The organism is Cobetia sp. 1AS1, assembly GCF_029846435.1.
In the GTDB taxonomy this organism is placed as follows: domain Bacteria; phylum Pseudomonadota; class Gammaproteobacteria; order Pseudomonadales; family Halomonadaceae; genus Cobetia; species Cobetia amphilecti.
Genome location: NZ_JARWKU010000009.1, coordinates 57,672 through 115,342, shown reverse-complemented (window position 1 = coordinate 115,342; position 57,671 = coordinate 57,672). Strand labels below are relative to the sequence as shown.

The window sequence follows — 57,671 nt, the reverse complement described above, 5'->3', positions numbered from 1 at the left end:
TGATCACTTGCCAGGCACCGTACACGGGTTTTGGATTGAACCGGTCATTCCGCCGTTTCCGACGGAAGGCCGCGCATTTTACCAGTCATCTGCCGCAAGACCAAACTTTGTGCCGTTTATTGCGGGCAACACTCTGTAGACTGCGTGCCACGGCATATCCCCGTTTTACTGAACGCCTCATATCACCTCATATCCGGATACCTTGCGTGCCTGACACTACCGACAAGACTGCGACTCACCTGCCGGGACGTGTGCTGGGCATCGCGATTCCCGGCCCGCTGCGTGATCTGTTCGACTACCTGCCATCCCGCCAGCCGCCCCGCCACGGCTGGCAGGTGGGCCTGCGCGTGCGCGTCGAATTCGGGCGTCGCCAGCTGGTCGGGGTGATCGCCGAGCTGCGCAGCGACTCAAGCTTCCCCATCGACAAGCTCAAGCCTGTCAGCGAAGTCATCGATGACGAACCGCTGCCGGCCGACTGGTTGTGGATATGTCAGTTTACCGCGCGCTATTACCAGCACTCGCTCGGCGACACCTTCGCCCAGGCGATGCCCTCGCTGCTGCGTCAGGGGCGCGCCCTCGAGGCGCGTACCCGTGAGCGCTGGACGCTGACCGACAAGGGCCGCGCCACCGAGCCGGCAAGCCTGGGGCGAGCCACCCGCCAGATCGCCTTGCTGGAGCTGCTCGCTCAGCATCGTCATGGCCTGGTGCACAGCGCCATCACCGCCCAGGGATTCACCCGCCAGCAGCTGGAAACCCTGCGCGGCCGCGGCTATATCGAATCCCGTGAGGAACCGGTGACCGGCGCCACGCCGGAGCAGGCCAACAAGGGCGTGCTCGCCGAACCCGGCCTGGCCCTCAATGATGAGCAGGGTCGCGCCCTCTCGCGTCTGCATGAGGGCCTGAACCGCTTCTCGCCCACACTGCTGGAGGGCGTGACCGGTTCCGGCAAGACCGAGGTCTATCTGCAATTGATCGAGGCGGTGCTGGACCGCGGTGGCCAGGCGCTGGTGCTGGTGCCCGAGATCGGCCTGACGCCCCAGACGCTGGAGCGCTTCCGCAGACGCTTCCGCGTGCCGCAGGTGATGCTGCACTCCGGCGTCAGCGATGGTGAACGCCTCGATGGCTTCGAAGCCGCCCGCAGCGGCCGGGCGCGCATCGTGATCGGTACCCGCTCCGCCATCTTCACGCCGATGGCCAGACTCGGCGTGATCATCGTCGACGAGGAGCACGACGGCTCCTTCAAGCAACAGGACGGCCTGCGCTATCACGCCCGCGATCTGGCGCTGGTGCGCGGCAAGCAGGAAGGCATACCCGTGGTGCTCGGCAGCGCCACGCCGTCTCTTGAGAGCCTGCGCCATGCACGCGAGGGGCGCTTCACGCATCTGCACCTGCATCAGCGCGCCGGTCGCAGCCAGCCGGCCCGACTGCATCCCGTCGACCTGCGCGGCCGCATGACGCTGGGCGGTCTCTCGACCCAGAGTCTGGAGGCGATCGAGAAGCGCCTCGCCCAGGGCGATCAGGTGCTGGTGTTCATCAATCGGCGTGGCTTCGCGCCGACCCTGACCTGCCATGCCTGCGGCTGGATCGCCGAATGCGACAACTGCGATGCCCGCATGACCCTGCATCGTCATCCACCCCAGCTGACCTGCCACCACTGCGAGCGCACCCGCCCGCTGCCGGATGCCTGCCCGGCCTGTGGCAGCGGGGATGTACGCCCGCAGGGCGCGGGCACCGAGCGCACCGAAGAGCTGCTCGGCGAGAAATTCCCCGACGTGCCGGTGCTGCGCATCGACCGCGACAGCACCCAGCGCAAGGACGCCATGAGCGAGGCGCTGGCGGTGATTCGGCGTGGCGAGCCCTGCCTGCTGGTCGGCACCCAGATGCTGGCCAAGGGCCACCACTTTCCCCACGTCACCCTGGTGGTGGTGGTCAATGCCGACAGCGGCCTCTATGCCGCCGACTTCCGCGCACTTGAGCAGTCCGCGCAGCTGCTGGTGCAGGTCGCGGGGCGTGCCGGACGCGCCGAGCGCCCCGGTGAGGTGTTGATCCAGACCCGCCACCCGGAAGACCCCAACCTGCTGACGCTGATTCAGGCCGGCTACCCGCAGCTGGCGGGGGAATTGCTCGAGGAGCGCCGCATCGCCCAGCTGCCGCCGTTCAGCCATCTGGCGCTGCTGCGCGCCGAGGCCACCGACCAGCAGCAGGTCGAGCAGTGGCTGTTGAAGGTCGGTGGCGCCCTGCGCCAGCACGTCGAGGCTGCCAATCTCAAGGTGGATTGCCTCGGCCCGGTTCCCGCTCCGATGGAGCGCCGCCAGAATCGCTATCACGCCCAATTGCTGTTGCGCTGTGCGAAACGCGGCCCATTGCATGAAGCAGCGGCCTGGCTGGTGACGCTCTGCGAGCAGGACCGCGACGCGCGCCGCCTGCGCTGGTCGCTGGATGTCGATCCCATCGGCATGGCCTGAGTGATACGCAAGCGGCGTGACAGCCCTCTACGCCGCTTGCGATGAACTGACCACTATCCCTGCAGGGCGCGGAATGCGGCGCGATTGATCACGACGGTTTATGCAAGCCGCAGGATCGGTGATAATGCCCGCCATCGTGCAGCGACATCCGCACTCCCCCATTGCCCGCAGGCCTGATGCCTGCAACCGCCTGCTGTATGGCACGCGGTGCGACCCGAGCCGTGAAGAGACCGATATTCCATGAAAGAGACGATCATCGAACTGCTGGGCCAGGCCCTGGAAACCCTCAAGGCCGACGGCACCCTGCCCGCCGACGCCAGCCCGCAGATCAAGGTCGACCCGACCAAGGACAAGAGCCACGGCGACTACGCCAGCAATCTGGCGATGATGACGTCCAAGGCCGCCGGCATGAAGCCGCGCGATCTGGCCGAGAAGCTGATCGCGGCGCTGCCGGCCTCCGATGCCGTCTCCAAGGTCGAGATCGCCGGCCCCGGCTTCCTGAACTTCTTCGCTGATACCGGTGCGGTAGCCGATATCGTGCGTCGCGTCTTCAGCGAAAGCGACAGCTTCGGTCACAGCGACGTGGGTGCCGGCGAGAAGGTGCAGGTCGAGTTCGTCTCCGCCAACCCGACCGGCCCGCTGCACGTCGGTCACGGTCGCGGTGCCGCGGTCGGCGACGTGCTGTGCCGCCTGCTGGCCGCCACCGGTCACGACGTCACGCGCGAGTTCTACTACAACGACGCCGGCGCCCAGATCAACAATCTGGCGCTCTCCGTCCAGGCGCGCGCCAAGGGCCTGGGCCCGGACGATGCCAGCTGGCCGGCCGATGGCTATCGCGGTGACTACATCAGCGAACTGGCCGCCTCCTACATGGCCGGCGACACCGTCGAAGCCGATGGCAAGCAGGTGACCGGTGCCGCGGACCCCGATGACCTGGAGGCCATCCGCGTCTTCGCCGTCGCCTACCTGCGCCACGAGCAGGATCTCGACCTCAAGGCCTTCGGCGTCGAATTCGATGTCTACTTCCTCGAGTCCTCGCTCTACAGCGACGGCAAGGTCGAAGAGACCGTCAAGCGCCTGGTCGACAACGGCTACACCTATGAAGACGACGGTGCCCTGTGGCTGCGCACCACCGACTTCGGCGATGACAAGGACCGCGTGATGCGCAAGCGTGACGGCGGTTACACCTACTTCCTGCCCGACGTCGCCTACCACCTCGACAAGTGGCAGCGTGGCTTCACCCAGGTCATCAACGAGCAGGGTGCCGATCACCACTCCACCGTGACCCGCGTGCGTGCCGGTCTGCAGGCTCTGCAGGCGGACATCCCCAAGGGCTGGCCGGACTACGTGCTGCACCAGATGGTCACCGTGATGCGCTCCGGCGAGGAAGTGAAGCTGTCCAAGCGTGCCGGCAGCTACGTGACCCTGCGCGACCTGATCGAGGAAGTCGGCCGCGACGCGACCCGCTACTTCCTGGCGGCACGTCGCGCCGACTCCCAGCTGACCTTCGACATCGACCTGGCGCGCTCCCAGTCCAATGACAACCCGGTCTACTACATCCAGTACGCTCATGCCCGCGTGCACAGCGTGCTGCGCAAGGCCAGCCGCGAAGAGAAGCCCTTCGACGAAGCCCTGGCCATGGCGCAGCTCACCCTGCTGACCAGCGACCAGGAAAAGGCCGTGATGAATCGCATGGCGCAGTTCCCGGACGTCGTCGCCCACGCCGCCAAGGTGCGCGAGCCGCAGCAGGTCGCCCAGTACCTGCAGGACCTCTCCTCCGACTTCCACACCTGCTACAACGCGGTGAAGGTGATGGTCGAGGACGACGCGACCCGCAATGCGCGCATGGCGCTGGGTCTGGCGACCGCTCAGGTCATCCGCAACGGCCTGGCCCTGCTGGGTGTCAGCGCTCCCGAGGAGATGTAAGCCATGGCTGCTCGCCGCCCCGCCAACAAGAAGCCCGCCTCCCGCCAGGGGGCGAGCCCCCGTCGGCAACCCGCTGCCAGCCAGAGTCGTGGTCTGCCCGGCTGGCTGTGGGGCATCATCGGCCTGATCGCCGGCTTCGCTCTCGCGCAGTACTTCGAGAAACAGGCCCCGCGTCTGCCGGTCGCGGCCATCGTGCCCAAGGCCAACACGCAGCAGAATGGACAGCAGAACGGGCAGCAGGCCGCCAAGCAGGGCAACCAGCAGCAGAAGGAAGCCCCCGAAGAGTCCGCCGGCAACATGCCGACCTTCGAGTTCTACACCCTGCTGCCGGAAACCGAGGTGATCGCGCCCAAGGTGGATGAGTACAAGTCCACGCCGCGTCCGGGCAGTGCCGAGAGCACCAAGAAGTCCGAGGCCTCGCTGACCAACTACATGTTGCAGGCCGCGTCCTTCCGCGAGATGAGCGATGCCAAGAAGCTGGCCGGCAAGCTCAAGGACCTTGGCCTGCTGGCCAAGGTCAGTGACGTCAACGCCTCCGGCGGCACCGTCTGGCACCGGGTGCAGGTCGGTCCCTACAAGGACACCCGCGAGCTCAATCGCGCCCAGGACCTGATGAACACCCAGGGCATCGAGCCCCTGTTGATCAAGCTGCAGTAAGCCAGGCGTGAGCCTTGCGACAGACGGGCCCGCTCATTTTTGAGCGGGCCCGTTGCATGAGGGCGCAGACCAGGGCCGATCGCAGTCAACGCTGAGTCGCCGATGACTTGAAACCCGTATCGGCGCCCCCATCTACAGCATTCCGGTGAGATATCAGGCCCGCGTGCCGCCCATCAGGCGGTGCAGGATCGCGGCAAGCAGTGGCATGCGCCAGGCTGACGATCACCACCCGTTTTACGCGACGAGGCCACGGCCTCGTCTGCCCAGAAATGCCATGCCCGGCCCCGTTCACCTTATTCCAATCGCCGGCATGCTCTCTCAGGAGTTATCCATGACCACGATCGTCTCCGTGCGTCGCAACGGCCAGGTCGCCCTGGCTGGTGACGGCCAGGTATCCCTTGGCAACACTGTCATGAAAGGCAACGCCGCCAAGGTACGTCGTCTGTATCGCAATCAGGTACTGGCCGGTTTCGCCGGTGGTACCGCCGATGCCTTCACGCTGTTCGAACGCTTCGAAGCGCAGCTCGAGAAGTATCAGGGCCAGTTGGTGAAGTCCGCCGTGGAGCTTGCCAAGGAGTGGCGCTCAGACCGCGCCCTGCGCAAGCTTGAGGCCATGCTGGTGGTCGCCGACAAGCATGCCTCCTTGATCATCACCGGCAACGGTGACGTGGTCGAGCCCGAGCACGGCGTACTGGCCATCGGCTCCGGCGGCAACTACGCCGAGGCCGCTGCCCGCGCCCTGATCGAGAATACCGAGCTTTCCGCCCGCGAGATCACCGAGAAGTCCATCTCCATCGCGGCCGATATCTGCGTCTTCACCAACCACAATGCCATCATCGAGGAGCTGTCCTGAGATGTCCCAGATGACCCCGAAGGAAATCGTCAACGCCCTCGATCAGCACATCGTCGGCCAGCCTGAAGCCAAGCGCGCCGTGGCGGTTGCCATGCGCAACCGCTGGCGCCGCATGCAGCTCGATGACGATCTGCGCCCGGAAGTCACGCCGAAGAACATCCTGATGATCGGCCCGACCGGTGTCGGCAAGACCGAGATCGCCCGTCGTCTGGCCAAGCTGGCCGGCGCGCCCTTCCTCAAGATCGAGGCGACCAAGTTCACCGAGGTCGGCTATGTCGGCCGTGACGTGGAATCCATCATCCGCGACCTGGTCGAGGTCGCGATGAAGCTGGTGCGTGAAGACGCCATGAAGGAAGTGCGCGACAAGGCCGAAGATGCCGCCGAAGAGCGCATCCTCGACGCCCTGCTGCCGCGTGTGCGTGGTGAAGAGTACGACGCTGCCGCCAACAACAGCAGCACGCGCCAGATGTTCCGCAAGAAGCTGCGCGAAGGCCAGCTGGATGACAAGGAAATCGACATCGAGCTGAGCCCGGCCAGCCAGAGTCTCGATTTCGCCACCCCGCCGGGGATGGAAGAGATGACCAGCCAGCTGCAGTCCATGTTCTCCAACATGGGCAAGCAGCAGAAAGAGAGCCGTCGCATCACCGTCAAGGAAGCGCTCAAGCTGGTTCACGAGGAAGAAGCGGCCAGAATGGTCAGCGATGAAGACCTCAAGAGCCGTGCCATCGAGGCCGTCGAACAGAACGGCATCGTCTTCCTCGACGAGATCGACAAGGTCGCCAAGCGTGGCGAATCCGGCAGTGGCGGCGATGTGTCCCGCGAAGGCGTGCAGCGCGATCTGCTGCCGCTGATCGAGGGCTCCACCGTGTCCACCAAGCACGGCATGGTCAAGACCGACCACATCCTGTTCATCGCCTCCGGTGCCTTCCACCTGTCCAAGCCGTCGGACATGATCCCGGAGCTGCAGGGCCGTCTGCCGATCCGTGTCGAGCTCAACGCCCTGACACCGGAAGACTTCAAGCGCATCCTGACCGAGCCGTCCGCCGCCCTGATCCGTCAGTACAAGGCATTGCTGGCGACCGAAGGCGTCGAGCTGAGCTTCGCGGATGACGCCATCGAGCGCATCGCGCAGATTGCCTATCAGGTCAACGAAGGCACCGAGAACATCGGCGCCCGTCGTCTGCACACCGTGATGGAGCGTCTGCTGGAAGAGATCTCCTACGAGGGTGGCGATCAGCCCGGCGAACTCAAGGTCGATGCCGCCTACGTCGATGCCCGCCTGGGTGATCTGGCGCGTGATGAAGACCTGTCGCGCTACATCCTCTGACGACACGCTCACGCGCCTGACAGCCCCTCATGGAAGCCAGTCCCGTTCCTGAGGGGACTTCTGACGCCCGATCCGGCTTGGCCCGGATCGGGCGTCAGTGCATCATGCGCACAAGACACATCGACCGGCCAAGCGCCGCGCTCGACGCCTATCTGCCTTCGCCATGCCGCCCTGCGCCCCACGCTGCCGCGCGGCATGCAAGCCCGAGGATGCCCCGATGAGCCACGACACTCCCAAGGACGCCGCCGCGTCCCACGACGCTGATACCAGCGGCCAGCAGCGCGACTACCGCCTCAACGAGCGCCATGCCCGCGATGGCGAAGAGGCCCCGGTACCGACGCGAGTGCACTACCACAAGTCAGAGCGCGAACTGGAACTGGGCTACGCCGATGGCCAGAGCTTCCGCCTGAGCACCGAATTCCTGCGCGTGATGTCGCCGTCGGCGGAAGTGCGTGGCCACGGTGTCGGCCAGGAAACTCTGCAGGTCGGCATGCGCTACGTCGGGCTGACCAACATCACCCAGAGCGGCCGCTACGCGCTGAAGCTGCACTTCGATGATGGCCATGACAGCGGCCTGTATACCTGGGAATACCTGTGGGAACTGGCCAATCGCCGCGACGCCATGTGGGCCTACTACCTGCGTCAGCTGGAAGAGGCCGGCGCCTCGCGCGAACCACTGGGCATTCCGCTCAACCAGCTGTAAGCCACTGATGCCAATGGGCGCGGCAAGATGTCCGAGTCGACGTCTTGCCAAAAGACAGCCCGCTGGCCAGCGGTTACAATCGAGCCACTGCGAAAGCTCACCATATTGTGCTGACGTCGCCACGGCGGCGTCACAACAGGGGAAGTCATGGACAAGCGTACGACTCACTTCGGTTATCAGGAAGTTGCCGTGGACGAGAAGGCAGGCCGCGTCGCGGATGTCTTCCACAGTGTCGCCGCCAAGTACGACGTGATGAATGACCTGATGTCGTTCGGCATCCACCGTCTGTGGAAGCGCATCACCCTGGAGCGTGCCGGCGCCCGTCCCGGCCAGTCGGTGCTGGACATCGCCGGCGGCACCGGTGACCTGACGCTGAAGTTCTCGCGTCTGGTCGGCCCGAAAGGCCGCGTGGTGCTCGCCGACATCAATGCCTCGATGCTCAACGTCGGCCGCGACAAGCTGCTCGACCGTGGCGTCGGCGGCAACGTCGAATACGTGCAGGCCAATGCCGAAGCCCTGCCCTTCCCGGACAACACCTTCGACATCATCACCATCGCCTTCGGGCTGCGCAACGTCACCGACCAGGCCAAGGCCCTGCGCTCCATGCAGCGCATCCTCAAGCCGGGCGGCCGTCTGCTGGTGCTGGAATTCTCCAAGCCGGTCAATCCGCTGCTCTCCACCGCCTATGACCAGTACAGCTTCCGGCTGCTGCCCAAGATGGGCGAGATGGTCGCCGGCGACGCCGACTCCTACCGCTATCTGGCCGAGTCCATCCGCATGCACCCCGACCAGAAGACGTTGGCCGGCATGATGGAAGAGGCCGGTCTCGAGCGCGTCGAGTACACCAACCTGACGGGCGGCATCGTCGCGTTGCACCGCGGTATCAAGCTCTGAGGCTGTCATGGCATTGCTGACCCCCCTGCTGTTGGCGACCGCTGAGCGGACGCTGAATCAGCTGCTTGCTCGCGACCCGGCCTCGACGTCGCGCCTGAATGCACTGGCAGGCCGACGCCTGCTGGTGCGTGTCGAACGCCCCGCCTTCGACCTGCTGGTGCATTTCGACCTGCAGGGCCTGCACCTGTTGCGCCTGCCCCAGGCCAACGAGAGCGATGGCGATGTGGTGGTGGAGCTCGACATGGAGACCGCCGCCGCCCTGCTGTCCGGTGAGTCCATCGAGCGCCTGATGTTCGAGGGCCGCCTCGCCGTGCGTGGCCGTATCCATCTGCTGGAGAGCGCCCGTGACCTGGTGATGGACCTCGACCTGGACTGGGAAGGTGCACTCAGTGAGTGGTTCGGCGAAGCCCCAGGCCATAGCCTGGCCAGCGGCCTGCGCAGCCTCGGGCGCTTCGGCCTGATCAGCCGCCGTGAGCTGGAGCTGGACCTGCGCGAATACCTCACCGAGGAAGCGCGCTGGCTGCCCGGTCAGGCGCAGATGCGCGTCGCCCGCGACGAGCTGACCGAGCTGACCCAGTGTCTGGATCGCACCGAAGCGCGTCTGGCGCGGCTGCGCCGTCATCTCGAGGCCGCCACCTCCCATCAACCTGCCGAGCGGGAGTGCCAGCCGTCGTGAGACTCTATCGCCTGCTGAGCATCCTGTGGGTCATCGCCCGCTACCGCCTCGACGACCTAGTGCCGCCGGGGCGCGTGCCGGCCCTGCTGCGCCCGCTGCTCAAGCTGTCGCCGCTGCGTCTGTTCCCCATCGGCAGACGCACGCGCGGCGAGCGTCTGCGTCTCGCGCTCGAGGCCCTCGGCCCGATCTTCATCAAGTTCGGCCAGATGCTCTCGACGCGCCGCGACCTGCTGCCGCCGGACATCGCCGACGAACTCAAGCGCCTGCAGGATCAGGTGCCGCCGTTCGAGAACCAGGTCGCGCGGGAGCTGGTCGAGCAGGAGCTCGAGATGTCGGTCGAGGAAGCCTTCGCCGAATTCGAGGCCCAGCCCCTGGCCTCCGCCTCCATCGCCCAGGTACATGCCGCACGCCTGCACGATGGCTCGGACGTGGTGGTCAAGGTCATCCGCCCACGCATCGAGGAAGTGATGCGCAAGGATATCGGCCTGCTCTACATGTTCGCGCGCCTGTTGATGAAGGTCTCGCCGGAAGCCCGTCGCCTGCGCCCGGTCGAGGTCGTCGCCGACTACGAGGCGACGCTGTTCGACGAGCTCGACATGCACAAGGAGGCCGCCAACACCTCCCAGCTCAAGCGCAACTTCCTCGACTCGCCGCTGCTCTACGTCCCGGCCATCCACTGGCCACTGACGCGCCGCCGCGTGATGGTGCAGGAGCGCATCCGCGGCATTCCGGTCGCCGATATCGAGGAGCTGACCGCGCAGGGCACCGACCTCAAGAAGCTGGCCGAACGCGGCGTGGAGATCTTCTTCACCCAGGTATTCCGCGACAACTTCTTCCACGCCGACATGCACCCCGGCAACATCTTCGTCTCGCGCGAGAACCCGCACGATCCGCAGTTCATCGCCATCGACTGCGGCATCGTCGGTAGCCTGACCCGCGAGGACCAGGACTATCTGGCGCGCAACCTGCTGGCCTTCTTCCGCCAGGATTACTACGAGGTCGCGGCGCTGCACATCGAGTCCGGCTGGGTCGGCGAAGGCACGCGCGCCAACGAATTCGCCGCGGCCATCCGCGCCGTCTGCGAGCCGATTCTCGAGAAGCCGCTCAAGGACATCAGTTTCGGCCAGGTCCTGCTGGGGCTGTTCCAGACCGCGCGCCGCTTCAACATGGAAGTCCAGCCGCAGCTGGTGTTGCTGCAGAAGACCCTGCTCAACATCGAGGGCCTCGGCCGCCAGCTGTATCCGGACCTCGACCTGTGGGCCACCGCTCGCCCCTATCTGGAGCGCTGGATGAAGGAGCGCGCCGGCCCCAAGGCGTTCTGGGCCGAGATGGTCAAGCAGGCGCCGGAGCTGTCGCATCAGCTGCCACAGCTGCCGGCGATGGCCTTCCAGGCCATGGAGCGCATCGAGGACGAGCATCGCGCCCGTCAACGCCAGACAGAAGCCATCACCACACTGCGCGACCGGGTCAATCACGCCTCCAGCACCAGCTGGCGGCTGCGCGCGGGCCTGCTGCTGGTGGCCGGCGCGTTCGGTTGGCAGCCCCTGATGGCCTGGGCGGAGACCCAGCCCGTGGCGGTACTGGTGGGCGCAGGACTGGGAATCGTGTTATTGCTGTGGCGCTAGCCGCAGGCAGACATGATGGCCTGACTGGCCCGGCGCGCAACGACACTTGCCGCCCCATGGGACGCAGTGCAATATGAATGACATATAACACTTGCATCCTGAGTCGCCTGCCCACGCCGTGCCGTTTGCCGTGCAAGGTGTGCCGTCAGCGCAGAACTCGATGACTTAACGCAAGACCCAAGCTTTCAGGAATGATGATCCATGAGTGATATTCTCAACCGTCTGTCAGTGGTACTGGCAGAACGGCGCGACGCTGACCCGACCTCCTCCTATGTCGCGAGCCTGCATCACAAGGGCCTCAACAAGGTGTTGGAGAAGATTGGCGAAGAGGCGACCGAAACCGTACTGGCCGCCAAGGATTTCGCTCACGACGACGTGGACTCGCAGCGTGCCGTGATCGGTGAGACCGCTGACCTGTGGTTCCATTCACTGGTCATGCTGTCGCACCTGGGGCTGGATCATCAGGAAGTGCTGGATGAGCTGGCACGCCGCTTCGGTGTTTCCGGTCATGATGAAAAGGCCGCTCGCGGCCAGTGAAGGACCCGTATTCTTCCGGCGCAAGTCGGCTTTCCGGCAGCGGTGCCAGCACCCTGCAAGTCTCAAGGCCCAATGACCCGGTGTCAGCGGCCCAAATGGAGAATTTCCCATGTTAGGTGGCATCAGTATCTGGCAGCTTCTCATCGTGCTCGGCATCATCATCCTGATCTTCGGGACCAAGAAGCTGCGCAACGTCGGCTCTGATCTCGGCGGTGCCGTGAAGGGCTTCAAGGGCGCGATGAAGGAAGAAGAGAAGAAGAGCGACGAGCCGACTGCCCAGCAGAAGGTCGCGCATGAGGAAAAGCGTGGCGACACCATCGATGTCGAGGCCGAGAGCCGCGATACCGCTGACAAGCGCTCGTAACCCGCATGTTCGATATCGGCTTTTTTGAACTGGCATTGATCGCGCTGCTGGCGCTGATCGTGCTCGGCCCGGAGCGTCTGCCCCGGGCCGCCCGCACTGCGGGTCTGTGGCTGGGACGCATCAAGCGCAGTGTCTCGGGCATTCAGCAGGAAATCAGTGCCCAGCTGGAAGCCGAGGAACTGCGTCAGACGCTCAACGAGCAGAAGAAGCAGCTCGATGAGACGCTCGCTCATGCGCGCAACGAGGCACGCGATGTCGAGCGCGGCATCACCGAGCCCAGCACGCCCCGCGATGCAGGCGCCTCCGGCGCCGAGACCAGCCCCCGCCCTGCCGAGAATGGTGCGCCGGCCACCGAGCCGAGCACTGCTTCCGACACCCGTGAATCACGAGAGCCACGTTCCTGATGAGTGATCCACATGCCTCACCGTCAGGTGGTCAGGGCGACGCCGCACATGCGCCGCTCATCGAGCACCTGATCGAGCTACGCTCGCGCTTGCTGCGCGCCACCCTGGTGGTGCTGGTGGTTTTCGCCGCGCTGTACGGCTTCTCAAACCAGATCTACCTGTATGTCGCCGAACCGCTGATGGCATTGCTGCCACCGGGTTCGCAGATGATCGCCACCGAAGTGGCCTCGCCCTTCCTGGCACCCTTCAAGCTGACATTGGTGGTGGCGCTGTTCCTGGCGATTCCCGCTGTGCTCTATCAGGCCTGGGCGTTCATCGCACCGGGTCTCTATGAGAACGAGAAGGCGTTGGCCCTGCCGCTGCTGGCTTCCAGCATCCTGCTGTTCTATGCCGGTGCGGCCTTCGCCTACTACGTGGTGTTCCCGCTGCTGTTCCAGTTCTTCACCACCACGGGCCCCGAGAACGTGGCGATCATGACGGACATCAATCAGTACCTGAATTTTGTCCTCAAGCTGTTCTTCGCCTTCGGGGTGGCCTTCGAGATCCCCATCGCCACCTTCCTGCTGATCTGGACCGGTGCGACCACGGTGGAGGCACTGAGCAAGAAGCGCCCCTATATCGTGATCGCCTGCTTCGTGGTCGGCATGCTGCTGACACCGCCGGACGTGATCTCGCAGTCACTGCTGGCGATCCCGATGTGGCTGCTGTTCGAGGTCGGCATTCTGGCCTCGCGCCTCTTCAAGCGCCGGCGTGCGGCCTCAGACGATGAGGCATCGCAGGAAGCGCCCTGAACGTGGCTGCCAGCAGTCGGGCATCAGAAACAGAGCGCCAGAAACAGAGCCTCAGAATCAGAGCATCAGAATCAGAGCATCTGAAACAGAAAGCCCCGCCGGGTCACCGGCGGGGCTTTCTGTTTCTGGGGGCTTTGTGTTTCCAGGGAACTTGCTCACACCAGCCACGCGCTATCACGCCAGACGCACAGGCGTGTCGAGATCAGTCCTGCTCGGCGGCACGCGCCTTGTCGTCCTCGATCCAGCTATCGATGCGCTCGACCAGCTTGAAGATGCCCTGGGCCGCTTCGCTGATGCGTTCCGCCAGCAGGTAGGCCGGAGTGGTGACGACACGGTTGGCGGCGTCGACGACGATGTCCGTCACCTCGCAGCTCTTGTGCAGGCCGCCCTGGGCGCTGATCGCCCCGGAGACACTGGCGTCGTTGCCGATGGTGACCGAGATGCCTTCCCCCAGCAGCTTGGGCACCATCACCGGCGCGATGCACATCACGCCGATCGGCTTGCCGGCCGCATGGAAGGGCTGCACCGCGTCCTGCAGGCCCGCGACGAGCTCGAGGTCCTCACCCTTGACGGCAAAGTCACACAGATTCTTGGCGGCGCCGAAGCCGCCGGGCAGGATCAGCGCATCGAAGTCGTCCGCTGACAGCTCTTCCAGCGGGCGCACCTTGCCACGTGCCAGACGCGCGGACTCGACCAGCACGTTGCGGGTCTCCTCCATCTCGTCGCCAGTGCCGTGATTGATCACGTGGTGCTGCGCGACATCCGGTGCAAAGCACTCATAGGCAATGCCCAGCTGATCGAGACGCAGCAGCGTCAGGGTAGTTTCATAGATCTCGGAGCCATCAAAGACACCGCAACCGGAAAGGATCAGGGCTACCTGCTTGGTCATGGGTTACTCCATTGACGATGAGCTGTGCGCGGCGATTGCCGGACAGGTCAGAAAAGACTAATACAAGCGCGTGACTGATTCGAATGCCGAGCCTCATTTCATGCCCGGCGTCATGCCAGGCGCGAGACGCTTCAGCGGCACCGAAGATGCGCGACCGCCACGCGGCAGACAGTGACAGGCGTGCAGGCGAGGCATGTCACTGCGCATCCTCTCAAGACTATGGGCGGCCCTGGCACAACTCAAGTGCTGCTCCTCGTCCACTCGTATGCCATCAAGGCTCTGGTGCCTGAGGCTTGCCGCGGTGTCCGGAGTCGTCTTGCAGCCCCACACACCCGCCCCATACGGGGCGTGCATGAGGCGCGACACCGCGACACATCTCCTGCACCTGTGGCCACAAGTCAACGCTGATATACTCAATTGACCCTGCCACAGGGACGACGGCTCCCGTCACGGGCCACCCACTTGCAGGCCGCAAGCCAGGCCTTCTCGTCGCCCGACAGACGCCTTGTCGTCATGTTCAGCCCCTGCTGGCACCTCACGTGACCGGCCTTGCCCCATGACCGCTGGCATCACTGTAATATTAATGAAATATTATAGACCTAGACTGCCTGCGACCATCACGGGAGCGGACCACCCGACCCGGAGAGCATTTCTTGAGCCAACGTACCCCGCGCCAGTTTCCTGCGACTCGTATGCGCCGTATGCGCAAGGACGACTTCTCTCGCCGCCTGATGCGTGAAAATCAGCTGACGGCCGATGATCTGATCCTGCCGGTCTTCGTTCTCGAAGGCTCCCAGCGTCGTGAAGCCGTGCCCAGCATGCCGGGCGTCGAGCGCCTGTCCATCGACCTCATGGTCGAAGAATGCCGCGCCGTCCACGCACTGGGCGTGCCGGCCATCGCGCTCTTCCCGGTGGTCGATGCCGAGGCCAAGACGCTGTATGCCGAAGAATCCTACAACGCCAACGGCCTGGTGCAGCGTTGCGTGCGCGCCTTGAAGGAAGCGCTGCCGGAGCTGGGCGTCATCACGGATGTCGCGCTCGACCCCTACACCGTTCACGGTCAGGACGGCATCCTCGACGAAGACGGCTACGTGCTCAACGACCGCACCGTCGAGACCTTGATCAAGCAAGCGCTGTCACACGCGGAAGCCGGTGCCGATGTCATCGCGCCCTCCGACATGATGGATGGCCGCATCGGCTCCATCCGCGCCATGCTGGAACAGGAAGGCCTGATCAACACGCGCATCATGGCCTACTCGGCCAAGTACGCCTCCAACTACTACGGCCCGTTCCGTGACGCGCTCGGTTCGAGCGGCAATCTGGGCAAGGCCGACAAGCAGACCTACCAGATGGACCCCGCCAACAGCGACGAAGCCCTGCATGAGGTGGCGATGGACATCGCCGAGGGCGCTGACATGGTGATGGTCAAGCCGGGCATGCCCTATCTTGATGTGGTAACGCGCGTGAAGCGCGAGCTGGAAGTGCCGACCTTCGCCTATCAGGTCAGCGGTGAGTACGCCATGCACATGGCGGCTTTCCAGAACGGTTGGCTGGATGCCGACAAGGTCATTCTCGAGTCGCTGATGTGCTTCAAGCGTGCGGGTGCCGACGGCATCCTCACCTATTTTGCTCGCCAGGCGGCCGAATTGCTGGCGCAGAAAAACCGCCTTTGACAACCCCGGCCATTGCGGATGCGGCTGACCGGGATCATGGAGTTGATGATGGAACAGACGCCCAAGCAAGACACCGGCAACAACACGGCGACCCTGCCGGAAGTCGCTGACAGTCGCGACAAGGATGCTGCCCCCAAGGCAGCATCCATCCCACGGGAAGGCGAGATCGAGCTGGCGGCGGATGAACCGCCGGCTCAGGAACCGCTGCCCCTGCGCGTCAACCGGACGCGTACCGGTATCCATGCCAAGGCCACCCCCTCCCCCGAGGCTGATCTCGCTGATCCGGCGCTGTACTTCAATCGCGAGCTGTCCAACCTGCAGTTCAACATCCGCGTACTCGAGCAGGCCAAGGATACCTCGCATCCGCTGCTCAACCGCTTGATGTTCCTGCTGATCTTCACGTCCAACATGGACGAGTTCTTCGAGATTCGCGTGGCAGGTCTCAAGCATCAGATCGCCTTCGATCGCACCGACCCCGGCTGTGACGGCATGCTGCCGAGCAAGGTGCTCGATGAGGTCTCCCGCATCACGCATGAGCAGGTGGAACGCCAGTACCGCATGCTCAACGAGGACCTGATCCCCGCGCTGGAAGAGCAGCACATCCGCTTCCGTCGCCGCAATCAGTGGAACGATGCCCAGAAGGCCTGGGTGCGCGATTACTTCGAGGAAGAGATCCAGCCGGTCATCAGCCCGATCGGTCTCGACCCGTCGCACCCGTTCCCGCGCCTGGTCAACAAGAGCCTCAACTTCATCGTCGAGCTGGAAGGCAAGGATGCCTTCGGTCGTGAAGGTGGCCTGGCGATCCTGCCAGCCCCGCGCTCGCTGCCGCGCCTGATCCGCATCCCGGATGGCCTCGTCGAGCCGGGGTACACCGAATACGTCTTCCTGTCCTCGATGATCCACGCTCACGCCCAGGAGCTGTTCCCGGGCATGAAGATCAAGGGCTGCTATCAGTTCCGCCTGACCCGCAACGCCGACCTCTCGGTGGATGCCGAGGACGTCTCCGACCTGGCCTCCGCGCTGCGTGGCGAGCTGCTGGCGCGCCGCTACGGCGACGGGGTGCGTCTCGAGGTGGCCGACAACTGCCCGGAAGCGCTCTACACCTTCCTGCTCAAGCAGTTCGATCTGGAAACGCGCGACCTCTATCAGGTCAAGGGCCCGGTCAACCTCAACCGCCTGATGGAAGTCATCGGCGACGTCGGCCGCGAGGACCTGCTCTACGCCCCGTTCACTCCGGGCATTCCCAAGGCGCTCAAGGGCGACAACAGCCTGTTCGATGCGATCCGTCGCGAGGACATCCTGCTGCATCACCCCTTCCAGTCCTTCTCCCCGGTCGAGAACCTGCTCGCCGAGGCGGCGCGTGACCCGAACGTGCTGGCCATCAAGCAGACCCTCTATCGCACCGGCGCCGACTCCAACATCGTCTCCTCGCTGGTGGAAGCCGCACGTCAGGGCAAGGAGATCACCGTGGTGATCGAGCTGCGGGCGCGCTTCGATGAGGCCGACAACCTGCAGCTGGCCTCACGCCTGCAGGAAGCCGGCGCCATCGTCATCTACGGCGTGATGGCCTACAAGACCCACGCCAAGATGCTGCATATCGTGCGACGTGAACACGGCGAGCTGCGTCACTACGCGCACCTGGGCACCGGTAACTACCATGCCAAGACGGCACGCCTGTACACCGATTACAGCCTGCTGACCGCCAACGAGACGCTGTGCGAGGACGTCCACAAGGTCTTCCAGCAGCTGACCGGCATGGGCAAGCAGCGCAATATCGAGAAGCTGCTGCACGCGCCCTTCACGCTGCATGAGCGCATGGTGGAGATGATCGACCGTGAAGCGCGCAACGCCGAGAAAGGCAAGCGCGCCCACATCATCATCAAATGCAATTCACTGACCGAGCCCAAGCTGATTCGCGCCCTCTACCGCGCCTCACGGGCTGGCGTGCAGTGTGACCTAATCATCCGCGGCGTCTGCTGTCTGCGCCCGGGCGTGCCGGGGATTTCCGACAACATCCGCGTACGCTCGGTGATCGGTCGCTTCCTCGAACACACGCGCACCTTCCACTTCCACAATGCCGGTCAGCCGGAAACCTGGTGCTCCAGCGCGGATTACATGGAGCGCAACATGTTCCACCGCGTCGAGACCTGCTTCCCGCTGCTCGACAAGAAGCTGGCCCAGCGTATCCGCAAGGACCTGGACACCTATCTGGTCGACAACTGCCAGAGCTGGCGTCTGGAAAGTGATGGCCACTACACCCAGCTGGATGCCGGCGACGCGGAGCCGATCAGCGTGCAGGAAACCCTGCTGTTCGCCTACGCTGCCAAGGCCTGATCGCGCTCGGCAAGGTCAGGTCAGGACAGGACAGGACAAAGCTCATGAACTCTCGGCCCTCACGCTTGCGTGGGGGCCGTTGTCGTTGGCCCTCCCCACCCGCTTGATCGACCAAGCGCCCTCAAGCGAAGCGGGGCCAGGTTCAGGCGCATGAAAAAGCCCCCGTATCATCGATACGGGGGCTTCGCGTTCACACCTGACGCGCGGCGGCTTACATCAGACGCCGATCTGGCCGCCATCTTCGCGCTGGATGACCACGGTCGCGGCGCGGGGACGCACGCTGCCATCGGTCTCGGCGGTAGCGTCATCGCTCTGCGGCCAGTTGGCCGGGTGCTGGATGTTGATGAACATCGCGGTCTTGTCCGGGGTGGTGAAGATCCCGGTGACTTCACAACCGTTCGGGCCCACCGCGAAGCGCTTGAGCTGCGCCTGGTTGTCGGCACCGATTACGGCCGCGTCTCCCTCGGCCTGCTCGAGACCTGCCGGCACGACCGCCAGCAGCTGGTCATTGGTGACCTCGGTGATGCCTTCGTAGCCGTTGTCCGTCTGGATCCACAGGATGCTGTCCTGACCTTCGCGGCCGTCGAAGTAGAGGCCATCGGGACTGGCGAACTCGTTCATCTCGGTCAGGCCGGACAGGTTGTCGGCATCGCTGGCCGCTGCGCCGAACACGAAGATCTCCCAATCGAAGGCCTTGTGATCGCCCGCTTCACGCCAGCGGATGATCTGACCCGCTTCGTTGTTGCCCCGCGGATTGGCCGCGTTGGTCGGTGCCGTCGCGTAGCCGACACCCGGCTCCTCGATGGCGGTGCCATCGTTGGTGAAGGCTGGCGCGGTGCCGTCTTCGGTGCGCTTGGAGTTGTTGGTCAGCGTCATGTAGACCTCACCGGATGCCGGGTCCACCGCGCCCCACTCCGGGCGGTCCATCGGAGTCGCGCCCATCAGGTCTGCCGCATCCGTGGTGTGGATGATGATGCCGGCCAGGTCATCGGCTGCCAGCCCCAGTGCCTCGGCCAGGGTGCGGCCATCCCTGGTCACGGCGTCCGGGGTCAGCTTGAGCCACGTGCCGGTGCCATCGGCGGAGAACTGGGCGACATACAGCGTGCCCTTGTCCAGGTACTTGTCGCCGATCGCCAGGCGGTCCTTGAAGTCACCGGTGCCACGGGCATCAGCGGCGTCCCACCTGGCGTCTGACACGAACTTGTAGATGTACTCGTTGCGCGAATCGTGACCGGAGTAGAAGACCACCGGCTCACCCTCGACCAGCTTGCCCGGCCAGCAACCTTCGTGACGGAAGCGGCCCAGCGCGGTGCGCTTGATGGCCTGCTCGCCGGTGTAGGGGTCGATCTCGACGATATAGCCGAAAGTGCGCGGTTCGTTGCGGTAATCCTTGTCGGCGCTGTCTGCCGTCGGCGTGTTGTCGAAACGCGCGAACTCGCCATCGACTTCACTGGCATCCCCGGCGGCGGTTTCCCAGCCATAGCGGCCACGCTCGGTCTCGATGCCGATGCGGTTGTCATCGAGCTGACGATCGCCGCGCTTGACGAAGTAACCCGGCCAGTTCTCTTCGCAGGTCAGGTAGGTGCCCCACGGGGTGTAGCCGTTGGCGCAGTTGTTGTTGGTACCACGGGTGCGCATGCCATCCGGCGAGAAGGCCGTCTTGACGTAATCGCTGCCCGCCACCGGGCCGCTCAGCTTCATTTCGCTGGCGCTGGTGTAGCGGCGGTTGTAGCGCGAATCGCCCACCACTTCCCACTTGCCGTTGCTGGCCTTCTTGACCTCGACGATGGTCACGCCATGGGCATTGATCTCGGTGCGCACTTCATCGGCCGGACGCTTGCCGGAATCCGCATTGGTCGCGCCGCCCTTGGGTGCCCACAGAGCATCCTGATCGATGTATTCGTTGTTCATGACCAGCAGGAAGTTGCTGGAGGCCGTGTCGTCGCTCAAGGCGAAATTGTGCATGCCATCGTGATGCATGCCGACGGTGTTGAGCTGGATCTCCGGCGTCATCGCCAGGTCCTTGCTCCACTTGGGTGCCTTGGCATTGAGCGGCGTGCCCCACGGCGCCAGCACCTGTGCGGTATACCCCTTGGGAACCACGACTGCATCCGTGCGTGAACCCTTGATCGATTCGAAGGCCAGTGCCAGAGCCGTCTTCTCGCCCGCAGCATTGCTGGCGGCGTTGGCCGTGGTGCTCAGCCCCGCAAGACCGAAACCACCCAGCATGCTGGCAGCCGCCATGCCCAGGCCACCCTGCAGGACACGACGACGCGAGATGTGTCGTTCGATGACGGATGAGAACGTCTCGTTGCTGCTGGGATTAAGCAGGCGATGGTCTTCGATTTCCTTGCTCATGTCGCTTCCCCGTAGTCAGGTTTCGGGTTGTTCTGTTCAGGCATGCCCCTTGAGGGCAAGCCGAAGGCAACAAGAGTGATACGCGAGCCCGATGACAATTCCGTGACGAACGGGCAACAAATGCAAGAGACGACAGCGCCCAACGGCCTTTCGACCGTTGGGCGCTGGGGACTTCAGGACAAGCCGACAAATTCAGCAAACATCAGGCAAGCGCGACGTCATCCTCCCATCGAGGCGCGAGTCTGGCGTTTGATCTCAGGCCTCGCGCAAGCGCTCGGCGGCCAGGCTCAGCAGGTGCTCGGTGGTTTCCCAGCCAAGGCATGCATCGGTGACGGACACGCCATGACGCAGCTGGGAAAGCTTCTCCGCTGCCGGCAAGGCCTGCTTGCCTTCATTGAGGTGACTCTCGAGCATCACGCCGATCAAGGCATCATCCCCCGCCAGGCGCTGAGAGAGCACATCCAGCATCACTTCGCTCTGGCGGCGGTGGTCCTTGCGGGAATTGGCGTGGCTGCAATCGACCATCAGACGCGGCGTCAGGCCAGCGCCTTCCAGCTCACGCCGGCAGGCGGCCACCGAGGCGGCGTCATAGTTGGGCTGGCCATGGCCGCCGCGCAGCACCACATGGGTATGCGGGTTGCCCGCGGTCTCGATCAGCGCCGGACGTCCGCTGTCATCCATGCCGAAATGGCGATGCCCATGCGCCGCCGCCCCGATGGCCTGCACGGCGACCTCGACGCCTCCGTCAGTGCCGTTCTTGAAGCCCACCGCACAGCCGAGGCCGGAGGCCATCTCGCGATGGATCTGCGACTCGGTGGTACGGGCGCCGATGGCCGCCCAGCCGAGCAGGTCTTCCAGATAGGCGGCGGTCAGCGGCTGCAGCAGCTCCGTCGCCACCGGCAGGCCCAGCAGGTTGATCTCGCGCATCAGCTCGCGTGCCTGACGCAGGCCGGTGGCCATGTCATCGCTGCCATCCAGATGCGGATCATAGGCCAGCCCCTTCCAGCCCACCGTGGTGCGCGGCTTCTCGACATAGACACGCATCACCAGCTTGAGGCGATCACGCACCTGCGGCTCGATCACCGCCAGGCGCTGGGCGTACTCGCGCGCGGCCTTGAGATCATGGATGGAGCACGGCCCGACCACCACCAGCAGACGATCATCGTCGCCGGCGAGAATGGCGTTGATCTCATCGCGATGCTGGCGAATCTGGCCGGCCAGGTCGGCGTCCACCGGCAGCTGCTCGCGCAATTCGCTGGCGCTGGGCAGGGCTTCACGACTGATGCGTCCGGGTGTGGTCGGTGTCTGGGCGGCATCAGAGCGGGTCACGGTGGCGTTCTCGGCAGTCAAGGGGTCAACAGTGGCGTCGGCAGTGTGCGGGTTGGCGGTCAACACGCGTTCAAGGCTGGCGTTCATGGTCTTCTCTCCTGTGATGAAGCCTTGGCTCCATCACGCAATATTCATTCTGACAGACAGGGACTTCGCGAATCGTCACCCCGGTGTTGCTCGCCCTGCCCCGCGGTGACAGCGGAAAGAGGCAGGACGCCGCTAAATCGCCAGCGCCAATAACCATGCACGACCCGAGCGGAGGCAAGAGAAAAGCGGGTAGTCAGGATAGTGGTGCGCATGGTCATTCCTCTCGTCATTCATGCTGCAATCATTGTCGGCACGTTAGGGTGACATGCCTCTCGTCATGGATTTCGCAAGGCCCGAAACGCAAGAACCCCCGGCCGTGGCTGCGACCGGGGGTTCTTGAAGGTGGTGGCAGCCCGTACGAGACAGGCGCGCCGTAACCTCAGGCGCGCCCCTGTGTAAACCAATACCAATAGCCGGCCGCACACGCCGCCGTCACGACCTGGCCCGAAGGGCAGGCAGCGACAGTGAACGGGCGGTGGCTGGTGGTCTGATTCATGGGTCGGGCCGGTATCCAGTAGTGACGATGAAAATGGTGATAGGCCTATCCTTGCACTCCAGATCGTCCTGCGCAAGCGTGAACCGGCAACAAACCGTTGCCCGCACGCATAAAGAAGGGCTATCAGCCTGAAGTGGCATCAGTATAATCTTTGGTTGTCGAGCAACATGATCGGCAACACGCATTCGTCCAGCGGTGCCTGACACCGCGCCCACAGCTTGGAATGCATGCATGCAGGATTCCCGAAATGATGCACTGATTGAGTATCTGTCGGGATGCGCCCGGCAGGATGCCAAGGCACTGGATCAGCTCTATCGAGCGACCAGTGCGCATCTATACGCTCAGTTGCTGCGTATCTTGAGACATGAGGCATCCGCGCAGGATTGTCTTCAGCAGGTCTACATCCGGGTATGGGCCGCCGCCGCCCAGTATGACGCCAGCCGCGCCCGCCCGATGACCTGGCTCGGCACCATGACCCGCAACATCGCCATCGACTGGATACGTCGACAGCGACCCAGCGAGCATGACAGCGATGAATTGATCGCCGCCATGCCGGGGCGGAGTGATATCGAGGCAGATGTCGACCTGGCCCAGCACAGTGGTGAACTCCACCAGTGCCTGGCCGAGCTGAATGACGATCAACGCCGCGCCCTGGAACTGGCCTACTTCGAAGGCCTCACCCACCAGGATCTGGCCAATCAACTGGACCAGCCCTTGGGCACCGTCAAGAGCTGGGTCCGTCGTGGACTCGAGAGGTTGAAGACATGCATGAGTCATTTGATCTGAGCGACCCGGAACTGCGCGAAGCCGCAGCGGGCGAATATGCGCTCGGCACATTGACACGCGACGAGCGCGCGGCATTCGAGTCACTGCTGGCCGTCAGCCACGACCTGCAACGTGATGTGGAGCGCTGGCGCGAGCATCTAAACGTGTTCAATGAACAGCTTCCCCCCGTCACGCCACCGCCCCATGTCTGGCAAGGCATCGCCGAGGCGACGGGCACCGCCCGTCAGCCCTGGTGGCGTCGCCTGGGCCTGTGGCAGGGCATGACCGCCACGGCGTTCAGCCTGGCGCTGGCGGTCACCCTGACCTTCAGCCTGGGGCACAACGCGGGCATGGAGAGCGACTACGTGTTCGTGGTCAACAACTCTGACAGCAGCCCCGGCTGGATCGTCAACGCCTCCCACTCGGGCGAGATGATGGTGCAGGCCGTCAGGCCCGAAGCACCGGCCCCCGGCAAGGTCTGCGAGCTGTGGCTGATGGCCAAGGATGGCAAGGAGCCGATGTCACTGGGCATCCTGCCGCACTCCGGCACCATGAAGGTCGAGGTGCCCAAGGAGTATCTGGCCGCCTTCCCCGACAGCGATCTGGTGATCACGCTGGAAAGCCCGCAGGGCGCTCCCTCCGGCAACCAGATGGGGCCGACCCTCAAGAAGGGTCAGCTGACGCCGGTCGAAGGCCGCCACATCCTGTAAGCGCTTCGCTAGTGCAGGATGTAGTAGCAACGATCGCAACAACGGTCGCAGCAACGAAAAAAGCCCCCGCTTCTCAGCGGGGGCTTTTTTGTGCAGTGCTCATGTGGCGCATGTCGTGTCGGGAATATCAGGAACGATAACCGAAAGACCCGCTGACACAAGCTATCAGCGCAGGTGGCGGCCACCATCCACTGGCAGGGTCGTGCCCGTGACATAGGGACTATCCAGCAGGTAGCGCAGTGCCTGCCAGATGACGCCAGGCCCCGGTACCTGCTGCATCAACGACTTGGCACGCGCACGCTCGGCATAGTCATCATCATCGCCCGGACGCAGCATGATCAGCGCCGGCGCGATGGTGTTGACCTGGATACGTGGCGCGAACATCGACGCGAACGACAAGGTCAGGTTCTCGAGCCCCGCCTTGCTGGCCGCGTAGGCCGCATGCTTGCGCGAGCCCTTCTGGACCACGAAGTCACTCATGTGGACGATGTCCGCCTGCTTCTCGACTCCGGCTTCCAGCAGCTCGCGCAGCGCCAGATTGATCAGGTACGGCGCCTGCATGTGGACACGGAACAGGTGCTCGAACAGCTCGCCCTGCCCCTCGCCGTCGCCATCCGGCGCCCAGTCGCCGGCATTGTGCACGATGGCCCGCAATGTCGGAGTCAGCTCACGAATCGCCGCGATGAAGGCCTGGATGCCTGCCTCGCTGGAGAAATCCGCCTGCACGGTGCGAATGCCCAGCGCGCGCAGGGCATCGAGCTCTTCCCGCTCGCGTCGATAACTGATGATGACCGGATGACCATCATCGATCAGTCGCTCGGCACAATAGCGCCCCAGACGCTGCGCGCCACCGGTGATCAGTATCGGGGACTGACTCATTCACTCGACTCCTTCAGGCAATGTCAGGCTGCTTCAGGCAGAGACCAGCGCCGGGTCCAGCAGCGGCTCGCGTGGCGCATAACTGAACACATCGGAGCTCAGCGCGCTGGCCTCGACACCCAATGGCGTCAGCGCATCGACACAGGCATAGACCATGCCCGGCGAGCCGGACAGATAGACGCGCTTGCCCGCCATGCTGCCCGCGTGCTTGCGCAGCGCCTCATCGATACGCCCCAGATGGCCATTGAAAGCGGCCTCGACACCGGCCGCTTCCAGCGCGCGATGGTGGGCATCACCGACTTCCGGCGCTTCTTCCAGCACCGGGAAATAACGGAAGTTGGGCTGACTGGCGGCCCAGTTGAGCGCCGCGCTCTCCAGGTACAGATCACGCCGCTCACGCGCCGCCCACCACAGCTCGATGGGCTGGGTCAGGCCACGCGCAAACGCCGCCTGCAGCATGGCGTGCATCTGCGAGAACCCGGTGCCGGCACAGATCAGCACGATGGGGCTGGGGTCGTCGAGGTCCAGCACGCACTCCCCACTGGGCAGACGTAGCTCAAGTTGATTGGCCGCGACCAGTAGGCTGCGCAGACGCGCGGAATTGCTGCGCTCCGGCCAATGCTGGATATGCAGCTCGAGCACGCCATCATCACTGGCGGCATTGGCGATGGAGAACGGTACCCAGGTGGTGTCATCGAGCTTCATCTCGAGATACTGGCCCGGCGCGTGCGCCAGGGCCTCGGGACGTGCGGCGAAGCGCACACGAAACACGTCCGGGGTCAGATCTTCCACACTCTCGACATGACAGGTCAGGGTCCGCGCCGTCATCGTATCCTCTTGTTATCTGATGCCTGCCGCCAGCGCGCCGCGCAACGACAGGGTAAATGCATGGGTGTTGATGGTCTGTCGCGGAATCAGTCCAGAATGCCCAGACTGTCCCAGCGTTCATCGACACGGGATGTGATCTCTTCGCTCATCACGATGGGCTCGCCCCACTCGCGGTCCGTCTCGCCTGGCCACTTGTTGGTCGCGTCCATGCCCATCTTGGAGCCAAGACCCGCCGTTGGCGAGGCGAAGTCCAGATAATCGATCGGCGTATTGTCGACCAGAACGGTATCACGGCTGGGGTCCATGCGCGTGGTGATGGCCCAGATGACATCTTCCCACTTGCGGGCATCGACATCATCATCCAGCACGATCACGAACTTGGTGTACATGAACTGACGCAGGAAGCTCCAGACCCCCATCATCACGCGCTTGGCGTGGCCGGGGTACTGCTTCTTCATCGTCACCACCGCCATGCGGTAGGAGCAGCCTTCCGGCGGCAGATAGAAGTCGACGATCTCCGGGAACTGCTTGCGCAGAATCGGCACGAAGACTTCATTGAGCGCCAGGCCGAGAATTGCCGGCTCATCCGGCGGACGCCCGGTATAGGTGGAGTGATAGATCGGATCGCGCCGATGGGTGATGCGCTCGATGGTGAAGACGGGGAAGGTCTCCACCTCGTTGTAATAGCCGGTGTGATCGCCGTAGGGGCCTTCCGGTGCCACGTCATCCGGATACAGATAGCCTTCCAGGATGATCTCGGCGCTGGCCGGGACTTCGAGATCCGACAGGCCGCATTTGACCAGCTCGGTGCGCGAGCCGCGCAGAAGGCCGGCAAAGGCATACTCGGAGAGTGAATCCGGCACCGGCGTGACAGCGCCGAGGATGGTGGCCGGATCGGCACCCAGTGCCACCGCGACCGGGAAGGGCTCGCCCGGATGGGCCTTCTGCCACTCGCGGAAGTCCAGTGCGCCGCCACGGTGTGCCAGCCAGCGCATGATCAGGCGATTCTTGCCGAGCTTCTGCTGACGATAGATGCCGAGGTTCTGGCGCTCCTTGTGCGGACCACGGGTGATTACCAGCGGCCAGGTCACCAGCGGCGCGGCATCCCCGGGCCAGCAGTGCTGGATCGGAATCATGTCGAGATCGACATCCTCCCCTTCCAGCACGATCTCCTGACAGGGCGCACGCTTGACCTTCTTCGGCCCCATGCTCATCACCTGCTTGAAGATCGGCAACTTGTCCCAGGCATCCCGGAAGCCCTTGGGCGGCTCCGGCTCCTTGAGGAAGGCCAGCAGCTCGCCGACTTCGCGCAGCGCCTCGACGGATTCCTGGCCCATGCCCAGCGCCACGCGTCGCGGCGTGCCGAACAGATTGCCCAGCACCGGCATGCTGTGGCCCTTGACGTTCTCGAACAGCAACGCCGGACCACCCGCTTTCAGGGTGCGATCGCAGATCTCGGTCATCTCCAGATAGGGGTCCACCTCGGCACGAATGCGCTTGAGTTCGCCCTTCTCTTCCAGCGCCGCGATGAAATCGCGTAAGTCTCGATACTGCATGGGAGTTTCCGCTCGGCTTGATCAAGTCCCGAGCATACCATTGCCAGCCGGCACTCGGCAGGTCAGCAACGCAAGACGCCCACTTCCCGGGCGGGAAGTGGGCGTCCTGGCAAGCACATGGCAAGCACCTGTCGAGAACATGGCCAGCCAACCGGCTGGGCCAAGTGTCGATCAGCGGCGCTTCATGGCCTCGAAGAACTCGAGATTGGTCTTGGTATCTTTCAGGCGATCGATCAGGAACTCGGTGGCTGCCACATCTTCCATCGGGTTGAGCAGCTTGCGCAGGATCCACATGCGCTGCATTTCATCCTCGGACGCGATCAGGTCCTCACGACGCGTGCCAGAACGACGGATGTTGAGGGCCGGGAAGACACGACGCTCGGCCAGCTTGCGGTCGAGGTGAGCTTCCATGTTACCGGTGCCCTTGAATTCCTCGAAGATGACTTCGTCCATCTTGGAACCGGTATCGACCAGCGCCGTGGCGAGGATGGTCAGGCTGCCGCCTTCTTCGATGTTACGCGCGGCACCGAAGAAGCGCTTCGGCTTCTCGAGCGCGTGAGCGTCGACACCACCGGTCAGCACCTTGCCGGAAGACGGCACCACGGTGTTGTAGGCACGCGCCAGACGGGTCACGGAATCGAGCAGGATGACGACATCCTTCTTGTGCTCGACCAGACGCTTGGCCTTCTCGATCACCATCTCGGCGACCTGAACGTGACGGGCCGGCGGCTCATCGAAGGTGGAGGCCACGACTTCGCCACGCACGGTGCGCGACATCTCGGTAACTTCCTCGGGACGCTCATCGATCAGCAGCACGATGAGGTGACATTCGGGATTGTTGCGCGTGATGGAGGCGGCGATGTTCTGCAGCATCATCGTCTTGCCCGCCTTGGGCGGCGAGACGATCAGACCACGCTGGCCCTTGCCGATCGGCGCGGTCAGATCAAGGATGCGCGAGGTGATGTCTTCGGTGGAACCGTTGCCGATTTCCATCAGCAGGCGCGACTGCGGGAACAGCGGCGTCAGGTTCTCGAACAGGATCTTGTGCTTGGCATTCTCGGGGCGGTCAAAGTTGATCTGATTGACCTTGAGCAGCGCGAAGTAACGCTCCCCTTCCTTCGGCGGACGAATCTTGCCGGAGATGGTGTCGCCCTTGCGCAGATTGAAGCGACGGATCTGGGACGGTGAAACGTAGATGTCATCAGGACCCGCGAGGTAGGAAGAGTCTGCACTGCGAAGGAAGCCGAAGCCGTCCTGCAGGATTTCCAGAACGCCGTCGCCGTAGATGTCCTCACCGCTTTTCGCGTGCTTCTTGAGGATGGCGAAGATGATGTCCTGCTTGCGCGAACGTGCCAGATTATCGATGCCCATCGTCTGGGCAAGTTCCAGCAGTTCGGGGACAGTATTTTGCTTGAGTTGGGTAAGATTCATCGGCTTTGTTTGAACGTGGCTCAGGTCAGCAGGGCTGATAGATAAGAAGGGAATCGAGAAGACGGGCAGAAGGCAAGGACCGGCACTGCAAAGGTGCAGACAGAACTCGACAGCATTCCCGGAGGCAAGCGCCTGAGCTGGATGAAGACAGGTGCCAAAAGTTCAGGAAAGATCACTCACCACGGCCGAACAACGAATTCAGCAACGGAGTGTCGAGCTACGGATGTCCAGCGACGACGGACCGGTCGAAGGGACACGGAGCGTCATGCTTCCTGACAGAAAAGTCTTCTCGATATGGAATCTAGCGGTATGAATCGCCTGGTGGCTGGCCGGCGTGTCGCGGGCAGCATTACCAGAGGGCTGGCTGACAACTGGGGGACCGTGGGACGGTCGACATGACGCAATCAGAGAGCGTGTAATCAGGCGAACGCCTCGATGGTAGTCAAGCCGGCCCCTGAACGCAAGCCCCGGCGGCCTGGTGGCGCTCCCGGCGCTGCCTGAAGCGCTCGCTAGCGGCCAGCCAGCGCTGCAATAGCCGCCGCTGACGTGGCGCTTTCACTGACGGCTCAAGGCACCCGGCGGCGGCAAGGTCCGATTCACAGATTGGCATCCAGAAAGGCTGCCAGCTGCGCGCGCGGCATGGCGCCCACCTTGCTGGCTTCGACATTGCCGCCCACAAACAGCATCAATGTCGGCACACCGCGCACGCCGAAGCGGGCGGCGAGTTCAGGGGCTTCATCGACATCGACCTTGACGATCTTGAGCTGCCCTTCGTATTCCTCGGCCAGGGATTCCAGTGTCGGTGCCACGCTCTTGCACGGCCCGCACCAGGAAGCCCAGAAATCCACCAGCACCGGATGCTCGCTCTCCAGCACCACGGATTCGAAGTCCCTTTCTGCAATCGGTACCACACGTTCGCTCATCGCGACGTTATCTCCCAGACCCGTTTGGTCTTGCTGATTGTGCTGCGTGATGGCTTGCGACTCATTGAGCGTGATGATGACCCGCGACTTCGTCGTTCTGTCATATCACGCCGCTAGAATAGCATGCCCCATGCGCTGAATGTGCCGCCAGCCCCTCGTGGTGATGGCGCCGTGTGTGCCACCGGTTTGACACCTCTGGCCAGTCGCCGCAATCTTGCGAGAGTCGCCGCCGCGACCTGCTGCCAGCGTCATCTTCCCGCAGCAGGCTCGCGCCCGGCGGCCGCCCACGCTCACGACAACTTCATTGCGCCATGGTCGCTACGCAAGGAAGCCGTCGCAGGAGTTGGCGTGAAGGAGGCAGTGCATGATGCCTGCCATGAATGACCCGCCGTAAAGGACTCCGCCCTTGAGTGAATCAGCACCCTCCCAGCACCCGCAACCCACCGCCTCTGATGAAGGCAGCGCCGGCAATGAGGCCCCGCTGCTGAAGCTGGCCGCCATCGATCTCGGTTCCAACAGCTTCCACCTGCTGCTGGCCAACCATCAGGCGGGGCAATTGCAGGTCGTGGCCAAGCAGGGTGAGAAGGTCCAGCTGGCGGCAGGGCTGGACGAAGACGGCATGCTCAGCGAGGAAGCCATGGAGCGCGCCCTCAACTGCCTCGCCCAGTTCGCGCCCTTCATCGATGGCATCGAGGCCGACCATCTGCGGGTCGTGGGCACCAACGCCCTGCGCGCCGCACATAACAGTGAAGAACTGATCGAGCGCGCCGAGGCTCTGCTGGGGCATCCCATCGAGATCATCGCCGGGCGCGAAGAAGCCCGCCTGATCTATCTGGGCGCGGCGCATGCACTGGCCGATGTGCACGGCAAGCGCCTGATCGTCGATATCGGCGGTGGTTCCACCGAGTTCATCATCGGTGAGCAGTTCGAGCCCCAGCTGCTGGAAAGCCTGCACATGGGCTGCGTCGCCTATACCAAGGCCTTCTTCCAGGACGGCGAGATCAGCGAGAAGCGCATGCGCCGCGCCGAGCTGGCCGCACGCTCGGAACTGGCCAGCATCCAGCGCACCTATCGCGAGATGGGCTGGGATGACCCGGTCGGCTCCTCCGGCACCATCAAGGCCGCCGCCAACGTGCTGGAAGCGCACGGCTGGGCCCCGCATGGCGTGGTCACACGTGAAGGACTGCACAAGCTGCGCGCGGCGCTATTGGAGTTCAAGCGCCTCGACAAGGTCAGCCTGCCGGGCCTGAAGAGCGATCGCGCCACCGTCTTCCCGGCGGGCATCGCCATCCTGTGCGGTGTCTTCGAGGCACTGGGACTGGAGCAGATGCGCTACTCCGACGGCGCGCTGCGTGAAGGCGTGCTGTTCGATCTGATCGGGCGCAACACGCCGGAGGATTCACGTCTGTCGGCCATCGAGTCGCTGCAGCGTCGTTACGGCATCGATACCCGCCACGCCAGCAATGTGCGCGACACCGCCCTGCAGCTGTTCGATCAGGTCGCCGGCGACTGGGCGCTGGGGGCGACGTCACGTCAGCTGCTGAGCTGGGCCGCTGACCTCCACGAAGTCGGCCAGGCGATTTCCCACAGCCAGTTCCATCGCCATGGCGCCTACCTGCTCGAGCATTCCGACCTGCTCGGCTTCTCGCGTCCGGAACAGCGCGCGCTGGCCTTCCTGGTCCGCGCCCACCGTCGCAAGTTCCCCAAGAACGAACTGGCGGCGCTGCCGGAGCCGCAGCAACCGCGTCTGGCGCGTCTGGCACGCCTGCTGCGCATGGCAGTGATGCTCAACCATTCACGCTCGGAAGCGCCGGTGCTCGGCATGCACCTCAGCGCCGAAGGCGACGACCTGACGCTCAATCTGACCGAGGAATATCGCGATCACAGCCTGATCAACGATGACCTCAGCCAGGAAAGCGAGCTGCAGAAAGCCGCCGGCATGACGCTGACGCTGGCCGATGCCTGAGCGAGCACTGCGCAAGACATCGGCGAGATCGTCCGCTGGCCTCACTGCTATGTGAGTGCGGCCAGTAGCCACCAGCCCCGCGAGGGGTGCCATAGCCCCGCGACAGTCCCGTCGTGCATGCGTGCCACACGCAACTGGTCACGCTGCCACGGCGGGATGTCGGCTTCCTGCAGCAAACGCTTGATATCGCGCCGCCCCCGCCCTGCTACTCGCAGTACATCTCCCGGCTGACGCGATGTGAAGGCAACATGCTGCTCGTCCCTCCCCAGCGCCCGCCATGCCTTGCGCGCCTCAGCATCCCACTCAGAGGAAGGCGTCTCTCCGGGTTGGCGACCACTTCTCGCGTAGCCGGTATCGCCTTGTCGATGACGCACACCCTGCTCAATAACGGTATCTGACACCTGCCACCACAGCTGGCCGCGCCACGCACGCACGCTGACGGCATATTCGGCATTGGCCCAGTGCACCTCGGCCACCGAGTCGGGCGGCGTGGCGATCAACTGCTGCAGGCTCATCAAGCGACCCCGCGGCGGCACCGGCCAGCCACGCGACTGGCATAGATGGCGCAGGACCAAGCGCTGACGTGACTCACTCAAGCCTGCCAGCTCCGCCAATGACAACTGCGTCTCTTGCTCCCGTCCCTGATCCAGGCCCTGATTCAGGCCCTGATCCAGCCCCTGCCTCTGGCCCTGCTCATGTCCCCGCTCATGTCCTTGAGCCAGGCGCTTTGCGCCTGACACCTGAACCTTCGCCAACAGCTCGGCCGCCAGCTCATCAAGCAAGGACTGCTCTTCCTGCAACTGCTGCGCCGAACGCGCCAGGCTAGCCACGGCCTGCGGCCAGCGCGCCTGCAGCAGCGGCACGACACTGTGGCGCAGGTAGTTGCGATCAAACTGCTGATCGACATTGCTGGGGTCTTCGCACCAGTCGCGCCCGGCCAGCAAGCCCTGCTGGCTCGCCAATGTCAGGATTTCATGGCGCGGGATGCCCAACAGCGGCCGTCGCAGTCGTGCCCGCTCATGGGCGATCTGGCCTCGCCCGGGGGACGCCTCACCCACGGCCAGCGCCCGCTCAGGCGGCATGGCCGCCAGCCCGCGCCCGCCACTGCCACGCAATGCGTTGAGCAACAGCGTCTCGGCCTGATCATCCTGATGCTGCGCCAGCCATAGGCTATCCCCCGCCACCAGACAGGCGCTCAGTGCCGCCAGCCGCCCTTCGCGCGCTGCCGCCTCCAACCCCCGCGACTTGAGTGCTGCCTTCGCCAGCGCCAGATGACACACGCTAAGCGGTAGCCCGAGGCGCGAGGCCAGCCTGCGCGCCAGCTGCTCGAAATCATCGTTGGCCGCCTGCAGGCCGTGATGCACATGCACCAACCGCAGTCGACGCGGGCAGTCCTTGACCGCGCGAGCCGCCAGCCGCGCCAGCATCACCGAATCCAGCCCGCCCGAGAGCGCGATCCACACCGTGCGCCTGGCATCGCTGGCCTCGAGCGCCTCGCGCACGGCGGCGAGTGCGCGCGACTCCGCCATCTCGCTCAGCGGTTGAGCACGCAGGCACAGCGAAGCCAGTGAAGGGGACAGAGACATGTCGGGCTCCTGTCGCGAAGCGGATGAAGGAAGTGGTGGAGAAAAGGAAGTGGAGGAGAAAACGCAGGCCCTGAACGCAAGAACGCCCCCGGAAGAATCCGGAGGCGTCCTGGTCACGCGGGCATGAGCCGATCGCGCATCACGCGAGAGGCACCGGGATCATGCCGGGGCGCCGTAGCTCATCAGGCGCTGGTAACGACGCTCCAGCAGGGCATCGGTATCCAGGGCGCCAAGACGCTCCAGACCTTCGCCCAGCGCAGCCTTGATGCTGTCGGCAGCGGACTGCGGGTTGCGATGCGCGCCACCCAGCGGCTCCTTGATCAGGTTGTCGACGAAGCCCAGCTCCTTGAGACGCGAGGCAGTGATGCCCATCGCATCAGCGGCGTCGGCGGCACGCTCGGCGCTCTTCCACAGGATGGAGGCGCAACCTTCCGGCGAGATCACCGAGTAGGTGGAGTACTGCAGCATGTTCAGCTCGTCACACACGCCGATGGCCAGTGCGCCGCCGGAACCACCCTCACCGATGACGGTGGAGATGATAGGCGTCTTCAGGCGAGACATCACCGCCAGGTTGTAGGCGATGGCCTCGGACTGACCGCGCTCCTCGGCACCGATGCCCGGATAGGCGCCCGGCGTGTCGATGAAGGTCAGGATCGGCATCTTGAAACGCTCGGCCATTTCCATCAGACGGCAGGCCTTGCGGTAGCCTTCCGGACGCGGCATGCCGAAGTTGCGACGCACCTTTTCCTTCACGTCGCGGCCTTTCTGGTGACCGATCACCATCACCGGCTTGTCGTCGAGACGCGCGATACCGCCGACCAGCGCTTCGTCATCCGCGTAGTGACGGTCGCCGTGCAGCTCATCGAAATCCGTGAACAGATTCTCGAGGTAGTCGAGGGTATACGGGCGCTGCGGGTGACGTGCCAGCTGAGATACCTGCCAGGCGCCGAGGTCCTTGAAGATGGACTCGGTGAGCTTGGTGCTCTTTTCCTGCAGGCGAGCGATCTCGTCAGACAGGTTGACCTGGGAGTCGTTACCGACCAGACGGAGTTCCTCGATCTTGGCCTGCAGCTCGGCGATCGGCTGTTCAAAGTCCAGATAATTGGGATTCATAAGGCGTTTCGTTCGTCGTCTCGGGCAGCCAGGAAAGCGAGTCGGCCGGGTCACTCCCCCTGAGCACACGCTCAGGCGATCTGTGGCTCGCGGCGGTCACAGTCGGCATGGAATTGGGTACGGAAAAGATGGACAGGCATTATCGCACCCTGTTCGACAGGTGCAAACCTTGCCCGCCTGTTAGGCGTGGATTAACTCTGCGCCTACGCCACTCATCTCGATGCTACGCCTGCCCCGCCGCTTGGCGAGGCAGGCACCATCCTGCGGGCCAGCACCTCAGTCACGGTACTTGAGGCGCACACCGCGCTGGCCTTCCACCTCACCCAGCTGGATCAACAACTCATCACTGGGCGCAACGCGCCATTGCTCGCCCAGCTCCAGCCAGGCCTCCGCCGCGGCGTTGCGATAACGCAGGCGCATCGGCAGGCCTTCGCTGGCCAGGTGCGGCGTCAGCAAGGTGGTCAGCTGCTGGGTGAAGCGACCGCCGATGTCCTCGGCGGCGATACTCATCTCGACCGCCTCACCGAAGCGCGCCCGCGCATCGATGATCGGCGTGACATCCTTGCCGCGCAGACGCAGGCCACCGGAATAGTCATCCTGGCTGACCTCGCCCTCGACGATCACCACGCTGTCAGGTACCAGCTTGTTGCGCACCTGATCGTAAAGCTCACCGAACATCGAGGCCTCGATGCGCCCGGTGCGGTCATCCAGGGTCACGAAGGCCATGGTGTCGCCCCGCTTGGACTTCATGGTGCGCATGGCGATCACCAGCCCAGCGATGCGCTGCGGCTCACGCGATGGCTTGAGGTCACTGATGCGCGCATTGATGAAGCGCTTGAGCTCACCCTCGTACTCATCGATGGGATGGCCGGTCAGATAGAGCCCCAGCGTGTCCTTCTCGCCGGTGAGGCGCTCCTTGTCGGTCCACTCGCGGGCCTTGCGATAGCCGGCGTAGACATCGGTTTCCGGCTCGCTGAAGGCATCGCCGAACATGTCGGTGATGCCGACATCATTGTTGGCGTGATTCTGGGAGGCGGCCTTGAGCGCATCCTCCACCGCCAGCATCAGCACCGCACGCGACGGGCCGATGTTGTCCAGCGCGCCGGAGCGGATCAGCGCTTCCAGGGTGCGCTTGTTGATCTTCTTGGCATCGATGCGCTTGCAGAAGTCGAAGATGTCGCTGAACGGGCCACCCTCGGCGCGCGCGCTGACGATGGCATCGATCGGTCCCTCGCCGACGCCACGGATGGCGCCCAGGCCGTAGACGACGCGCCCTTCCAGATCGACGGTGAACTTGTAGCCGCCGATGTTCACATCCGGCGGCGTGACCGTCAGACCGATATGACGGCACTCCTCGATCAGCGGCACCACCTTCTCGATGGTCTGCATCTCGGTCGAGATCACCGCGGCCATGAATGGCCCCGGATAGTGCGCCTTCAGCCAGCCGGTCTGGTAGGAAACGAGACCATAGGCCGCCGAGTGCGACTTGTTGAAGCCGTAACCGGCGAATTTCTCCACCAGGTCGAAGATGTTGCCGGCCAGGTCCTTGTCGATGCCCTTGCCCGCACAGCCTTCCATGAAGCCGGCGCGCTGCTTGGCCATCTCTTCCGGCTTCTTCTTGCCCATCGCGCGGCGCAGCATGTCGGCCTGGCCCAGCGTATAGCCGGCCAGCACCTGCGCGATCTGCATGACCTGCTCCTGGTACAGGATGATGCCGTAGGTCGGCTCCAGGACCGGCTTGAGCAGCTCATGCTGGTAATCCGGGTGTGGATAAGACACTTCCGAACGACCGTGCTTGCGGTTGATGAAGTCATCCACCATGCCGGACTGCAGCGGGCCGGGACGGAACAGGGCCACCAGGGCGATCATGTCTTCCAGACAGTCGGGCTTGAGCTTCTTGATCAGCTCCTTCATGCCGCGGGATTCCAGCTGGAAGACGGCCGTCGTCTCCGCCTTCTGCAGCATGTCGAAGGTCTTGGCGTCATCCAGCGGGATATCATCGATATCCAGCGGCGCCAGCCCTTCCCGCTCACGGATCTTGTCGACCATCTCGGTCGCCCAGTCGATGATGGTCAGGGTGCGCAGACCCAGGAAGTCGAACTTGACCAGCCCGGCCTCCTCGACGTCGTTCTTGTCGAACTGGACCACCAGACCGCTGCCGTCTTCGTCACACAGCAGCGGCGCGAAGTCGGTCAGCTTGGTCGGTGCGATCACCACGCCCCCGGCGTGCTTGCCGGTGCCGCGCGTGGTGCCCTCGAGCTTGAGCGCCATCTCCCAGATTTCCTGGGCTTCCTCGTCGTTGTCGATGAATTCCTTGAGCTGCGGCTCCTGCTCGATGGCCTTCTCGAGCGTGATGCCGACCTCGAAGGGAATCAGCTTGGAGAGCTTGTCACCCAGCGAGTAGGGCTTGCCCTGGGCACGCGCCACGTCACGCACCACGGCCTTGGCGGCCATGGTGCCGAAGGTGACGATCTGCGAGACCGCGTTGCGCCCATAGCGCTCGGCCACGTAGTCGATCACGCGGTCACGCTTCTCCATGCAGAAATCGACGTCAAAGTCGGGCATGGAGACACGTTCCGGATTCAGGAAGCGCTCGAACAGCAGGTCATATTCCAGCGGGTCCAGATCGGTGATCTTCTGGGCGTAGGCCACCAGCGAGCCGGCACCGGAACCACGCCCCGGACCGACCGGCACGCCGTTGTCCTTGCCCCACTGGATGAAGTCCATGACGATCAGGAAGTAACCGGGGAAGCCCATCTGCAGGATGATGTCGAGCTCGAAATCCAGCCGCGTGCGATAGCGCTGCTCGATCTCGGCCCAGGCCTCGCTGTCACGCGGATGCCTGGCGTGCGGATACAGCTTGTCGAGGCGCTCCGTCAGGCCATCATGCGAGACCTTGCGGAAGAACTGGTCCATCGTCATGCCTTCCGGCACCGGGAACTCGGGCAGGAAGTAGGTGCCCAGCTGCACGGTCACCGAGCAGCGCGCCGCGATCAGCACACTGTTCTCGAGCGCTTCGGGAATGTCGGAGAACAGCTCGCTCATCTCCTCGGCGCTCTTCAGGTACTGCTCATCGCTGTAGCGGGTCTCGCGCCGCGGGTCATCCAGCGCCTTGCCTTCACCGATGGAGACGCGCGTCTCGTGGGCCCAGTAGTCCTCCCGCTTGAGGAAGCGCACATCATTGGTGGCGACCACCGGCGTATCGGTGGCCTCGGCCAGCGCCACCGACAGGTGCAGACACTCTTCCTCGTACTGACGCTGGGTGCGGGTCAGCTCCAGATAGAAGCGATCCCCGAACACCGCCTTCCATTCACCGAGCAGCGCCCGGGCGCTGTCTTCGTGGTCCGACAGCAGATGACGGCCGATCTCGCCTTCACGGCCACCGGACAGCACGACCAGGCCCTCGGCCTGCTCGAAGATCCACTGTTTCTCGAGATAGGCGCGGTCCTGCTTCTGGCCATCGGTCCAGCCGCGCGAGATCAGCTCGGTGAGGTTGCGATAGCCGGTGTCGTTCATCGCCAGCAGCGTGAGGCGATACGGGCGCGTGGCATCCTGGGGATTGATCAGCCACATGTCGGCCCCGATGATCGGCTTGATGCCGGCAGCGCGCGCATTGGAGTAGAACTTGACCAGCCCGAACAGGTTGGCCTCGTCAGTCACCGCGACAGCCGGCTGGCCCGCCGCGGCGGTCGCCTTGATCAGCGGCTTGACGCCGGGCAGACCATCGACGAGGGAGAACTCGGTGTGAACGCGCAGGTGAACAAAGGGCGTGGTCATGGAATCGGCTCGTGAAGTCGGCGTGACGGTGAAGGATTCGGTTGCGGCGGGTGCTGTCGTCGCTGCGAGTGCCGCCGGCGGCTGCGAGGCTGAAGGCTCGGGCTCGGGCTTCAAGGATAGCCTGTCAGCGCCATCGTCTGAAGGCATGGCATCTGAAGGCGCAGCATCCGCCCGGGCAGGCTCGACTGACGGGGATGCCGTGGTCTCACTGGCATCAGTCAGACCACGGCTGGCGGCTTTTTTGCCGTGGGCTGCTGGCTCTTCTCGCTTGCCTCGCTCGGCTCCGGGGCCGGAAGCGCGATCAGCGCGTCTGGCGGCACGGCCTGTGGCACATGCCCCGACATGAACAGCCGCTTGACTGGCCCGAAGCTCTTGCGATGCAGGGTGAGGATGCCATGTTCCTCGATGGCGGCCTGATGCTCGCGGGTCGGGTAGCCCTTATGACGCGCGAAGCCATAGGCGGGGAAGCGTGAATCCAGCGCCGCCATCTGGGCGTCGCGATGCACCTTGGCCAGAATCGAGGCCGCGCCGATGGCGGCGTGGCGCAGATCGCCCTTCACCACCGCCATGCCGGGAATCTCGTGTCCCGGCAGGCGGTTGCCATCCACCAGCAGGTATTCCGGACGCACGCCCAGTGCATCGATGGCGCGCCGCATGGCCAGGTGCGTGGCCTGATAGATGTTCAGCTCATCGATCTCGTCACTGGTGGCCTCGGCGATCGCCCACGCCCAGGCACGGGCCCGAATCTGCTCGTAGAGGGCCAGACGCTTCTTCTCGCTGAGCTTCTTGGAGTCCGTGATGCCCTCGATGGGGTCATTCGGGTCAAGAATCACCGCTGCCGCCACCACCGGGCCGACCAGCGGCCCACGCCCGACCTCATCGATACCGGCCAGCAACTGCCCCTGATAGGGAATCACCAGCGGCGGAAAATCATCGGCGGGTTTACGCTTGCGCGCAGAAGGCGTAGTGGCGTGGCTGTCGGCAGAGTCGGTCATGATATCTCGAGGCGTAAGACAACAGGCAGAGCGCCAATGCGATCTGCCTGTCGAGGTGATTCAATCAAGGGTAGCGCAATGTCTGGCGGCGACACGCGGGATCAGCGTCCGGCCAGTTCACCGATGGCGATGGCGGCCGCAGCGCTGGCATCACAGGTCAGTTCACGATGCATGGCGGTGAAACGCTCACGCAGCTCTCGTTGGCGGGCGACGTCACCGGCGGCACGCGACAGCAATGGCGCAAGGCTTTCCTCGATGGACTCCGGCGTGGCGGCGTCCTGGATCAGCTCCGGCACCAGCGTCTCGCGGGCGATCAGATTGGGCAGGGAAATCCACTCGGTCTTGACCATATGCCGCGCGATGCGATGCGTCATCGGCGCCATGCGATAGGCCACCACCATCGGACGATGGCACAGCAGACATTCGAGTGCCGCGGTGCCGGAAGCCAGCAGCACGGCATCGGCGGCGGTCATCGCTTCACGCGATTGGCCATCCACCAGATGGATGCGGCTGCGATCCAGCCCTGCGCGCTCCGCCATCAGGGACTCGAGCTCGGTGCGCCGCAGCGGCGTGGCCGCCGGGATCACCACCTCAAGGCCGGGATAACGCTGACAGAGACGCTCGATGGCGGCCAGGAAGGTCTCGCCGAGAAAGCGGATCTCGTTGGCGCGGGAGCCCGGCAATACCGCCAGCAGCTGCACTCCCGGGTCGATCCCCAACTGCCCACGGGCAGCAGCGCGATCATCCTCGAGCGGCAACTCATCGGCCAGCGGATGGCCGACGAAGGTCACCGGCACCTGATGCTCACGATAGAAGGCGGCCTCGAAGGGCAGGAAGGTCAGCATGCGATCGACGGCGCGGCGAATGGTCTTCACGCGCCCCTGACGCCAGGCCCACACGGAGGGGCTGACGTAGTGAGCGGTGGTGATGCCCTGCTTGCGCAGGCGCAGCTCTAGCCCCAGATTGAAATCCGGGGCATCGATGCCGATCATCACGTCGGGCTGCCACTCAAGGGCGTCGCGCAACAGATGGCGACGCACCTTGATCAGCGCCGGCAGATGCTTGAGCACCTCGACCAGCCCCATCACCGACAGCGTTTCCAGCGGGTAGAGGCTGTCGAAGCCCTCGGCCTGCATGCGCGGGCCGCCGATGCCACGGAACTCGACATCGGGATAGCGCGCCTTGAGCGCGCGCATCAGGCTAGCACCGAGGATGTCACCGGAGAGCTCGCCGGCTACCAGGTAGATGCGCATGCTCAGCGAGTCAGGCCGCGAGTGGACGCCTTGAGCGAGGCGATGAAGACATCGCGCTCGGCCAGCGGCGGCTCGGCTTCCAGCTGCTCGAGGGCCTGGGCCAGCGTCAGACCCTGACGGAAGACCGTCTTGTAGGCCGTGTTCAGCGCGGAGATGGTCTCGCGGCTGAAGCCACGACGCTTGAGGCCGACGCTGTTGAGGCCATGCGCTTCCGCCGGATGGCCATTGACCATCACGAAGGCCGCGATGTCCTTGGTGATGATGGAGCCACCACCTGCCATGGCATGTTCGCCGATATGGCAGAACTGATGCACCGCCGACAGGCCACCCAGAATGACGTGGTTGCCGAGATGGACATGACCACCCAGCGTTGCCTGATTGGCCATGATGCAGTCGTCACCGATGATGCAGTCATGGCCGACATGCGAGTAGGCCATGAACAGGTTGCGACTGCCGATACGCGTGAGGCTGGCATCCTGGACGGTGCCGCGATGCAGGGTCACGCCCTCGCGGATGACGTTGTCATCCCCGATTTCCAGACGCGTCGGCTCACCGGCGTACTTCTTGTCCTGACAGTCCTCGCCCACTGACGCGAACTGGAAGATACGGTTGCGCTCACCGATGACGGTGGTGCCCTTGATGACGACATGCGGCCCCACCACCGTGCCAGCGCCGATCTCGACATCAGCCCCGATCACGCAGAACGGGCCGACCTCGACATCATCGGCCAGGCGGGCGCCGGGATCGACAATGGCAGTAGGATGTATCAAGCGACCTTCCTCTCGGCACAGATGATTTCGGCCTCGCAGACCAGATCGCCGTCGACCTTGGCCTGACAGGCGAATTTCCAGATGCCACGCTTTTCGCGCAGCACGCGAGCGCTGATCTCGAGCTGGTCACCCGGCATCACCGGGCGCTTGAAGCGCACATTGTCGCTTCCGACGAGATAATAGATGTAGCCATCGGCGGGACGTTTGTCGACGGTCTTGAAGCCGAGAATACCCGCCGCCTGAGCCATGGCTTCCACGATCAGAACGCCCGGCATGATCGGGTGCTCCGGGAAGTGGCCATTGAAGAACGGCTCATTGATGCTGACGTTCTTGCGCGCGACGATGAACTCGCCAAGGGTCAGGTCCATGACACGATCGATCAGCAGGAAAGGATAGCGGTGCGGGAGATACTCACGGATCTCGTTGACGTCCATAACCATTGGCTTGCAACCTCTGAAATAACGAAATGCCTGCCGCTCGCGGGCAGGCATGTAATGACGGTCCGGACCGCCGTTCGGGCAATGGCGCGCATTATAGCGTCCTTGCGCGTGGCTGGCAGCCGCTCATTGCCCGACAGTGCGCCAAGCAGGTGCGAGACTCTGCTCTGGACAGGTACTACCCGGGCTTGCAGTACTACTTGTCCTTCAAACTCTTCTCGACCTGATTCAAGCGTCGCGCCAACTGATCCAACTGCTTGAAACGTACGGCATTTCTGCGCCACAGGCCGTTATCCATCGCACCAGTGCCGGAGGAATAGACGCCCGGCTTGGTGATGGAGTTGGTCACCAGACTCATGCCGGTCACCTGCACGCCATCGGCGATCTCCAGGTGGCCCGCCAGACCCACGCCACCGCCCATCAGACAGTAGCGACCGACCTTGGTGGAGCCGGCGATGCCGACACAGCCCGCCAGCGCCGAGTGGTCACCGATCTGCACGTTGTGCGCGATCTGGACCTGGGAGTCGATCTTGACGTCATTGCCGATGATGGTGTCACCGAGCGCACCACGATCGATGCTGGTGCAGCTGCCGACTTCGACATCATCGCCGATCAGCACGCCGCCGAGCTGGGCGATCTTGTGCCAGCCCTTGCCATCGTGGGCGAAGCCGAAGCCATCGGCACCGATCACGCAGCTGCTGTGGAGTACCGCGCGCGCCCCGATCACCACGCCATGATAGAGCGTGACATTGGGGTGCAGCAGACAGCCCTCGCCCAACACGCTGTCAGCCCCGATCACGCAACCCGCGTGAATGCGCGTGTTGTCGCCGATGCTGACGCCCGGACCGATCACGACCTGCGGGCCGACCTCGACATTGGCCCCCAGGGTTGCGGTCTCGTCGATGACGGCACTGGCGTGCACGCTCGCCTGAGGCTCGACCGCCAGCGGATCGAACAGACGCGACAGCTCAGCGTAGGCCAGATACGGATTGTCCAGCACGAGGGCATTGCCCTTGCACTCTTCAAGATGGCTTTCATGCAGCAGCACGGCAGTCGCGGCGGTTTCCCCGAGATACTTGAGGTAGGCGCGATTGGCGAGGAAGGCGATATCGCCGGGCTCAGCATCGACCAGCGTCGACAGGCCGGTGACCCGGACAGCCGGGTCACCGACGAGACGAGCGCCCAGCCGCTGAGCCAGATCCTCGAGAGTGTAAGAGAATTGTCGCTTTTTCATTCTGTCTCTGGGCGCTGAGCGCCTCTGGCTCGCATTCGCGTTGGCATGCTCGGATGCAACACATCCCGCGCGCTTGCGCGCGGGATGCACTCAGTTGAGCGAGTTGAACACCTGAGTCACTTCATTGGTCAGGTCCATACCGTCCTTGCTGTAGACCGTCGCATTGCGGTCGACCAGCAGCTCGATGCCATGCTTGTCGACGACCTGCTGGATGGCCTTGTCGAGCTTCGGCTTGGACTGCTTGAGGAAGGTCTGCTCCGCCTGTTGCTGCTGCTGCTGGACCTGGCCACGCAGCTGCTGGAACTGGCCACCCTTCTGGCGCAGCTGCTGCTGCACGGACTGACGCTCGGAGTCGGACATCACGGCGCCGTCCTTCTGCAGCTTGGCCTGCAGGGATTCCAGTTCCTTGGCGAGTGCCTTGGCCTGGTCCTGCTTGCCGGCCAGCTGATTCTTGAGCTGGTTCATGGAAATCTTGGCCGAATCGGAACTCAACAGCGCCTGGCGCCAGTCGAGGACCGCGACTTCGGTGGCCTGTGCCAACATCGGAGTCGCCATGGCGGCAAGGCCACCAGCCAGACACAGGGCGCGGGTCAATTTACGCATCACACAAACTCCTTGTAGGCCTGTTGTTCAGTCACTGATGACTCAGCGACCGACGGTGCGAGGACCGGCGACGGAACAGGGACAGCGTCGCCGGTGGTCGTGACGAAGGCCGCACCGGCTCAAGCGGGTGCGGCCTCGTACGGCCTTAGAAGGTCTGGCCCAGCGAGAACTGGAAGATCTCGGTGTCATCGTCGTCATCGTCACCGATCGGCTGGGCGACACTGAAGGTCAGCGGGCCTACCGGCGTGATCCACGACAGGCCGATACCGGCACTGTAATTCAGCTCGCCCAAGTCGACACCGCTCTCACAGCTGCTGGTGTCACTGGAGCTCACGTCGTAGCACGACGTCAGATAGGTGTTACCGGCATCGACGAAGAACGACGGCTGCACCGAGCGCTTGTCCTTGATGAAGGGCATCGGGAAGATCAGGTCCACCCCACCTTCGATCAGGATGTTGCCGCCAATGGTATCGTCGTCACCATCGTTCTGTTCGGTGGTGGCCTGCCCCAGGGTATTGGAGCTGTAGCCACGCACGCTGCCCAGACCGCCGGCATAGAAGTTCTTGAAGAACGGATAGGTATCGCCGGAGAACGAGTTGGCATAGCCCAGCTCGGTACGGAACTTGAGTGACCAGTCCTGACTCAGCTCGAAGAACTTGGATCCCTTGTAGCGGAGCTTGTAGTAATCCGCATCGGAACCCGGCACCGCCACTTCCAGCGACAGCAGCTGAGAGCTGCCCGCCGTGGGCAGGATGCCACGGTTGAGGTTGTTGCGTGACCAGCTGGCCGTCAGCTTGTAGAGGTTGAAGTCTTCGCCTTCATCCTCGATGAACTGGGTGACCTCCGCCGGGCTGTCGTCGAAGTCCTTGACGCGCACGAACTCGTAACCGCCGCCGAAGTTCAGACGTGACAGCTCGTTGATCGGGTAACCGAAGTTGATCCCGCCACCGAAGCTGTCGGTCGCGTAGCTGGCGACGTCGTCATCATCGTCGTAGTCCACCTTGCGGTAGAACATGTTGTAGCCGCGCGAGATGCCATCCAGCGTCCAGTACGGGTCGGTGTAGCCGAAGCTGACGTTGGTGTAGTCATCCGACTTCTGGGCGTTGATGTTGACTTCGTTACCGGTGCCCAGGAAGTTCTTCTGCGACAGGCCCACCCCGTAGATGACACCGTCACCCTGGGAGAAACCGACCGACGCCGAGATCGAGCCTGACGGCTGCTCCTCGACGTTGTAGTTGACGTCCAGCTGGTCCGGCTCGCCGGCGACAGGACGCGTGTCGACATCGACCTGCTTGAAGAAGCCGAGGCGTTCAAGCTTCTGCTTGGACTGCTTGATCTTGTCGGTGGAGGCCGGCGCACCTTCCAGCTGGGTCATCTCACGACGCAGCACTTCGTCTGCGGTGGTGGTGTTGCCCTTGAAGTTGATGCGACGCACGTAGGCGCGCTTGCCGGGGTCGACCGCGAAGGTCAGATCGACGGTGTCGCTCTCTTCGTTGACCTCCGGCACCGCGTTGACCTTGGCGAAGGCGAAGCCGTCGGCACCCAGTGCCTGGCGCAGCGCCTCGCTGGAAGCGGTCACATCACGCTGGGAATAGAGGGCATCCGGGGCGAGCTTGACCAGATCGCGGGCGCGCTCTTCCTTCATCTTCAGGTCACCGGCAAAGCCGATATTGCCGATCTTGTACGGCTTGCCTTCATCGACGTTGATGGTGACGAAGATCTCGGACTTGTCCGGCGAGATGGACACCTGGGTCGAGCGCACCTGGAAGTTGACGTAACCACGATCGAGATACCAGGACTTGAGGGTCTCGATATCGCCGGTCAGCTTCTCACGCGAGTATTCATCATCGGAGAACCAGCCGAAGAACCAGCTCGGCTTGTCTTCCAGCTCCAGCTGTTCGCGCAGGGTCTCGTCATCGAAGGCATCGTTGCCGACGATGTTGATCTGATGAATCTTGGCGATCGCGCCTTCCTTGACGTCGATGTTGACCTGTACGCGGTTGCGCTCGAGCTCCTCGACGGAGGTCTCGATACGCGCGCTGTAGCGGCCCTGAGCCTGGTAGACACGCTCGAGCTCACGCTGCATCTCTTCCAGCGTGGAGCGCTGCAGAACCTGACCCTCGGCCAGCCCTGCTTCCTTGAGGCCCTTGCGCAGGTCTTCGTCGGGAATCTGCGAGTTGCCGTCAATCTCGATCTTGGAGATCGTCGGACGCTCGACCACATCGATGATCAGGACATCGCCATCACGCTTGAGGCGGATGTCGTCGAACAGGCCCGTGTCGAACAGCTGACGCGCTGCCGAGGACAGGTCCTCTTCTTCCACATTCTGATCCGCGGAGACGGGGAAGGCGTTGAAGACGGTGCCCGCAGACACGCGCTGGAGGCCCTCTACCCGGATGTCCGAAATTTTAAAAGATGCGGCCAAGGCGCCCTGACTGGCCCCGAGCAGCGCAGCTGCCAATCCAATGGTCTTGAGTTTCATGCAGTCGCTTCGCTTCTCTGGATTCCGCCCGCTTGGGTGAACAGGCACCTTATACACAACCCCCTGCAACTGACAAGACAGCTACGAGTGAGGATCGGCAATCGGGGCCGAAGTCGTGTGGGCATGATGACGGGAGTTGATCGCATTGACCAGCCCGTGCAATGAATTGACCCCCATGGGCATCGACAGTTCAGATTCGGTTCATCCTGCGGGAGCCATCACGTGCTGATGGCTCCCCGAATCCGTCACCAAAGACGCATGAGATCGAAGTAGATGGCCATCAGCATGAGGGAACCGACCAGCGCCATGCCGATCTTCAGCCCCGCATTCTGGACCTCTTGCGAAAGTGGTTTGCCGCGCACGGCTTCCACCAGATAGAACAGCAGGTGCCCGCCATCCAGCACCGGAATCGGCAGCAGATTGAGGACACCCAGGCTGATGGAGAGATAGGCCATGAAGCCGAGGAAGGCCTCGAGGCCGGAGCGCGCCGTGTCGCCGGCGATACGCGCGATGGTGATCGGGCCAGACAGGTTGGACGGTGCGATCAGACCGACCAGCATCTTGCGGATCGAATCCAGCGTCAGCACCGTCATCTCGCCAGTCTTGCCGACGGCCTGGCCGACTGCCGCCAGCGGCCCGAAGCTGAGCTCGCGCTGATACTGCTCGGGCCAGCTGACGTTCTCGACGCCGGCACCGACCTGCCCCACCACACGCCCGTCATCTAACGAATTGCTGGCGGGGGTCAGTGACAGCGTCTCTTCCTTGCCATCTCGCGCCACCAGTACCGACAGCGTCTCGCCCGGCGCACCGCGCACGCGCTCGACGAAATCGATCCAGTCGACCACCAGGGTGCCATCGATACTGACGATGCGATCACCGGCCTGCAGGCCTGCCGCCTGAGCGGCGCCACCGTCCAGCACACGCCCCAGCACCGCCGGCAACTGAGGACGCCAGGCCGTGATGCCCAGCGTCACCAGCGGACGCGGCGGATCCTGATCGACCAGGAAGCGTGTCACGTCGAGGGACTGCTCACGCGTGGCGCTGGCACCTTCGGCACGTGTGGTGAGCGTCAGGCTGTCATCGCCGATCGCACCGATCAAGCGCAGGTTGACCTCATCCCACGAGGGAGTGGCCTGACCATTGATGGCGACGATCTCGGTCTTCGGCGCAAGGCCGGCGCGGCCAGCCGGCGAGTCCGGCGCCACGGCACCGACCATCGGCACCACCGTGGTGGTACCGGCGACGAACAGCGCCCAGTAGGCGACGATGGCCAGCAGGAAGTTGGCCAGCGGGCCCGCCGAGACGACGGCAATACGCTTCCACACCGACTTGGTATTGAAGGCCAGATGACGCTCGGCCGGATCGACCGGCCCCTCGCGCTCATCCAGCATCTTGACGTAGCCACCCAGCGGGATGGCGGCGACCCCGTACTCGGTGCCGTGGCGATCGGTCCACGACCAGAAGGGTTTGCCGAAGCCGATGGAGAAGCGCAGCACCTTGATGCCGCAACGACGCGCGACCCAGAAATGACCGTACTCATGGATGGTGATCAACACCCCCAACACGACGATCACGGCAAGAATATTCTGGATCACACCCATCACGCGCTCCTGGAGATTGGTGCCCGAGATGGGCAGCCTGCCTTGCCACGCTCACGAAGAAAGTGACAAGACAGTGCAAGATAGGATTTCAGGGCCCGGCGAGGGCCAACTCGGCGGCAGCCAGCTCACGCGCCGCCGCGTCTTCGGCGAGAATCACCTCGAGGCCATCCACCGCCAGTGGCGGACGCGCCTGCATGACGGCCTGCACCACTGCCGGGATTCGATCGAAGGCCAGGCGACCCTCGAGGAAGGCGGCCACGGCCACCTCGTTGGCGGCATTCATCACCGCAGGCCAGGTGCCGCCTGCCGCGATGGCCTCGCGCGCCAGCCGCAGACACGGGAAGCGCGTCTCGTCGGCGGCACGGAAATCGAGGCGCGCGACCTGAAACAGGTCCAGCGGCTCGACGCCGGCATCGATACGCTCCGGCCACGCCAGCGCATAGGCGATCGGCGTACGCATGTCCGGATTGCCCATCTGGGCCAGCACCGAGCCATCACTGTAGGCCGCCATCGAGTGAATCACGCTCTGGGGATGCACGACCACCTGAATGTCGTCCGGCCCGCAAGCGAACAGCCAGCAGGCCTCGATCAGCTCCAGGCCCTTGTTCATCAGGGTGGCGCTATCGACGGAAATCTTGCGCCCCATCGACCAGTTGGGGTGCGCGCAGGCCTCGTCCGGTGTCACCGTGGCCAGCCGCTCGGCAGGCCATTCGGCATCATCGCGGAACGGGCCGCCGGAGGCGGTCAGCAACAGCTTCTCGACGCCGATCGGCGCCAGGCCATCACGATGCTGGGCCGGCAGGCACTGGAAGATGGCATTGTGCTCGGAATCGATCGGCAGCAGGGTCGCCCCGTGCTGCTTCACCGCATCCATGAACAGCTGCCCGGCACACACCAGCGCTTCCTTGTTGGCCAGCAGCACGCGCTTGCCGGCCCGCACCGCCGCCAGCGTCGGCAACAGGCCAGCCGCACCGACGATGGCGGCCATCACGCTATCGACTTCAGGCGCCTCGCTGATGTCGACCAGCGCCTGCTCACCGTGGCGTACCTCGATGGGCGTGCCCTGATAGCTCTCGACGCCCTTGAGCGCCTCACTGAGCCACGCAGCCGCCTCGCGCGAGGCGATCACCGCCACCTGCGGGCGATGCGTCAGGCACAGTTCCAGCAGCGCCTCGTGACGCGTGGCAGCGCTGAGCGCATGCACCCGATAGCGCTCGGGATGGCGCGCGATCACATCCAGGGTGCTGGACCCGATGGAGCCGGTCGCGCCAAGGATGGTGATGCGCTGCAACGCAGGCGCCTCATGAGGAGTCTCGTGGTTCACGCTCACGTTCACATTCGTGCTCACGCACCACCTCCCAGCACCCACGGCAACAGCAGGGCAAACAGCGGCACCGCTGCGGTCAGGCTGTCGATGCGGTCCATCACGCCACCATGACCGGGCAGCAGATGGCTTGAGTCCTTCATCTGACGCTGGCGCTTGAACATGCTCTCGAGCAGGTCACCCAGCACCGAGACGGCCGTCACGCCCAGCGTGACCAGCAGCAGCGGCAGCCAGTCGGCCAGCCCCGCCAGCGCATAGCCGGTCGCCAGCAGGCCGGTGGCCACCAGACCACCGTAGACGCCCTCCCAGGACTTGCCCGGGCTGACGCGCGGCGCCAGCTTGCGCTTGCCGAAGCGCTTGCCGGAGAAGTAGGCACCGATATCCGCCGCCCACACCATCAGCAGCACATACAGCAGCCACTCGCCGCCACTGGCCTTGAGCTGCACGAAGCCGAACCAGGTCGGCAGCAGTGCCAGCACGCCGACGCCCAGCCGCACGCCGGTCGCCTGCCATTCCTGACTGGCGGCCGGATAGCGCATCACCCAGCGCAGATTGACCAGCCATGCCAGTGCCGCCAGATACAGCGGCCAACGCGCAAGAGCGCCATCAAACTGCCAGACCAGCAGCATCAGCACGCTGAGCACCAGCGGGAACAGCAGGCGCGCCATGCCGGCACGCACGCCAGACAGGTTGGACCACTCCCAGGCGGCCAGCGCGACGACAGCCCCGGTGAAGGTGGCAAAGGCGGCACCGTCGAGGCCGAACAGCCCCCACAGCGCCAGCGGCGCGAGAATGAGCGCGGTGATGATTCGTTGTCTGAGCACTAGAGCCCCTCGGCGTCGAGTTGTTCGCTGGTCATGCCATAACGACGCTGACGCAGGGCGTAGGCGCTGAGCGCTTCATCGAAGGCCGCCGCATCGAAATCAGGCCACAGCACGGGCGAGAAATAGAACTCGGCATAGGCCAGCTGCCAGATCAGGAAGTTGGAGATACGCTGCTCACCGCTGGTGCGGATACACAGATCCACCTCCGGCAGTTCGCTCAGGCACACTTCCGCCCCGAGACGTGACTCATCGATGTCCGCAGCCTTGAGCTCGCCGCGCTCGACCTGCTCCGCCAGACGGCGGGCGGCCTCGGCGATATCCCAACGGCCGCCATAGTTGGCGCAGATCACCACGTGCATGCCGCGATTGCCGCGCGTCATGTCTTCGGCGCTCTGGATATGCTTTTGAATCGAATTGGAAAAACGACTGCGCTCGCCGATGACCGAGAGTCGGATATCGTGGCGATGAAGCTTCTTGACCTCGCGCTTGAGCGCCAGCAGAAACAGCTCCATCAGCGCACTGACTTCATTGGCCGGGCGCTTCCAGTTCTCACTGGAGAAGGCAAACAGGGTCAGCACTTCCACGCCCTGCTCGGCAGCGCGACGGATGGTACTGCGGACGGTTTCGGCACCGGCACGATGGCCGCGTATGCCAGCCCAGCCGCGGGACTTCGCCCAGCGGTTGTTGCCGTCCATGATGATCGCCACATGGCGTGGCGTGGAGGGGGAATTCGGTGACGTCATGGGGTCTCGCTACGAGCACCGGATGCCGCCGGCAAACGCCGGCGGCAGACCCGATCAGACCTGCATCAGGTCGGTTTCCTTGTGCTCCAGAGCACTGTCGACTTCCGCCACATACTTGTCGGTCAGCTTCTGGATCTCGTCTTCTCCGCGACGTGCATCGTCTTCGGAGATGTCCTTGTCCTTGAGCAGGCTCTTGATGTCGCCATTGGCGTCACGACGCACATTGCGGAGCGCCACGCGGGCGTTTTCCGCTTCTGCACGCGCCTGCTTGGTGTAACCGCGACGCGTCTCTTCCGTCAGCATCGGCATCGGGACGCGAATCACGTCACCGGCGGTGGACGGGTTGAGACCCAGGTCAGAAGTCATGATGGCCTTCTCGACCTTCGGCACCATGGGCTTTTCCCACGGCACGACAGTCAGGGTGCGCGCATCTTCGGTGGTGATGTTGGCCACCTGATTCAGCGGTACCTGGCTACCATAGTAATCGACCGTCACGGCATCCAGGATGCTGGGATGCGCACGACCCGTACGGATCTTGCCGAAGGCGGCACCGAGGGACTCGATGGTCTTCTTCATGCGTGATTCGGCGTCTTTCTTGATGTCGTTGATCACAGTCTTACCCTCTATCAATCAGCGTGCCTTCCTTGCCACCCACCACCAGGTTGAGCAGCGCGCCTGCCTTGTTCATGTTGAACACCCGCACCGGCATGTCATGGTCACGTACCAGGCAGATGGCGGTCAAATCCATCACGCCAAGCTTCTGGTCCAGCGCATCATCGTAGCTAAGGCTGTCGTACTTCACGGCATCCGGGAACTTGACCGGGTCCTTGTCGTAGACACCATCCACCTTGGTTGCCTTGATGACGGCATCCGCGTCGATCTCGATACCGCGCAGACAGGCAGCGGAATCGGTAGTGAAGAACGGGTTGCCGGTACCGGCGGAGAAGATGACCACATCGCCAGACGTCAGATAACGGATGGCGGTACGGCGATCATAATGTTCTACCACGCCACTCATCGGGATGGCAGACATCACGCGTGAACGGATGTTGGAGCGTTCCAGCGCATCACGCAGCGCCAGACCATTCATCACGGTCGCCAGCATGCCCATATGGTCACCGGTCACACGCTCCATGCCGACTTCCTGCAGGGCTGCGCCACGGAACAGGTTGCCGCCACCGATGACGATGCCGACCTGGACGCCGATGCCCACCAGCTGACCGATTTCCAGCGCCATGCGATCCAGCACCTTGGGGTCGATGCCGAAATCGCCATCGCCCATCAGGGCCTCACCGGAAAGCTTGAGCAGTATGCGCTTGTACTTGGCATTGCGTTCAGCGGAAATGGTGGCCATGCGAATCTCTCCTGATACTGACATACGGGGAACGGGGCGGCCCGAAGGCGGGGGCCAGATACACGATGGCGTGCGACTATGCGCACGCCATCATGAGAAGCGAAAACAGTCAGCCCTTACGCGCGGCTGGCCTGCTCACGGACTTCAGCTGCGAAGTCGACTTCTTCCTTCTCGATACCTTCACCGACTTCCATGCGTACGAAGGATACCACTTCACCACCGGCTGCCTTGACGAACTCGGCGACGGTCTGGTTCGGATCCTTGACGAACGGCTGTTCGGTCAGGCTGTTCTCAGCCAGGTACTTCTTCAGACGACCCTGGGACATCTTCTCGGCGATTTCCGCCGGCTTGCCTGCCATGTCCGGCTGAGCAAGGATGATGGCCTTTTCAGCGTCCATCTGTTCCTGCGGCATGTCGGACGGACGTGCACAGACCGGGTTGACGGCTGCGACGTGCATGGAGACGTCCTTGGCTGCTTCACCAGTACCGCCGTTCAGCAGGGTCAGCGCAGCGATGCGGCCGCCGTGGACGTAGCCACCGACGACGCCGCCAGCCGGCGCTTCGACCAGCTCGGCACGACGAACGGAGATGTTCTCACCGATCTTCTGAACCAGCTGACCACGGGTGTCTTCCAGCTCGCCTTCCATCAGGGAAGCGATGTCGGTGTTCTTGGTAGCGAACACACGATCGGCGATCAGCTGGGTGAAGGCCTTGAAATTGTCATCACGAGCGACGAAGTCGGTCTCGGAGTTGATTTCGACCATCACGCCGTAGCTGGCGTCGTCGGCGACCTTGATGACGATGGCGCCTTCAGCGGCCACGCGGCCAGCTTTCTTGGCGGCCTTCAGGCCGGAGTTCTTGCGCAGGTTCTCGATCGCCAGCTCGATGTCGCCACCGGCTTCGGTAAGAGCCTTCTTGCATTCCATCATGCCGAGCGCAGTACGCTCACGCAGTTCCTTGACCATAGATGCGCTGATAGCTGCCATGGGATGAAACCTCTGTCGTGTCGACGTCTTTGAATACGGGAATTCGGTCACGACCGCTGAACGGTCGCAAATAAGGGGGCCGTGGCCCCCTCATTGCCTGACCTGACTGCCACCTGGCTAGGCCATGCCGCACTTAGTGTAGCGCAGCGTTTGTGACAGTCAGATCAAGCCGCCAGGATCACTCTGCTGCGTCTTCTTCAGAAGCAGTTTCGACAAACTCACCGGCCAGCTCTTCTTCCTTGTTCTTGCCACAGGCGCCTGCAATTGCCTGGACATAGATCTGGATGGCGCGGATGGAGTCATCGTTACCCGGGATGACGTAGTCCACGCCGTCCGGGTTGGAGTTGGTATCGACGACGCCGATGACCGGGATGCCCAGCTTGTTGGCTTCGTTGATCGCGATGCGCTCGTGGTCAACGTCGATCACGAACATTGCGTCCGGCAGGCCGCCCATGTCCTTGATACCGCCGATGGAGCGCTCGAGCTTGTCCTGCTCACGAGTGGCCATCAGGACTTCTTTCTTGGTCAGCTTCGCGAAGGTACCGTCTTCATGCATCTGCTCGATTTCACGCAGGCGCTTGATGGACTGACGGATGGTCTTGAAGTTGGTCAGCATGCCGCCCAACCAGCGATGGTTGACGTACGGCTGGCCAGCCTTGCGAGCTTCTTCCTTGATGATCTTGCCGGCAGCGCGCTTGGTGCCCACGAACATGATCTTGTTGCCATTGGCAGCCATCTTCTCGACCACTGACACGGCTTCGTTCAGCGCCGGCAGGGTGTGCTCGAGGTTGATGATGTGGATCTTGTTGCGAGCGCCGAAGATGAACTTGGACATCTTCGGGTTCCAGTACTTGGTCTGGTGACCGAAGTGTGCGCCTGCCTTGAGCAGATCGCGCATGTTGACTTGCGCCATGTGAATATCTCCTGGATATCGGGTTGGGCCTCCACGTCCCCCATGGATCCGACCGCTTGCGCGGCACCCGGGACCATGTGACGGAACGTGTGTGGATTGGGGTTATGTACGTCAGTCCTTCAATCTCGCCTCGGCCAGGCGCCCGGAGGTGGCCGATCGAGGAGAATTTGCAGGAAAGCGCGCGGCTTTATACCATAGCTCGACCACGATATGAAGTCGCCACTGCCCGACGCGGCATGCGATGCGTCGCGCCATTCCCCCGTCACGCGCGGCCTGGCGGCGTTTCATCCCTCTTATCTCCTGCCTCGAGTCCTCATGAACATTCCCATCAAGACAGCTGAAGAAATCGACAAGATGCGCGTCGCCGGCCGTCTGGCGGCTGAAGTGCTGGAGCTGCTCGACGAGCATGTCCGTCCCGGCGTCACCACGGGCGAGCTCAACCGCATCGCGCACCACCACATCACCGAAGTTCAGGGCTGCATTCCGGCGCCGCTCAACTACCACGGCTTCCCGAAATCGATCTGCACCTCGATCAATCACGTGGTCTGTCACGGCATCCCCGATGACAACAAGAAGCTCAAGAAAGGCGACATCCTCAACATCGACATCACCGTGATCAAGGACGGCTATCACGGCGATACCTCGAAGATGTACATCGTCGGCGAGCCGAGCATCCAGGCCGAGCGTCTGTGCCGCGTCACCCAGGAATGCCTCTATAAAGGCATCGAGCTGGTACGTCCGGGCGTACGCCTGTCAGAAATCGGTCGTGCGATCCAGAAGCATGCCGAAGCGGCAGGCTACAGTGTCGTGCGTGACTTCTGTGGCCACGGCATCGGCGCCGGCTTCCATGAAGACCCGCAGGTGCTGCACTATGACGGCTACGAAGCCCGTGCCGACGCCGAGCTTCTGGAAGGCATGTGCCTGACCATCGAGCCGATGGTCAATGTCGGTGGCTACAAGGTGAAGGTCCTCAAGGACGACTGGACAGCCGTCACCAAGGACAAGAGCCTCTCGGCCCAGTGGGAGCATACCCTGCTGGTCACCGCCACCGGCGTCGAGGTACTGACACGTCGCACGGAAGAGGACCTCTCCTTCCTCGAGGGTTGATCAAGATGCTCCTGCACCACTATCACTTCGTCGAGCGTGAAGCGCTCTACGATGCCGTCACCTTCGACGGCGAGCTGGCTACGACGAAGACACCCATCCCGCTGTTCAAGCGGGCTCTGGCACAGGTACAGGAGCGTCTCGAGGCTCGCTTCAAGGCGGGCGCCGACATCCGCGACCTCATCCATGGTCGTGCCCGCGCCATCGATCGCCTGCTGGCCATCGCCTGGCAGCGCCAGACCTGGCCGGATGACGGCATCGCCCTGCTCGCCGTGGGCGGCTACGGCCGCGGCGAGCTGCACCCGCACTCCGACATCGACCTGCTGCTGTTGCTGGAGCAGGACGACGACACGCCCTATCGTGAGGCGCTGTCCGACTTCATCACCTTCCTGTGGGACATCGGTCTCGAGATCGGCCAGTCCGTGCGCTCGCTGAGTGACTGCGAGCGTGAGGCACGCGCCGATGTCACCGTGATCACCAACCTGCTGGAATCCCGTGTCATCGCCGGCCCTCAGCGGCTGCGCGAGGCCATGCGCGAACGTCTGGCCACCGACCGTCTGTGGCCGGCCGAAGCCTTCTTCGAGGCCAAGTGGCAGGAGCAGATCGCTCGCCACCACAAGTTCGCCAACACCGAATATCACCTCGAACCCAACATCAAGTCGTCGCCCGGCGGCCTGCGCGATATCCAGATGATCGGCTGGGTCGCCAAGCGCCACTTCGGGGTCGAGCGCTACGACAACCTGGTCGCGCTGGGCTTCATGAATGATGCCGAACTGCGCATTCTCAGCCAGGGCCAGGCCTTCCTGTGGCAGGTGCGCTTCGCGCTGCACATGCTGGCCGGACGCGCCGAGGACCGGCTGCTGTTCGACCACCAGCGCACCATCGCCGAGCTGTTCGGCTTCCGCGACACGCCCGAGCATCTGGCGGTCGAGCAGTTCATGAAGCGCTACTACCGCCACGTCACCGCCCTGGCGGGCCTCAACGACATGCTGCTGCAGCACTTCGACGAGGCCATCCTGCGCCATGACGAGCCGGTCAACATCGTACCGCTCAATCCGCGCTTCGAGATCCGCAGCGGCTACATCAGCCTGCGCGAGGAAGGCGTGTTCCGCCGCCGCCCCGCCGCGCTGCTGGAGCTGTTCCTGCTGATGGCGCAGCACCCGGAAATCGAGGGCGTGCGCGCCGACACCATCCGCGCGCTGCGTGATCATCGCCACCAGATCGACGACGCCTTCCGCGACGACGTGCGCCACCAGAGCCTGTTCATGGAGCTGATGCGCTGTGGCGGCAACGTGCCCCGCGTACTCAAGCGCATGGCGCGCTACGGCATCCTCGGCAAGTACCTGCCGGCCTTCGGGCGTGCCGTGGGGCTGATGCAGCATGACCTCTTCCACGTCTACACCGTCGATGCGCATACCCTGCGCCTGCTCAAGGTCGCCCAGGAATTCCGCGCCCCCGATGCCGAGGAGGAATTCCCGGTCGCCGCGACCCTGATCCGCGAGCTGCCCAAGCTGGAGCTGCTGTGGATCGCCGGGCTCTATCACGACATCGGCAAGGGCCGTGGCGGCGACCACTCCGAGATCGGTGCCGAGGAAGTCGAGGACTTCGCGCGCCGTCATGACCTCAGCCCGCGTGACACCCGCACCCTGAGCTGGCTGGTGCGCCATCACCTGCTGATGTCGATGACCGCCCAGAAGCAGGACATCGCCGACCCCGAGATCATCACCCGCTTCGCCGAGATCGTCGGCGACGAGACGCACCTGGATTATCTCTACGTGCTGACGGTGGCCGACATCAACGCCACCAACCCGTCTCTGTGGAACGGCTGGCGTGCGGCATTGCTGCGCCAGCTGCACATGGAGACGCGCCGGGCGCTGCGCCGTGGCCTCGAGCATCCGCCGGAGCGCCACGAGTGGATCACCGAGACCCGCGAGGAAGCGCTGTCCCTGCTGGCCGGCATGGGCACTACCCGCACTGACGCCGAGGCGCTGTGGGCCAGCCTCGGCGACGACTACTTCGTGCGCTATGCGCCCAGCGAGGTGGCCTGGCACACCCAGGGCATCCTCGCGCGCCAGGCGGCCCCGCAGCTCGACGAGCATGGCGAGCCGCTGCCGCTGGTACTGACAAGCGCGCCCACCGAGGAGATGACCGAAGGCGGCACCAAGGTCTTCATCCACACTCGCTCGGTGGACAACCTGTTCGCGGCCACCGCCGCGGCGCTGGAGCAGCTGGGGCTCTCGATCCACGATGCACGCATCGCAACCTCCAGCCACAACTGGACGCTCAACACCTTCATCCTGCTCGACGATGACGGCGAGCCGATCCGCGACGCCGCACGCCTGGCCGATATCCGTACCCATCTGGTCGAAGAGCTGGATGACCCGGACGACTACTCGGTGATCGTCAATCGCCACACGCCGCGCCAGCTCAAGCACTTCCGCATCGCGCCGCGCATCACGCTGAGTCAGGACTACACCAACGGCCGCAGCGTGCTGGAAGTGATCGCCTCGGACCGCCCGGGCCTGCTGGCGCGCATCGGCCGCGTGTTCATGGAGCACGAGATCGCCATCGATGCCGCCAAGATCGCCACCCTCGGCGAGCGCGTCGAGGATATCTTCTTCATCACCGACCGCGCCGGTGAACCCATCACCGACCCCGAGCGCCAGACACGCCTGCGTGACGCCCTCACCGAAGTCCTCGAGGTCGGCGAGCGCGGCTGAGACGCGCGACGGCGCGTGACGGCGCGTGACGGCGCGTGACGAGAGTACAGAGGGAAAGCGCCGGCCGGCACCCCGCGATTGAGGGGACCGGCCGGCTTCCCTATAATCGCGAGTCGACCTGCATGGCAGTCCGGTGACTCGCGGACGCCTTCCTCCCTGCTCGGCCGGCAGCCTGACTGCCACGGCCATCACCCATGGAACGTGCATGAACCCGGATCTCGACCAGCTCAAGCCCTACCCGTTTGAAACCCTGGCCAAGCTGCGCGAGGGCGTCGTGCCCAATCCCGCCCTGGACCCGATTGCACTGACCATCGGCGAACCGCGTCACGCGCCGCCCGAGTTCGTGCTCGACACCCTGCGCGAGCACATCATGGGCGTGGCCAAGTACCCCGCCACCGGCGGTCTG

The 57,671-nt window shown here is 63.8% G+C and carries 46 protein-coding genes and 1 pseudogene (1 of these 47 only partly in view); 21 read left to right on the top strand and 26 right to left on the bottom strand.

The window, feature by feature from the left end:
* Positions 1-206 precede the first annotated feature (206 nt).
* The 13 genes from QD280_RS14220 (at position 207) to tatC (ending at position 13,222) form a co-directional block, all read left to right on the top strand.
* Entirely contained in the window at positions 207-2,465 is a 2,259-nt protein-coding gene (locus tag QD280_RS14220; RefSeq protein ID WP_279839780.1) for a primosomal protein N', read from the top strand.
* A 240-nt stretch (positions 2,466-2,705) separates the two neighbouring features.
* Positions 2,706-4,391 (top strand): arginine--tRNA ligase, encoded by a 1,686-nt coding sequence (gene argS, locus QD280_RS14215; RefSeq protein WP_043332965.1) that lies wholly within the window; start codon positions 2,706-2,708, stop codon positions 4,389-4,391.
* 3 nt (positions 4,392-4,394) lie between these two features.
* Positions 4,395-5,048, top strand: a complete 654-nt coding sequence (locus QD280_RS14210; protein WP_043332968.1) for an SPOR domain-containing protein — start codon at positions 4,395-4,397, stop codon at positions 5,046-5,048.
* Positions 5,049-5,379: 331 nt separating this feature from the next.
* Positions 5,380-5,901: an ATP-dependent protease subunit HslV gene (hslV, locus tag QD280_RS14205; RefSeq protein ID WP_043332970.1), complete on the top strand. Its 522-nt coding sequence runs from the start codon at positions 5,380-5,382 to the stop codon at positions 5,899-5,901.
* A gap of 1 nt (position 5,902) precedes the next feature.
* Positions 5,903-7,228: an ATP-dependent protease ATPase subunit HslU gene (gene hslU / locus QD280_RS14200; RefSeq protein ID WP_043332972.1), complete on the top strand. Its 1,326-nt coding sequence runs from the start codon at positions 5,903-5,905 to the stop codon at positions 7,226-7,228.
* Between the two features lie 343 nt (positions 7,229-7,571).
* On the top strand, positions 7,572-7,931 hold the full coding sequence (locus QD280_RS14195) for a DUF971 domain-containing protein (protein ID WP_043333080.1): 360 nt from the start codon (positions 7,572-7,574) through the stop codon (positions 7,929-7,931).
* 147 nt (positions 7,932-8,078) lie between these two features.
* Entirely contained in the window at positions 8,079-8,825 is a 747-nt protein-coding gene (gene ubiE / locus QD280_RS14190; protein WP_043332974.1) for a bifunctional demethylmenaquinone methyltransferase/2-methoxy-6-polyprenyl-1,4-benzoquinol methylase UbiE, read from the top strand.
* A 7-nt stretch (positions 8,826-8,832) separates the two neighbouring features.
* Complete coding sequence (locus QD280_RS14185; protein WP_131432768.1) at positions 8,833-9,501, top strand: SCP2 sterol-binding domain-containing protein; 669 nt, start codon at positions 8,833-8,835, stop codon at positions 9,499-9,501.
* On the top strand, positions 9,498-11,126 hold the full coding sequence (ubiB, locus tag QD280_RS14180; RefSeq protein WP_054556513.1) for a ubiquinone biosynthesis regulatory protein kinase UbiB: 1,629 nt from the start codon (positions 9,498-9,500) through the stop codon (positions 11,124-11,126). Before QD280_RS14185 ends, ubiB begins: the two co-directional genes overlap by 4 nt.
* A gap of 201 nt (positions 11,127-11,327) precedes the next feature.
* Positions 11,328-11,663 (top strand): phosphoribosyl-ATP diphosphatase, encoded by a 336-nt coding sequence (locus QD280_RS14175; protein ID WP_043332980.1) that lies wholly within the window; start codon positions 11,328-11,330, stop codon positions 11,661-11,663.
* A gap of 109 nt (positions 11,664-11,772) precedes the next feature.
* On the top strand, positions 11,773-12,027 hold the full coding sequence (gene tatA / locus QD280_RS14170; protein ID WP_043332981.1) for a Sec-independent protein translocase subunit TatA: 255 nt from the start codon (positions 11,773-11,775) through the stop codon (positions 12,025-12,027).
* A gap of 5 nt (positions 12,028-12,032) precedes the next feature.
* Positions 12,033-12,431 carry a Sec-independent protein translocase protein TatB gene (tatB, locus tag QD280_RS14165; protein ID WP_192839159.1) on the top strand — a complete coding sequence of 133 codons (399 nt, stop codon included), beginning with the start codon at positions 12,033-12,035 and terminating at the stop codon, positions 12,429-12,431.
* Positions 12,431-13,222, top strand: a complete 792-nt coding sequence (gene tatC, locus QD280_RS14160; protein ID WP_043332983.1) for a twin-arginine translocase subunit TatC — start codon at positions 12,431-12,433, stop codon at positions 13,220-13,222. Before tatB ends, tatC begins: the two co-directional genes overlap by 1 nt.
* Before the next feature lie 202 nt (positions 13,223-13,424).
* On the opposite strand, the gene elbB is transcribed toward tatC, so the two are convergent.
* Positions 13,425-14,111: an isoprenoid biosynthesis glyoxalase ElbB gene (elbB, locus tag QD280_RS14155; RefSeq protein WP_054556514.1), complete on the bottom strand. Its 687-nt coding sequence runs from the start codon at positions 14,109-14,111 to the stop codon at positions 13,425-13,427.
* A gap of 653 nt (positions 14,112-14,764) precedes the next feature.
* Here elbB and hemB point away from each other — a divergent pair.
* Both hemB and ppk1 read left to right on the top strand, forming a co-directional pair.
* Entirely contained in the window at positions 14,765-15,784 is a 1,020-nt protein-coding gene (hemB, locus tag QD280_RS14150; protein WP_279839778.1) for a porphobilinogen synthase, read from the top strand.
* A 48-nt stretch (positions 15,785-15,832) separates the two neighbouring features.
* The gene (ppk1, locus tag QD280_RS14145) at positions 15,833-18,118 is read left to right on the top strand and encodes a polyphosphate kinase 1 (RefSeq protein WP_279839776.1); all 2,286 of its coding nucleotides are present in this window, start codon (positions 15,833-15,835) and stop codon (positions 18,116-18,118) included.
* A gap of 216 nt (positions 18,119-18,334) precedes the next feature.
* On the opposite strand, the gene QD280_RS14140 is transcribed toward ppk1, so the two are convergent.
* Positions 18,335-20,476, bottom strand: coding sequence for a PhoX family phosphatase (locus QD280_RS14140; RefSeq protein ID WP_279839773.1), 2,142 nt, complete (start codon positions 20,474-20,476; stop codon positions 18,335-18,337).
* 255 nt (positions 20,477-20,731) lie between these two features.
* Entirely contained in the window at positions 20,732-21,892 is a 1,161-nt protein-coding gene (locus tag QD280_RS14135) for a 3-deoxy-7-phosphoheptulonate synthase (protein ID WP_279839771.1), read from the bottom strand.
* A 727-nt stretch (positions 21,893-22,619) separates the two neighbouring features.
* Between QD280_RS14135 and QD280_RS14130 the strand changes: the two genes are divergently transcribed.
* Both QD280_RS14130 and QD280_RS14125 read left to right on the top strand, forming a co-directional pair.
* Positions 22,620-23,174 (top strand): sigma-70 family RNA polymerase sigma factor, encoded by a 555-nt coding sequence (locus tag QD280_RS14130; protein ID WP_279839769.1) that lies wholly within the window; start codon positions 22,620-22,622, stop codon positions 23,172-23,174.
* A complete protein-coding gene (locus QD280_RS14125) occupies positions 23,153-23,863 on the top strand; it encodes an anti-sigma factor (RefSeq protein ID WP_279839767.1) in 711 nt (236 codons plus the stop codon). The genes QD280_RS14130 and QD280_RS14125 overlap by 22 nt, the downstream gene beginning before the upstream one ends.
* A gap of 165 nt (positions 23,864-24,028) precedes the next feature.
* Here the strand turns inward: QD280_RS14125 and folM are convergent, their stop codons facing one another.
* From folM to trxA, 5 genes are all read right to left on the bottom strand, one after another.
* Positions 24,029-24,742, bottom strand: coding sequence for a dihydromonapterin reductase (gene folM, locus QD280_RS14120; RefSeq protein WP_279839765.1), 714 nt, complete (start codon positions 24,740-24,742; stop codon positions 24,029-24,031).
* A gap of 33 nt (positions 24,743-24,775) precedes the next feature.
* Positions 24,776-25,570, bottom strand: coding sequence for an FAD-binding oxidoreductase (locus QD280_RS14115; protein WP_043332993.1), 795 nt, complete (start codon positions 25,568-25,570; stop codon positions 24,776-24,778).
* Positions 25,571-25,656: 86 nt separating this feature from the next.
* Positions 25,657-27,126 (bottom strand): 4-hydroxy-3-polyprenylbenzoate decarboxylase, encoded by a 1,470-nt coding sequence (gene ubiD, locus QD280_RS14110; RefSeq protein WP_175089660.1) that lies wholly within the window; start codon positions 27,124-27,126, stop codon positions 25,657-25,659.
* Positions 27,127-27,297: 171 nt separating this feature from the next.
* On the bottom strand, positions 27,298-28,557 hold the full coding sequence (rho, locus tag QD280_RS14105) for a transcription termination factor Rho (protein WP_043332997.1): 1,260 nt from the start codon (positions 28,555-28,557) through the stop codon (positions 27,298-27,300).
* Positions 28,558-29,153: 596 nt separating this feature from the next.
* Positions 29,154-29,480: a thioredoxin gene (gene trxA / locus QD280_RS14100; protein ID WP_043332999.1), complete on the bottom strand. Its 327-nt coding sequence runs from the start codon at positions 29,478-29,480 to the stop codon at positions 29,154-29,156.
* A gap of 481 nt (positions 29,481-29,961) precedes the next feature.
* Here trxA and ppx point away from each other — a divergent pair, with 481 nt between their 5' ends.
* Positions 29,962-31,446: an exopolyphosphatase gene (ppx, locus tag QD280_RS14095; RefSeq protein WP_215824645.1), complete on the top strand. Its 1,485-nt coding sequence runs from the start codon at positions 29,962-29,964 to the stop codon at positions 31,444-31,446.
* A 47-nt stretch (positions 31,447-31,493) separates the two neighbouring features.
* On the opposite strand, the gene tilS is transcribed toward ppx, so the two are convergent.
* The 18 genes and pseudogenes from tilS to rpsB form a co-directional block, all read right to left on the bottom strand.
* Complete coding sequence (gene tilS / locus QD280_RS14090) at positions 31,494-33,032, bottom strand: tRNA lysidine(34) synthetase TilS (RefSeq protein WP_279839762.1); 1,539 nt, start codon at positions 33,030-33,032, stop codon at positions 31,494-31,496.
* 159 nt (positions 33,033-33,191) lie between these two features.
* Positions 33,192-34,145: an acetyl-CoA carboxylase carboxyl transferase subunit alpha gene (gene accA / locus QD280_RS14085; protein ID WP_043333001.1), complete on the bottom strand. Its 954-nt coding sequence runs from the start codon at positions 34,143-34,145 to the stop codon at positions 33,192-33,194.
* A gap of 276 nt (positions 34,146-34,421) precedes the next feature.
* A complete protein-coding gene (gene dnaE, locus QD280_RS14080) occupies positions 34,422-37,922 on the bottom strand; it encodes a DNA polymerase III subunit alpha (protein ID WP_279839760.1) in 3,501 nt (1,166 codons plus the stop codon).
* A 350-nt stretch (positions 37,923-38,272) separates the two neighbouring features.
* Positions 38,273-38,917, bottom strand: a pseudogene (rnhB, locus tag QD280_RS14075) (ribonuclease HII); the annotation flags it as partial.
* A gap of 101 nt (positions 38,918-39,018) precedes the next feature.
* Positions 39,019-40,170: a lipid-A-disaccharide synthase gene (gene lpxB / locus QD280_RS14070; RefSeq protein WP_279839758.1), complete on the bottom strand. Its 1,152-nt coding sequence runs from the start codon at positions 40,168-40,170 to the stop codon at positions 39,019-39,021.
* Positions 40,171-40,172: 2 nt separating this feature from the next.
* A complete protein-coding gene (lpxA, locus tag QD280_RS14065) occupies positions 40,173-40,940 on the bottom strand; it encodes an acyl-ACP--UDP-N-acetylglucosamine O-acyltransferase (protein ID WP_043333008.1) in 768 nt (255 codons plus the stop codon).
* Positions 40,937-41,380: a 3-hydroxyacyl-ACP dehydratase FabZ gene (gene fabZ, locus QD280_RS14060; protein ID WP_043333010.1), complete on the bottom strand. Its 444-nt coding sequence runs from the start codon at positions 41,378-41,380 to the stop codon at positions 40,937-40,939. Before fabZ ends, lpxA begins: the two co-directional genes overlap by 4 nt.
* A 193-nt stretch (positions 41,381-41,573) precedes the next feature.
* Positions 41,574-42,611, bottom strand: coding sequence for a UDP-3-O-(3-hydroxymyristoyl)glucosamine N-acyltransferase (gene lpxD / locus QD280_RS14055; RefSeq protein ID WP_043333012.1), 1,038 nt, complete (start codon positions 42,609-42,611; stop codon positions 41,574-41,576).
* Positions 42,612-42,701: 90 nt separating this feature from the next.
* On the bottom strand, positions 42,702-43,214 hold the full coding sequence (locus QD280_RS14050) for an OmpH family outer membrane protein (RefSeq protein WP_043333014.1): 513 nt from the start codon (positions 43,212-43,214) through the stop codon (positions 42,702-42,704).
* Between the two features lie 145 nt (positions 43,215-43,359).
* Entirely contained in the window at positions 43,360-45,696 is a 2,337-nt protein-coding gene (bamA, locus tag QD280_RS14045) for an outer membrane protein assembly factor BamA (protein WP_172978726.1), read from the bottom strand.
* Positions 45,697-45,941: 245 nt separating this feature from the next.
* A complete protein-coding gene (rseP, locus tag QD280_RS14040; protein ID WP_043333016.1) occupies positions 45,942-47,297 on the bottom strand; it encodes a sigma E protease regulator RseP in 1,356 nt (451 codons plus the stop codon).
* A gap of 88 nt (positions 47,298-47,385) precedes the next feature.
* Entirely contained in the window at positions 47,386-48,588 is a 1,203-nt protein-coding gene (gene ispC / locus QD280_RS14035; protein ID WP_192839201.1) for a 1-deoxy-D-xylulose-5-phosphate reductoisomerase, read from the bottom strand.
* A 53-nt stretch (positions 48,589-48,641) separates the two neighbouring features.
* Positions 48,642-49,445, bottom strand: a complete 804-nt coding sequence (locus QD280_RS14030; RefSeq protein WP_054556524.1) for a phosphatidate cytidylyltransferase — start codon at positions 49,443-49,445, stop codon at positions 48,642-48,644.
* Positions 49,445-50,188 carry a polyprenyl diphosphate synthase gene (uppS, locus tag QD280_RS14025; protein ID WP_043333020.1) on the bottom strand — a complete coding sequence of 248 codons (744 nt, stop codon included), beginning with the start codon at positions 50,186-50,188 and terminating at the stop codon, positions 49,445-49,447. Before uppS ends, QD280_RS14030 begins: the two co-directional genes overlap by 1 nt.
* 54 nt (positions 50,189-50,242) lie before the next feature.
* On the bottom strand, positions 50,243-50,800 hold the full coding sequence (gene frr, locus QD280_RS14020; protein WP_043333023.1) for a ribosome recycling factor: 558 nt from the start codon (positions 50,798-50,800) through the stop codon (positions 50,243-50,245).
* 4 nt (positions 50,801-50,804) lie between these two features.
* Positions 50,805-51,542: a UMP kinase gene (gene pyrH, locus QD280_RS14015; protein WP_225347344.1), complete on the bottom strand. Its 738-nt coding sequence runs from the start codon at positions 51,540-51,542 to the stop codon at positions 50,805-50,807.
* A gap of 116 nt (positions 51,543-51,658) precedes the next feature.
* Entirely contained in the window at positions 51,659-52,528 is an 870-nt protein-coding gene (gene tsf, locus QD280_RS14010; protein WP_043333025.1) for a translation elongation factor Ts, read from the bottom strand.
* A 178-nt stretch (positions 52,529-52,706) separates the two neighbouring features.
* Complete coding sequence (gene rpsB, locus QD280_RS14005; protein ID WP_043333027.1) at positions 52,707-53,441, bottom strand: 30S ribosomal protein S2; 735 nt, start codon at positions 53,439-53,441, stop codon at positions 52,707-52,709.
* A gap of 315 nt (positions 53,442-53,756) precedes the next feature.
* Between rpsB and map the strand changes: the two genes are divergently transcribed.
* From map to dapC, 3 genes are all read left to right on the top strand, one after another.
* Entirely contained in the window at positions 53,757-54,548 is a 792-nt protein-coding gene (gene map, locus QD280_RS14000; RefSeq protein ID WP_043333030.1) for a type I methionyl aminopeptidase, read from the top strand.
* 5 nt (positions 54,549-54,553) lie between these two features.
* On the top strand, positions 54,554-57,265 hold the full coding sequence (locus QD280_RS13995) for a [protein-PII] uridylyltransferase (protein ID WP_043333097.1): 2,712 nt from the start codon (positions 54,554-54,556) through the stop codon (positions 57,263-57,265).
* 205 nt (positions 57,266-57,470) lie between these two features.
* Positions 57,471-57,671, top strand: partial view of a succinyldiaminopimelate transaminase gene (dapC, locus tag QD280_RS13990; RefSeq protein WP_279839753.1) — the 5' end (the start) only. It continues 999 nt past the right edge of the window; 201 of the gene's 1,200 nt are visible here — the first part of the coding sequence; it begins with the start codon at positions 57,471-57,473; the stop codon falls past the right edge of the window.

Coding starts and splice junctions, on each gene's coding strand:
- argS (WP_043332965.1), top strand. CDS start 2,706: ATGAAAGAGACGATCATCGAACTGCTGGGCCAGGCCCTGGAAACCCTC.
- QD280_RS14210 (WP_043332968.1), top strand. CDS start 4,395: ATGGCTGCTCGCCGCCCCGCCAACAAGAAGCCCGCCTCCCGCCAGGGG.
- hslV (WP_043332970.1), top strand. CDS start 5,380: ATGACCACGATCGTCTCCGTGCGTCGCAACGGCCAGGTCGCCCTGGCT.
- hslU (WP_043332972.1), top strand. CDS start 5,903: ATGTCCCAGATGACCCCGAAGGAAATCGTCAACGCCCTCGATCAGCAC.
- ubiE (WP_043332974.1), top strand. CDS start 8,079: ATGGACAAGCGTACGACTCACTTCGGTTATCAGGAAGTTGCCGTGGAC.
- QD280_RS14185 (WP_131432768.1), top strand. CDS start 8,833: ATGGCATTGCTGACCCCCCTGCTGTTGGCGACCGCTGAGCGGACGCTG.
- QD280_RS14175 (WP_043332980.1), top strand. CDS start 11,328: ATGAGTGATATTCTCAACCGTCTGTCAGTGGTACTGGCAGAACGGCGC.
- tatA (WP_043332981.1), top strand. CDS start 11,773: ATGTTAGGTGGCATCAGTATCTGGCAGCTTCTCATCGTGCTCGGCATC.
- tatB (WP_192839159.1), top strand. CDS start 12,033: ATGTTCGATATCGGCTTTTTTGAACTGGCATTGATCGCGCTGCTGGCG.
- tatC (WP_043332983.1), top strand. CDS start 12,431: ATGAGTGATCCACATGCCTCACCGTCAGGTGGTCAGGGCGACGCCGCA.
- elbB (WP_054556514.1), bottom strand. CDS start 14,111: ATGACCAAGCAGGTAGCCCTGATCCTTTCCGGTTGCGGTGTCTTTGAT.
- ppk1 (WP_279839776.1), top strand. CDS start 15,833: ATGGAACAGACGCCCAAGCAAGACACCGGCAACAACACGGCGACCCTG.
- QD280_RS14140 (WP_279839773.1), bottom strand. CDS start 20,476: ATGAGCAAGGAAATCGAAGACCATCGCCTGCTTAATCCCAGCAGCAAC.
- QD280_RS14135 (WP_279839771.1), bottom strand. CDS start 21,892: ATGAACGCCAGCCTTGAACGCGTGTTGACCGCCAACCCGCACACTGCC.
- QD280_RS14130 (WP_279839769.1), top strand. CDS start 22,620: ATGCAGGATTCCCGAAATGATGCACTGATTGAGTATCTGTCGGGATGC.
- QD280_RS14125 (WP_279839767.1), top strand. CDS start 23,153: ATGCATGAGTCATTTGATCTGAGCGACCCGGAACTGCGCGAAGCCGCA.
- folM (WP_279839765.1), bottom strand. CDS start 24,742: ATGAGTCAGTCCCCGATACTGATCACCGGTGGCGCGCAGCGTCTGGGG.
- QD280_RS14115 (WP_043332993.1), bottom strand. CDS start 25,570: ATGACGGCGCGGACCCTGACCTGTCATGTCGAGAGTGTGGAAGATCTG.
- ubiD (WP_175089660.1), bottom strand. CDS start 27,126: ATGCAGTATCGAGACTTACGCGATTTCATCGCGGCGCTGGAAGAGAAG.
- rho (WP_043332997.1), bottom strand. CDS start 28,557: ATGAATCTTACCCAACTCAAGCAAAATACTGTCCCCGAACTGCTGGAA.
- trxA (WP_043332999.1), bottom strand. CDS start 29,480: ATGAGCGAACGTGTGGTACCGATTGCAGAAAGGGACTTCGAATCCGTG.
- tilS (WP_279839762.1), bottom strand. CDS start 33,032: ATGTCTCTGTCCCCTTCACTGGCTTCGCTGTGCCTGCGTGCTCAACCG.
- accA (WP_043333001.1), bottom strand. CDS start 34,145: ATGAATCCCAATTATCTGGACTTTGAACAGCCGATCGCCGAGCTGCAG.
- dnaE (WP_279839760.1), bottom strand. CDS start 37,922: ATGACCACGCCCTTTGTTCACCTGCGCGTTCACACCGAGTTCTCCCTC.
- lpxB (WP_279839758.1), bottom strand. CDS start 40,170: ATGCGCATCTACCTGGTAGCCGGCGAGCTCTCCGGTGACATCCTCGGT.
- fabZ (WP_043333010.1), bottom strand. CDS start 41,380: ATGGTTATGGACGTCAACGAGATCCGTGAGTATCTCCCGCACCGCTAT.
- lpxD (WP_043333012.1), bottom strand. CDS start 42,611: ATGAAAAAGCGACAATTCTCTTACACTCTCGAGGATCTGGCTCAGCGG.
- QD280_RS14050 (WP_043333014.1), bottom strand. CDS start 43,214: ATGCGTAAATTGACCCGCGCCCTGTGTCTGGCTGGTGGCCTTGCCGCC.
- bamA (WP_172978726.1), bottom strand. CDS start 45,696: ATGAAACTCAAGACCATTGGATTGGCAGCTGCGCTGCTCGGGGCCAGT.
- rseP (WP_043333016.1), bottom strand. CDS start 47,297: ATGGGTGTGATCCAGAATATTCTTGCCGTGATCGTCGTGTTGGGGGTG.
- uppS (WP_043333020.1), bottom strand. CDS start 50,188: ATGACGTCACCGAATTCCCCCTCCACGCCACGCCATGTGGCGATCATC.
- pyrH (WP_225347344.1), bottom strand. CDS start 51,542: ATGGCCACCATTTCCGCTGAACGCAATGCCAAGTACAAGCGCATACTG.
- tsf (WP_043333025.1), bottom strand. CDS start 52,528: ATGGCAGCTATCAGCGCATCTATGGTCAAGGAACTGCGTGAGCGTACT.
- rpsB (WP_043333027.1), bottom strand. CDS start 53,441: ATGGCGCAAGTCAACATGCGCGATCTGCTCAAGGCAGGCGCACACTTC.
- map (WP_043333030.1), top strand. CDS start 53,757: ATGAACATTCCCATCAAGACAGCTGAAGAAATCGACAAGATGCGCGTC.
- QD280_RS13995 (WP_043333097.1), top strand. CDS start 54,554: ATGCTCCTGCACCACTATCACTTCGTCGAGCGTGAAGCGCTCTACGAT.